54 protein-coding genes (2 of these 54 cut by a window edge) are annotated in these 57,671 nt (G+C 36.3%); 8 read left to right on the top strand and 46 right to left on the bottom strand.

Translation table 11 applies throughout. The annotated features are described in order from the left end of the window. The 4 genes in view from HOY35_RS05905 to HOY35_RS05890 are tightly spaced (at most 36 nt apart) and all read right to left on the bottom strand, a layout consistent with a single transcriptional unit that may run on beyond the window. Window positions 1–1,378 carry the 5' portion of a glycoside hydrolase family 1 protein gene (locus HOY35_RS05905; RefSeq protein WP_172211291.1) on the bottom strand. It extends 65 nt beyond the left edge of the window, so only the first 1,378 of its 1,443 coding nucleotides appear in the window; it begins with the start codon at window positions 1,376–1,378; the stop codon falls past the left edge of the window. Window positions 1,379–1,384: 6 nt separating this feature from the next. Continuing rightward, window positions 1,385–1,717, bottom strand: a complete 333-nt coding sequence (locus HOY35_RS05900) for a PTS lactose/cellobiose transporter subunit IIA (RefSeq protein WP_172211460.1) — start codon at window positions 1,715–1,717, stop codon at window positions 1,385–1,387. Between the two features lie 36 nt (window positions 1,718–1,753). Further along, a complete protein-coding gene (locus tag HOY35_RS05895; protein ID WP_172211289.1) occupies window positions 1,754–2,989 on the bottom strand; it encodes a PTS sugar transporter subunit IIC in 1,236 nt (411 codons plus the stop codon). A 22-nt stretch (window positions 2,990–3,011) separates the two neighbouring features. After that, window positions 3,012–3,326 (bottom strand): PTS sugar transporter subunit IIB, encoded by a 315-nt coding sequence (locus HOY35_RS05890; RefSeq protein WP_172211287.1) that lies wholly within the window; start codon window positions 3,324–3,326, stop codon window positions 3,012–3,014. Between the two features lie 222 nt (window positions 3,327–3,548). Between HOY35_RS05890 and HOY35_RS05885 the strand changes: the two genes are divergently transcribed. Continuing rightward, the gene (locus HOY35_RS05885; protein WP_172211285.1) at window positions 3,549–5,489 is read left to right on the top strand and encodes a PTS sugar transporter subunit IIA; all 1,941 of its coding nucleotides are present in this window, start codon (window positions 3,549–3,551) and stop codon (window positions 5,487–5,489) included. An 839-nt stretch (window positions 5,490–6,328) separates the two neighbouring features. Here the strand turns inward: HOY35_RS05885 and HOY35_RS05880 are convergent. The 3 genes from HOY35_RS05880 to HOY35_RS05870 form a co-directional block, all read right to left on the bottom strand. Continuing rightward, window positions 6,329–7,792, bottom strand: coding sequence for a glycoside hydrolase family 32 protein (locus tag HOY35_RS05880; protein WP_172211283.1), 1,464 nt, complete (start codon window positions 7,790–7,792; stop codon window positions 6,329–6,331). A gap of 23 nt (window positions 7,793–7,815) precedes the next feature. Then, a complete protein-coding gene (locus HOY35_RS05875) occupies window positions 7,816–8,667 on the bottom strand; it encodes a GRP family sugar transporter (protein ID WP_172211281.1) in 852 nt (283 codons plus the stop codon). A gap of 195 nt (window positions 8,668–8,862) precedes the next feature. Further along, complete coding sequence (locus HOY35_RS05870; protein WP_172211279.1) at window positions 8,863–9,834, bottom strand: LacI family DNA-binding transcriptional regulator; 972 nt, start codon at window positions 9,832–9,834, stop codon at window positions 8,863–8,865. 268 nt (window positions 9,835–10,102) lie between these two features. Here HOY35_RS05870 and HOY35_RS05865 point away from each other — a divergent pair, with 268 nt between their 5' ends. After that, the gene (locus tag HOY35_RS05865; protein WP_172211277.1) at window positions 10,103–11,263 is read left to right on the top strand and encodes a YgcG family protein; all 1,161 of its coding nucleotides are present in this window, start codon (window positions 10,103–10,105) and stop codon (window positions 11,261–11,263) included. 112 nt (window positions 11,264–11,375) lie between these two features. On the opposite strand, the gene HOY35_RS05860 is transcribed toward HOY35_RS05865, so the two are convergent. From HOY35_RS05860 to HOY35_RS05830, 7 genes are all read right to left on the bottom strand, one after another. Further along, a complete protein-coding gene (locus tag HOY35_RS05860; RefSeq protein WP_172211275.1) occupies window positions 11,376–12,611 on the bottom strand; it encodes a zinc-binding dehydrogenase in 1,236 nt (411 codons plus the stop codon). Between the two features lie 25 nt (window positions 12,612–12,636). Then, entirely contained in the window at window positions 12,637–13,485 is an 849-nt protein-coding gene (locus HOY35_RS05855) for a PTS system mannose/fructose/sorbose family transporter subunit IID (protein WP_172211273.1), read from the bottom strand. A 27-nt stretch (window positions 13,486–13,512) separates the two neighbouring features. After that, complete coding sequence (locus HOY35_RS05850) at window positions 13,513–14,313, bottom strand: PTS mannose/fructose/sorbose transporter subunit IIC (protein ID WP_172211272.1); 801 nt, start codon at window positions 14,311–14,313, stop codon at window positions 13,513–13,515. A gap of 18 nt (window positions 14,314–14,331) precedes the next feature. Next, window positions 14,332–14,823, bottom strand: a complete 492-nt coding sequence (locus HOY35_RS05845) for a PTS sugar transporter subunit IIB (protein ID WP_172211270.1) — start codon at window positions 14,821–14,823, stop codon at window positions 14,332–14,334. Then, on the bottom strand, window positions 14,824–15,243 hold the full coding sequence (locus tag HOY35_RS05840; protein ID WP_172211268.1) for a PTS sugar transporter subunit IIA: 420 nt from the start codon (window positions 15,241–15,243) through the stop codon (window positions 14,824–14,826). It abuts the gene before it with no gap. Between the two features lie 75 nt (window positions 15,244–15,318). Beyond that, the gene (locus tag HOY35_RS05835) at window positions 15,319–16,119 is read right to left on the bottom strand and encodes an SDR family oxidoreductase (RefSeq protein ID WP_172211266.1); all 801 of its coding nucleotides are present in this window, start codon (window positions 16,117–16,119) and stop codon (window positions 15,319–15,321) included. Between the two features lie 163 nt (window positions 16,120–16,282). Continuing rightward, on the bottom strand, window positions 16,283–17,230 hold the full coding sequence (locus tag HOY35_RS05830; protein WP_249641484.1) for a sugar-binding transcriptional regulator: 948 nt from the start codon (window positions 17,228–17,230) through the stop codon (window positions 16,283–16,285). Between the two features lie 369 nt (window positions 17,231–17,599). On the opposite strand from HOY35_RS05830, the gene HOY35_RS05825 reads away from it, so the two are divergent. Beyond that, the gene (locus HOY35_RS05825; RefSeq protein ID WP_172211264.1) at window positions 17,600–18,367 is read left to right on the top strand and encodes a Cof-type HAD-IIB family hydrolase; all 768 of its coding nucleotides are present in this window, start codon (window positions 17,600–17,602) and stop codon (window positions 18,365–18,367) included. A gap of 128 nt (window positions 18,368–18,495) precedes the next feature. Here HOY35_RS05825 and HOY35_RS05820 read toward each other — a convergent pair whose 3' ends face one another. The 31 genes from HOY35_RS05820 to gmk all read right to left on the bottom strand — a co-directional run bounded on the left by HOY35_RS05820 (window position 18,496) and on the right by gmk (window position 52,542). Beyond that, complete coding sequence (locus tag HOY35_RS05820; protein ID WP_172211262.1) at window positions 18,496–20,832, bottom strand: cation-translocating P-type ATPase; 2,337 nt, start codon at window positions 20,830–20,832, stop codon at window positions 18,496–18,498. A 12-nt stretch (window positions 20,833–20,844) separates the two neighbouring features. Continuing rightward, on the bottom strand, window positions 20,845–21,168 hold the full coding sequence (locus tag HOY35_RS05815) for a helix-turn-helix transcriptional regulator (RefSeq protein WP_172211260.1): 324 nt from the start codon (window positions 21,166–21,168) through the stop codon (window positions 20,845–20,847). Window positions 21,169–21,342: 174 nt separating this feature from the next. After that, complete coding sequence (locus HOY35_RS05810) at window positions 21,343–21,462, bottom strand: putative metal homeostasis protein (protein ID WP_172211258.1); 120 nt, start codon at window positions 21,460–21,462, stop codon at window positions 21,343–21,345. An 18-nt stretch (window positions 21,463–21,480) separates the two neighbouring features. Beyond that, window positions 21,481–21,903, bottom strand: coding sequence for a NusG domain II-containing protein (locus HOY35_RS05805; RefSeq protein WP_249641483.1), 423 nt, complete (start codon window positions 21,901–21,903; stop codon window positions 21,481–21,483). Continuing rightward, a complete protein-coding gene (locus tag HOY35_RS05800) occupies window positions 21,887–22,867 on the bottom strand; it encodes a GTP-binding protein (protein ID WP_172211254.1) in 981 nt (326 codons plus the stop codon). The genes HOY35_RS05805 and HOY35_RS05800 overlap by 17 nt, the downstream gene beginning before the upstream one ends. Window positions 22,868–22,891: 24 nt before the next feature. Continuing rightward, window positions 22,892–23,293, bottom strand: a complete 402-nt coding sequence (locus tag HOY35_RS05795) for a hypothetical protein (RefSeq protein WP_172211252.1) — start codon at window positions 23,291–23,293, stop codon at window positions 22,892–22,894. A gap of 26 nt (window positions 23,294–23,319) precedes the next feature. Further along, on the bottom strand, window positions 23,320–23,589 hold the full coding sequence (gene rpsN / locus HOY35_RS05790; RefSeq protein ID WP_172211250.1) for a 30S ribosomal protein S14: 270 nt from the start codon (window positions 23,587–23,589) through the stop codon (window positions 23,320–23,322). A 170-nt stretch (window positions 23,590–23,759) separates the two neighbouring features. Further along, a complete protein-coding gene (locus HOY35_RS05785; protein WP_172211241.1) occupies window positions 23,760–24,959 on the bottom strand; it encodes an ABC transporter permease in 1,200 nt (399 codons plus the stop codon). Further along, on the bottom strand, window positions 24,956–25,639 hold the full coding sequence (locus HOY35_RS05780) for an ABC transporter ATP-binding protein (protein WP_172211239.1): 684 nt from the start codon (window positions 25,637–25,639) through the stop codon (window positions 24,956–24,958). The genes HOY35_RS05785 and HOY35_RS05780 overlap by 4 nt, the downstream gene beginning before the upstream one ends. After that, window positions 25,639–26,823 carry an efflux RND transporter periplasmic adaptor subunit gene (locus tag HOY35_RS05775; protein WP_172211237.1) on the bottom strand — a complete coding sequence of 395 codons (1,185 nt, stop codon included), beginning with the start codon at window positions 26,821–26,823 and terminating at the stop codon, window positions 25,639–25,641. Before HOY35_RS05775 ends, HOY35_RS05780 begins: the two co-directional genes overlap by 1 nt. Next, window positions 26,810–27,316 carry a hypothetical protein gene (locus tag HOY35_RS05770; protein WP_172211235.1) on the bottom strand — a complete coding sequence of 169 codons (507 nt, stop codon included), beginning with the start codon at window positions 27,314–27,316 and terminating at the stop codon, window positions 26,810–26,812. The genes HOY35_RS05775 and HOY35_RS05770 overlap by 14 nt, the downstream gene beginning before the upstream one ends. A gap of 161 nt (window positions 27,317–27,477) precedes the next feature. Then, on the bottom strand, window positions 27,478–28,365 hold the full coding sequence (locus HOY35_RS05765; protein WP_172211233.1) for a polysaccharide deacetylase family protein: 888 nt from the start codon (window positions 28,363–28,365) through the stop codon (window positions 27,478–27,480). 93 nt (window positions 28,366–28,458) lie between these two features. Further along, window positions 28,459–30,276 (bottom strand): APC family permease, encoded by a 1,818-nt coding sequence (locus HOY35_RS05760; RefSeq protein WP_172211231.1) that lies wholly within the window; start codon window positions 30,274–30,276, stop codon window positions 28,459–28,461. Between the two features lie 98 nt (window positions 30,277–30,374). Beyond that, window positions 30,375–30,701, bottom strand: coding sequence for a hypothetical protein (locus HOY35_RS05755; RefSeq protein WP_172211229.1), 327 nt, complete (start codon window positions 30,699–30,701; stop codon window positions 30,375–30,377). A gap of 434 nt (window positions 30,702–31,135) precedes the next feature. Next, window positions 31,136–32,350 carry an aminoacyltransferase gene (locus tag HOY35_RS05750; protein WP_172211227.1) on the bottom strand — a complete coding sequence of 405 codons (1,215 nt, stop codon included), beginning with the start codon at window positions 32,348–32,350 and terminating at the stop codon, window positions 31,136–31,138. Window positions 32,351–32,497: 147 nt separating this feature from the next. Further along, window positions 32,498–33,730, bottom strand: coding sequence for a peptidoglycan bridge formation glycyltransferase FemA/FemB family protein (locus tag HOY35_RS05745; RefSeq protein ID WP_172211225.1), 1,233 nt, complete (start codon window positions 33,728–33,730; stop codon window positions 32,498–32,500). A gap of 96 nt (window positions 33,731–33,826) precedes the next feature. Further along, the gene (gene pcsB / locus HOY35_RS05740; protein WP_172211216.1) at window positions 33,827–35,032 is read right to left on the bottom strand and encodes a peptidoglycan hydrolase PcsB; all 1,206 of its coding nucleotides are present in this window, start codon (window positions 35,030–35,032) and stop codon (window positions 33,827–33,829) included. A gap of 152 nt (window positions 35,033–35,184) precedes the next feature. Continuing rightward, window positions 35,185–35,715, bottom strand: a complete 531-nt coding sequence (mreD, locus tag HOY35_RS05735) for a rod shape-determining protein MreD (RefSeq protein ID WP_172211207.1) — start codon at window positions 35,713–35,715, stop codon at window positions 35,185–35,187. Next, window positions 35,716–36,576 carry a rod shape-determining protein MreC gene (mreC, locus tag HOY35_RS05730; protein WP_172211205.1) on the bottom strand — a complete coding sequence of 287 codons (861 nt, stop codon included), beginning with the start codon at window positions 36,574–36,576 and terminating at the stop codon, window positions 35,716–35,718. A gap of 560 nt (window positions 36,577–37,136) precedes the next feature. Then, window positions 37,137–38,405: an NADP-dependent isocitrate dehydrogenase gene (icd, locus tag HOY35_RS05725; RefSeq protein ID WP_172211203.1), complete on the bottom strand. Its 1,269-nt coding sequence runs from the start codon at window positions 38,403–38,405 to the stop codon at window positions 37,137–37,139. Between the two features lie 61 nt (window positions 38,406–38,466). Further along, on the bottom strand, window positions 38,467–41,133 hold the full coding sequence (gene acnA, locus HOY35_RS05720) for an aconitate hydratase AcnA (RefSeq protein WP_349627493.1): 2,667 nt from the start codon (window positions 41,131–41,133) through the stop codon (window positions 38,467–38,469). 446 nt (window positions 41,134–41,579) lie between these two features. Then, window positions 41,580–42,293, bottom strand: coding sequence for a gamma-glutamyl-gamma-aminobutyrate hydrolase family protein (locus HOY35_RS05715; RefSeq protein WP_172211199.1), 714 nt, complete (start codon window positions 42,291–42,293; stop codon window positions 41,580–41,582). Between the two features lie 97 nt (window positions 42,294–42,390). Continuing rightward, a complete protein-coding gene (gene nagB, locus HOY35_RS05710) occupies window positions 42,391–43,095 on the bottom strand; it encodes a glucosamine-6-phosphate deaminase (RefSeq protein ID WP_172211197.1) in 705 nt (234 codons plus the stop codon). A 347-nt stretch (window positions 43,096–43,442) separates the two neighbouring features. Then, complete coding sequence (pknB, locus tag HOY35_RS05705) at window positions 43,443–45,440, bottom strand: Stk1 family PASTA domain-containing Ser/Thr kinase (RefSeq protein ID WP_172211195.1); 1,998 nt, start codon at window positions 45,438–45,440, stop codon at window positions 43,443–43,445. Then, window positions 45,433–46,173, bottom strand: a complete 741-nt coding sequence (locus HOY35_RS05700; RefSeq protein ID WP_172211194.1) for a Stp1/IreP family PP2C-type Ser/Thr phosphatase — start codon at window positions 46,171–46,173, stop codon at window positions 45,433–45,435. Before HOY35_RS05700 ends, pknB begins: the two co-directional genes overlap by 8 nt. 31 nt (window positions 46,174–46,204) lie before the next feature. Continuing rightward, window positions 46,205–47,554: a 16S rRNA (cytosine(967)-C(5))-methyltransferase RsmB gene (gene rsmB, locus HOY35_RS05695; protein WP_172211192.1), complete on the bottom strand. Its 1,350-nt coding sequence runs from the start codon at window positions 47,552–47,554 to the stop codon at window positions 46,205–46,207. Continuing rightward, window positions 47,544–48,485 (bottom strand): methionyl-tRNA formyltransferase, encoded by a 942-nt coding sequence (gene fmt, locus HOY35_RS05690; RefSeq protein WP_172211190.1) that lies wholly within the window; start codon window positions 48,483–48,485, stop codon window positions 47,544–47,546. Before fmt ends, rsmB begins: the two co-directional genes overlap by 11 nt. Window positions 48,486–48,551: 66 nt before the next feature. Next, window positions 48,552–49,043, bottom strand: a complete 492-nt coding sequence (gene def / locus HOY35_RS05685; protein WP_172211188.1) for a peptide deformylase — start codon at window positions 49,041–49,043, stop codon at window positions 48,552–48,554. An 18-nt stretch (window positions 49,044–49,061) separates the two neighbouring features. After that, the gene (gene priA / locus HOY35_RS05680; protein ID WP_283770047.1) at window positions 49,062–51,443 is read right to left on the bottom strand and encodes a primosomal protein N'; all 2,382 of its coding nucleotides are present in this window, start codon (window positions 51,441–51,443) and stop codon (window positions 49,062–49,064) included. Between the two features lie 99 nt (window positions 51,444–51,542). After that, a complete protein-coding gene (rpoZ, locus tag HOY35_RS05675; RefSeq protein ID WP_172211186.1) occupies window positions 51,543–51,884 on the bottom strand; it encodes a DNA-directed RNA polymerase subunit omega in 342 nt (113 codons plus the stop codon). 40 nt (window positions 51,885–51,924) lie between these two features. Then, window positions 51,925–52,542 carry a guanylate kinase gene (gene gmk / locus HOY35_RS05670; protein WP_172211184.1) on the bottom strand — a complete coding sequence of 206 codons (618 nt, stop codon included), beginning with the start codon at window positions 52,540–52,542 and terminating at the stop codon, window positions 51,925–51,927. Between the two features lie 222 nt (window positions 52,543–52,764). Between gmk and HOY35_RS05665 the strand changes: the two genes are divergently transcribed. The 5 genes from HOY35_RS05665 to rlmB all read left to right on the top strand — a co-directional run bounded on the left by HOY35_RS05665 (window position 52,765) and on the right by rlmB (window position 56,571). Continuing rightward, the gene (locus HOY35_RS05665; protein ID WP_172211182.1) at window positions 52,765–52,911 is read left to right on the top strand and encodes a hypothetical protein; all 147 of its coding nucleotides are present in this window, start codon (window positions 52,765–52,767) and stop codon (window positions 52,909–52,911) included. A 519-nt stretch (window positions 52,912–53,430) separates the two neighbouring features. Continuing rightward, complete coding sequence (cysE, locus tag HOY35_RS05660; protein ID WP_172211180.1) at window positions 53,431–54,009, top strand: serine O-acetyltransferase; 579 nt, start codon at window positions 53,431–53,433, stop codon at window positions 54,007–54,009. Next, on the top strand, window positions 54,002–55,411 hold the full coding sequence (cysS, locus tag HOY35_RS05655; protein WP_172211178.1) for a cysteine--tRNA ligase: 1,410 nt from the start codon (window positions 54,002–54,004) through the stop codon (window positions 55,409–55,411). The genes cysE and cysS overlap by 8 nt, the downstream gene beginning before the upstream one ends. Next, on the top strand, window positions 55,408–55,806 hold the full coding sequence (locus tag HOY35_RS05650) for a Mini-ribonuclease 3 (protein ID WP_172211176.1): 399 nt from the start codon (window positions 55,408–55,410) through the stop codon (window positions 55,804–55,806). The genes cysS and HOY35_RS05650 overlap by 4 nt, the downstream gene beginning before the upstream one ends. Window positions 55,807–55,836: 30 nt before the next feature. Further along, the gene (gene rlmB / locus HOY35_RS05645; RefSeq protein WP_172211174.1) at window positions 55,837–56,571 is read left to right on the top strand and encodes a 23S rRNA (guanosine(2251)-2'-O)-methyltransferase RlmB; all 735 of its coding nucleotides are present in this window, start codon (window positions 55,837–55,839) and stop codon (window positions 56,569–56,571) included. A gap of 552 nt (window positions 56,572–57,123) precedes the next feature. Here rlmB and HOY35_RS05640 read toward each other — a convergent pair. Next, window positions 57,124–57,671, bottom strand: the 3' portion of a protein-coding gene (locus HOY35_RS05640) for a N(5)-(carboxyethyl)ornithine synthase (protein ID WP_172211172.1). 391 nt of this gene lie beyond the right edge of the window; only the last 548 of its 939 coding nucleotides appear in the window; its start codon lies beyond the right edge, outside the window; it ends in the stop codon at window positions 57,124–57,126.

Here is a 57,671-nt window from a genome sequence, read left to right as displayed (position 1 = left end):
TTCTCTTACACGCTTTTGGATCATCGTCTGTTCGATCAACATAAATAAATCCATAACGCTTTTTAACACCATTACTTGTCGATAGTAAATCAATAGCAGACCACGGACAATAAGCTAAAACTTCAACGCCATAATCAATTGCACGCTGCATTGCTATAACATGACTTCTTAAATAATCAATCCGATAGTCATCATGTATTTTATTATCCTCAGTTAATTCATCAAAAGCACCCAAGCCATTTTCTGTAATCATTAATGGTTTATTATACCTAGTATAAATATCTCTAAATAAATACTCCAAGCCAATTGGATCAATCGCCCAATCCCAATCCGTAGTATCTAAATTAGGGTTTTTGCACATTTCATAAAATCCTGGATGTGTTTCAAAGCCGGAAATTTCTCCTTTTTTACCTGATAAATTAACACCGCTATACCTAATCGCTTTACCAGCATCTTTGGGACAAGCCTTAGCACACTCACTTGCATAATAATTCAAGGCAAGGAAATCAGAATAGCCTTCTTTAATTAATGCCATATCACCAGCTTCAATTACTGGCGCAAGACCATTTTCCTCTAAGTAAATCATCGCTGATTTCGTATAAATACCTTTAAAATAAATATCTAGGTAATAAGCATTTCGTAAATCATGAGCATTTTGTGCCGCCATAACATCCTCTGGTTTAGAGGTTAAAGGATAAACCGGCGCATAGCCAAGTGCAGCGCCAACCACCCCATTTGGAACAAGCTCATGGACTAATTTACATGCAATAGCATGCGCAAGGTTCATATGATGATTGATTTGATAACGTAATTGATTATTGGCTTGCAATTCTTCTGGAATAAAGCATTTTTGGGTCCAATATTGAACAATAATACTTTGTTCATTAATCGTGGTCCAATACTTAACCTTATCCTTAAACGCATTGATAACATAGCTGGCAAAATATTCAAAATCGGCTACAATCTGTCTATCAAGCCAACCATTATATTTTTCAACCAGTGCCCACGGCAAATCATAATGATAAAGTGTTACAATCGGTTCAATCCCATTTTTCAAAAGCTCATCAATTAAATCATGATAAAATTGTATGCCTTTAGCATTAACTTCTCCGACACCCTCTGGGAAAATCCGTGACCATGCAATTGAAAAGCGATAAGCTGTAAAGCCCATCTCCTTCATTAGGGCAACATCTTCCTTATAATGATGATAATGATCACTAGCAATAGCTGCTGTTGCAAACCCTTTTTCTTGATAACTTTTTTCATTGATAATATCTTGCTGTGATGCTTTTTTCCCATCTGAATAAGCTGCACCCTCTACTTGATAAGCACTAGTCGCAGCACCCCACAAAAAATTTTTAGGAAATTTTTTTTTCATATTAGCTTAAATTCCTCCTTTCATTATTTTTAAAATATCTATCATTTCTTTTGCCATCCGCATTTCAGAATTAATTGTCATTAAAGTATCCTGTGCATGAATGAAGAGCAATGAAACTTCAAAGCTATGTCCACTCGCCTCTTTCTGAATTACTGAGGTTTGAGCTTTATGGGCTAAAACAATATTCTTCTCAGCTGCTCGCATTTTTGCTTCACAGGCTTCAAAATCAAATTGCTTCGCTAACTTTAAGGCTTCTGTGAGCAAGCTTCTAGCGTCACCCGCATGAATAATAATTTCCATTGCGACTGATATCAATTCATTTTCTTCTTGTTCAATCATATATGTTTGCCCTCTTTTCATTATAAATTCTCAATATTATACTGTTGGTATTTCTTCAGCTAGCTTTTCTTTTTCAAACGCCTTAAAAAACGGATACCAGATAACTAGATAAATCACAAACAAAATTACCCACCAAATCACTGCTCTAATATCTTGTGTAACCATTACACTTGAAATAGGTGCCGGTACCTGACCAACCTGAATCATTTTTGAAGGAATATTTAATAGGCCTGTGCTCATCAGCACCCAAACATAAATCGCTCCTACAATTGAATTAATCCAAGCTGGAAGCATTAGTAACGGATTAAAAACAACAGGTGCCCCAAACATTACTGGCTCATTAATGTTAAAAATTGATGGTGCCAGAAATACACGCCCCAACGTCTTTAATTGCTTAGATTTAGAGAAGCACATTAATAAATTCAAGCCTAGGGTTGCACACATACCACCCATTGTAATAAACGCTAAGGTAAATACTGATTCACTTGTAACAATATTTTGAGCGACACCGCCAGCCTCAACCGCTTCAATATTTGCTTGAATACCCGCCATAAAAATAGGCGTTGTAACGGCTCCAAATAACCAGCTAGAGATTCCCATGGTATAAAAGAATGCGGGAATAAAACAGATTAGGATAAATCCAGGTAAAGTCTGACCAATTGCTGCTACTGGTTTAAATACTGATAAAATAACTTCAAACATATTAATTTTTAAAACGTTCACTAGGATCATCGTTATTCCTAATACAATTAAATTTGGAATAATTGTATTAATCCAGCCCGTTACAAAATCAGGAACACTACTTTCCTTCATAAAATTGAGCTTTCCCCATAAATGAAAGACAACTGAAACAAAGAGGCCTACGACCATCCCTACAGCAATCCCTGATGGTCCTAAATTACCTAAAAAAGCGGATAAGCTATCTGCATTTTCTCCCTGAGGTATAACGGTCATTATCAAAACACAAATTGCTGCAAGACCAGCATTGGTAATATAAAACGGATGATTCAGCTTCTCCATACACTGATTAGCCATCATAAATGCAACAATCAACGAAATTAGGCCAAAACTAAAATTAACAATTGGTGATAAATCCGGTAATTGCGGAAAAAATGAAACAAATACATTATAGAAATAAATCAAAGAGCCTGTTAAAATAAAAGGAATAATTTTTTGCATACTACTTGAGAGCGCCGCCAACCAAGGCTTTGAAAAAAGATTGTTCATTGACGGTGCAAATGAATTTGTTAACCAATCCATAAATCTTTTCATAAATAAATCCTTTCTAATTTTATTATTTTTCTAATGTTTCTAGTGCAGTATCCAATAATCTGTCACCATCTAGCTGAGCATAAATATCCTGTGGAATAACCACTACCGGCACACCATAAGGCTTTGCCTGCGCCTCATATTTGGATAATTCGCTCGCATAATGAGGACCAATCATCAAAATACTAATCGAGCTTAAAAAATCATTAACCTCCGAATAGCTTCTTGCTTCAATGCTCACACTTAATTTTCTTTTTTTAGCCGCTTTTCTTGCACTGCTTGCCAAAAAGCCACTTGACATGCCTGCGCCACAACATAATAAAATTTTTAAATTTGACATATTTGATTCCTCCCTTGTGTTAACTAAAATATACCTGTCATAGCATATCCTCTCAACCAATCTTTTGCACTTTAATGGGTAAATATGACGAAATATTTTTGCACACTAAAGTGAAAATAAAAAGCTTAATAATTGCACTTTGAAGGGCAATTATTAAGCTTGACCACCTATTACTTTATTACTATAGTTAAGCTAATAATAGAAGAGGAGGCATCAAGGTCAATGAATGAAAAGCATCAAAAACTATTACAATATTTATCCTCAGAAAACAGAATTGTAACAAGTAATGAGTTAGCAAATGCATTAGGTGTCTCAACCAGAACTGTTAAAAATTATGTGGCGTTAATTAACTCTACAGCTAATAATAAAATTATCATTTCCTCTAGAAGTGGTTACCAAATCAATAATAATTCACATATATCATCATTATTAGAAGACGAGCCTGACCAAATTCCACAGACAAATGAGGAAAGATCCTTCTATATTATTAAACGATTAATATTAAATCCGTCTATTGAGCTACATTTATTTGATCTCTGTGAATATCTATGTATCAGTTATTCAACAATGAAATCTGTTATTTTAAAAATGAATAATATGTATAAAGCATATAATATCCAATTCATTTCAGAAAATGATAGAGTCAAAATTATTGGCAGTGAAAAGGATAAGCGTAAATTAATCAGTTATGTCATCAATGAGGAATCCGGAGACAATTTCACAGACATTACGCAAGTTAAACAAGCATTTCCAAGCTTTGATACAGACACATTATATGGCATCATAATAGAAACCTTTAAAAAACATAATTATTATTTGAACGATTTCGCATCCTCTAATTTATTGTTCCATTTAGTAATTATGATTAATCGAAAAAAGCAAGGAAACTCTTTAGAATCGACAGAGTATACTATGTCGGCACTTAACGAGAATGAACAGGAATTATTGACTGATCTTTATACTTCTATTGAAAATATATTCAATATAATATTTAACTCGTACGAGCAAACGGAGCTATATATTCTATTCCGTGCCAATGCTAATTATTCATTAACAAATTCTAAACAGGACGTAATAGAGCTTGTCGGTCCCGAAATCATAGAATTAACAAACCACTACACCGAAAGAATAAATGCATTATATATGATTGATTTATCCAGTGATGATTTTATTTTGCCATTTGCGCTCCATCTTAAAGGCTTGCTCTTTCGTGCTAAAAATCAAAAATGTACCAGCAATCCAATGGCGGCACAAATTAAAAACAACAGTCCAATCATTTTTGACATGGCAATTTACATTAGCTTAGATTTGATGGATAGTAATAATCTATTTATTAGTGAAGATGAAACTGCATTCTTAGCAATGCATATCGGTGCCGAGATTGAACGCCAACACAAAAATAAATCAAAAATTCCTGCTGTCTTACTATGCCCAGATTATCATTCAATCAGTACTAATTTGCTTAATACCTTAATGCTTGATTTTGGAAATCAAATCAATATTGTCCGCAGTGTGCATTCAGAAAAAGAGTTACATGTATTTGAAGCAGAATACAATTTATCAGATTATGTCCTGATTTTTACGACAATTCCTGCTGTATCAGCAAATAAAAACATGATTGTCAGTATTTCACCATTCAATATCCACAATCAATACGAAATGATTCAGGAAACTATTTCAGAAAATCAAAAATGCTATAAAAATTATAAATTAAAAGAATATTTCAATATATATTTTGAAAAGGAACTGTTTGTAGCAAATCCCAAAATGAAAAGCAAAAACCAAATTTTAACCTTTTTATGCGATAAATTAGTTGTAAAGGATTATGTAGATTCAAACTTTGAAAAACAGGTCTATCGTCGTGAAGAGGCTGCAACTACGGCCTTTCAAAATATTGCAATTCCACACTCAATACAAATGGATGCGATTAAGACAAGCGTTAGCGTGGCTATTTCAAAGCAAGGGTTTCATTGGGGGAAAAATACGGTGCATTTAGTTTTACTACTAGCTATTAATAAAGCTGATAAACAAACCTTTAGAGTATTATATGAATCTTTAATTTCACTATTTAATAATCACACAACGATCCAAGAGGTTAGGGGTTGCAAAACCTTTGAAGAATTTGAAACATTAATCTATAGCAGAATTGATAATTTTGCATGAAAAAATTTTGCTTTCATTACCACTAACATATTTTCACTAAAAATACTTTAGTAATCTGTCCAAGCTCGATTTTTTTATAAAGCTTATCCTGCGATTAGGAGTCCAAAAAAAACAAAGTATACTTTGTCTTTTTTAGCTCTACAATAAATTGGACTGACAAATATTTCGGTCCATTTTTTATAGGCCTAATTTGGAATAAAACGACAACATTCAAAGTAATCTTGAGTAACACAAAAAGCAGCACAAAATGTGCTGCCAAATAATATAGGCAAACACTCGATTATCTTTCGGGCATTGGTCTATATTCTGAAGAGGCTGGGACAGAAATCCTTACTCTTTTCGTAATGTTTGTAATTCACGGGGAACAATGCGACAACGACTAGTCAACGTCTAAGCGGAAAATTCGCTAAGGCACGTTGCCACTAGCTTTTTTCGTAAGTCGCTAAAGCGATAACTTCAATGCCATAGGAAAATAGATAAATTGATGGCACGCACTTTGCAAGTTCCTTCTAAATCTTCGATTTTGCAGGCCCCCTCTACTTTAACCAAAGTCCTTCGGGAACTGTATGCAACTTTGTACGAACAAAGTTGCATACATGCTTGTAGAGCTACAGATAATGTTTTAAAATAGTAGTCCGTTATAAGCGACCTAGGAGCGCTTTAAAATTTTAGTCCAATTGTTGCTACGAATGATTTTTTCAGCTTATGCCGCTACTTTCAAGCCGGTGAAGCTAGATTGTCTAAAAAGCTGAAACGACTTGTTTTGACGAGACAGTTTACCACCTTCTTTTGCTTATACAATATTCATTACTTCTTCAAATATTTTTTAACGCTATTTTTTAATCTAAAACCTTCTCTAGCTGATAAGCAGTTATTGATACTTCTGTCTTAATCGTACTGGATAAATAAATTTGAAGCGGTGATTTAGGATAGATACGACTAGTAAATGTTTCCATACCATGATTAACAAAAATCTCTACTGAGGATTTATCAATGAAAATTTGTAATTCAATTTCGGATAAGCTTGCAACCGCACAAGCACGTTCGCCATCTTCTCCTTGGCGGATAAAAATTAGTTTCCCAGCAGCTCGATCATAATAAAATTCGGCAACGATACCTGATTCATCCTTTAATTCAAAGCCAAATTTTAAATCAGCGTCATTAGCTAGCTTGGCCTTAACTAAAAATTCGGTAGAATTTTCTTTTAGACCAATGATTTTTTCAGTTCCCTCAATCAATACAGGCGTATCATCAATTAACCGCTCTTGCCGTAAGCCTTCTAGTTCAATCACTGGCGTCATTCTTACTCTATTTTCAACAATATGTAGCTCTCGAGGTACAGTAAAGGCGCCCGCCCAATTATCATCCTTTTCCGGCATCGGTGTTTGCCACATATTCATCCACCCAATACCAACGCGACGACCAGATGATGCTTCAAAGGTTTGAATCGCATAAAAATCATGCCCACGATCAAGCTCTTCAAATTCGCCATGCTGGAAATCGTTGGTTGCGTAATCATATTTTCCAATAATCGAGCCTGTTTGGAATACATTTTTATATTTATCGCCTGAAGCCTCCATACCAACTGGTGAAAATAATTGGACGGCATAGCCATCTAACTCAAAGAAGTCCGGACATTCCCACATACTACCTAGTTTGCCATCTGAAGCTGCTAAAACGCCGACATAATCCCATGCACGTAAATCAGCAGAGCGATAAATAAGGGTACGCCCAATTTCACCATCTTTTGCAGTACTGCCGACCACCATAAACCAAGCACCATCTTTAAACCACACCTTTGGATCACGGAAATTTTGCGTATTATCACGAGGTGGTACCGAAATCACCGGATTACTTGCTAATTTAGTAAAATGAATACCGTCTGTACTTGTTGCAATATTTTGATTTTGATGGAAATCTGGTGAAAATGGATCACGGTTGGTCGGGTCATCAAAAAGATGCCCGGTATAAATTAATGTCAATTCTCCATTATTATCAACAGCACTTCCTGAGTAACACCCTCCCTTGTCACATTCGTCACCTGGCGCAAGAGCGATTGGTAAATGCTCCCAATGAACCATATCCTTACTTTTAGCATGTCCCCAATGCATAGGCCCCCAATCCTTATCATAAGGATGATGCTGATAAAAAGCATGATACTCACCCTGATAATAAATTAAGCCATTTGGATCATTGACCCAGCCCAAAGGTGGCATTAAGTGAAAATTTAGGCGATAACGCGTCTCAAAATTCCCTTTATTTTCTTCTGTAAACTGAATTGCACGTTCTAAATTACTTTGCATAATAGAGTCCTCCATTTTATTTATTAAAAGCTTTTTGAAATTCCGATACAAATTACACCTGCAAACACAAATGCTAAACCAATAATAATTGATCGTTTTTCCTTAACCGTTTTTTCTTCACCAAGTAAAACAATTCCACCGATAGTTGAAATCACTAAGCCAAGCTGTGAAAGTGAAAAACCAACTGCAACACCAAAATTATTATTTGAGTAAAGCATAATCAAATTACCTAATGCCCACAAAAGCCCAGGTATCATCAATTGAGTCGTTTTTTTAGAAAAACGATTTTCATCCTTCATCGTAATTAATAACGCGCCACAAACCATGCCTAGCGATTGTGGCAAAATTGCATCAAAGCTATTAATATTGAAAAAGCGAATCAGCATAACATTAGCAATGATTGCCACTGATGAAATTAGAATAATGATAATTCCTTTGGACAAGTTTGAGCTTTCCTCGCTCGCTTCTGAATAGGCAGTAAATGTAATTCCAATAATCAATAAAACAAGTGCTGAAATCCCGATGGCTAAAGCTGTTGCTGTCCCCCACTCACCAAAGAATAATACACCCATTAGGCTAGTACCGACTAGCTGCATGCCAGTTGTAATTGGAATGGTTCTCGAAACGCCAACTGATTTAAACGCTTTCATTTGATATAAACAGCCAATTGCCCAAACAATTCCTGAAACAAAGCTGACCGTAAAATTTAAGCCTGTGTAATTATGAGGTGTAAACGGAAAAGTAATTATCGCGAAAAGTAAAGCACCCAGTGTTACACCCAGTGTTTGTTGCCCTGTATTGCCCCCGAATTTTGGAATCACCAATGAGTAGGTTCCCCATAAAATTGAAGGAATTAATGCAAATAAAATATCCATGTTTTCTCTCCTTTTTGTTAAAGCTTTGACAATTTTGGGCGTGAATAAATTGACTTAATAATTATAAAGTTATTATAAAAAAACCCAAAACATTTGATAAATATACATTTATTAGTTTTAGAAAACGTTTTCTAAAACTAATATAAAACATCGGATAACAATTGTCAACCCTTTGACAATTGTTATCCGATACTTTTATCTATTAGCCAACAGCTGAACCGGACACTTGACCTTTACACCTTGACTAGTGAAGTCTTGGTTAATTTCACGAATTAATAATTTGACAGCCTCTGATGACATCTCTTCAATCGGCTGTTGGATCGTTGCCAAGTCTGGATAATATTTTATTATCAGTTCAGAGCCGTCATAACCAATAATATTAACATCCCTATTCAGCATTTGACAAACCTGTCTCGTTAAAAGTGCTGTTAAGTCATCCGCAATAAACATTGCATCAATTGCCTTATTTAATTCTAAGATACCTATTAAAATATTTTTTTTAACATCAAATGATAATTCATAATCTACTTCAAAAATCGATGGCGATAATGCTTTTGTCGTCAAAAAATCAATATAGCCTTGTCGGCGTTCATAAGAATAAGGTGCCTCATCAGCTCTCAAACTATTAATATGAACAATATGTCTTGCACCCTTATCATACAAATATTCTGTTGCCAGAAAACCACCTTGATAATTATCACTGCTTACAACAGGAATATTCTCAGAAAGAATGCGGTCAATTGATACAATCGGTAAATTAGCCTTCTTATAGATTTCTATATCTGTATTATGTGTACCTACAATTAAACCATCAACCTGATTTGCCAACAGCATCTGAACAAAATCTTGTTCCTTTTTTGAATCATTCATACTATTACAAATCATAACTTTATAACCAAATTCAGAGAGAATCTTTTCTAGATAATAAATGATTTCGCCATAAAAGGGATGGTTGGTCGTCGGAAAAATTAAACCGACGATAAAGCTCTGTTTGCCAAGTAGGGTTCTGGCAAGAGCATTAGGTCTATAGTTTAAGCTTTCCATTGCAGCGTAAACTTTCTTCCTTGTTTTATCACTAATGTTACCTCGGTTATTTATAACTCGTGAAACCGTTGTAGATGTTACACCCGCAAGTTTTGCAACATCCTCTAAAGTATATCGCTTCATTTTAATACCTCTTAAATTTTAAAAAAGATTTATATGGTAAAACTATCGTCACTACAGCTTTGCATAAAAAGTATAACATAAAAAATGCACGGTTATTAGCTACAAAAGGTAATTAGACAATCATGAATTATTAGGAAATAAATTACTTCAGCTTCTCTTACTGCATAATAACCTTACGCCTTTAGACTGATTGAAACGTTTATCAAGAGCGATAAAATTAAACTATCAACTTTTTTAAACAGTGTTATTATTTGGGAGGTAAAATGCTATGAAAAAAAAAGTAATTACGCTGCTTTCTTTTATTTTATTCTTTTTTGGGGGAGCAAGCTTTGCCAACGCTGAGGCACAAAATTATGTAAATGATCAGGCACATATTTTATCAGCTGGCGACAAAGAAGAATTAAATGCTAAGCTTTCAGAAATTACCGAAGCAGGAGATAGAGACGATGGTAAAAACGCTGGTATCCAATATGCTATATTGACCGTCAATTCAACAAACGGAGCCTCAATCGAAGATTTCGCTAAAAATCAATTCAACGAAATGGGGATTGGTGATCAATTAAAAAATCGTGGTGTATTGTTCGTTATTGCTGTTTCTGACCATGAATATCGAATCCAGCTTGGTGATGGTTGGAAAACCAGTCAATACGTCAATGAGGCAAATATTGAAGATTATGTTTTTACAGATTCAATCAGTGATAGTCTGCGTGATGAAAGCTATGTCCAAGCCATCAGCTTATTAACCAATAATATGATTGGCTTAATTGGAACAGAGGTTGACTTACCTACTAATTTACAGCCGCTCGGGCTGGCTCAAACACAGCAAATAGAGCAGGATCAACGAGAGCAGGCTGAGTTCAATCAAAAGGCTAAAAATGTAGCACAAATCGCCATACCAGCTTTAATCATTGGCGGTGTTGGTACCGTCGGATTTATTGGCATTAAACAACGCAAACGAAAAAAACTAATTAAAGATATCGCAAGCCTGTTCAACCTAGAATACGCCTTTGATGAAGATAAAGAAAAATTAAACGTCAAGGATACCGAGCTTGCTGAGGCGTTTGTCAATTCTAAAATGGCGCCAACCGAAGCAAATATTAATAAATTTTTTAAAGCATATCAACAAAATTCAAAAAATTATAACCAAGCAGTTAAAAACGGAAAAATTGAGCATCCAAAACGTTATAATAAAAAGCAAATTATTTTAGATATGACCAGCCGAACAAATGGTTACTATTATAATTCATGGACTGGTGACTGGTGGACGACAATTTTACTTTACAATTTAATTAGTGATCATTACTACACACCAACCTATGCTGCCTCAATCGCTCCTAAAGCTGACCCCTCTAGCAATTCTAATGATGATTGGACCAATTTTGGTGGCGGAGGGTTCTCAAGCGGTGGGGGTGCCTCAGGTAGCTGGTAAAAGCATACTGCATACTAAAAAACAAACGGATTGCCTGACACCGTTGAAACTATCCAGCTATAAAAAAACGCACGAGGCTAATCGTGCGTTTTACTATAGCTGATAATTTATTTTACTCAATTTCAGGATATGCCTTCAAAATATAAGCCTCAGCTTCCTTATTCCAGATACCATCATGTCGTGCTAAAATTTCGGCTAATTTATTATCCCTTTCAGCCACATCAGCTAATGCAAGTCGTTCAAAATTCTTATGCGTATAAACTAATTTTTTACCACCACCGATTTCTGGCTGCGATAAAGTTGTTTCTGCCAATGAATTCAAGCCTAAGATATGTGTCACAACATTAGCTACTTTGACCATACCAGATTCAATTGCCTGAACCCCCTTGCGCATATCGTCAGTATTACCGCCAGAGGTGCCAACATAATGTGTAAACGAATAATGAATATCATAAAAATTAATCGGTGCTAAGAAATCCTTATTTTGTGGACCCGCAAAGAAATTTAAACAACCATCAGCATTTAATAGCTTTGAAGCATCCGTGATTAATGGTGCAGCTGGTACTAAAACAAAAATATCATCATAGCCATCGCCTTCGACAACTTGCTTTAGGGCATCAACCTGATTATCAATACCTTTGGTATTCACAAAAGTAATTTTGGTTTCTTCTGTGGATGGATATAATTGAGCTGCTCGATCTAGCTTATCTTGATTAATATCTGTAACAACTACGTTTTTGGGTTTTATCGGGCCATGTAACGCATAATCAATTGCTAGGAGGCCCATTGGACCTGTTCCACCTAAAATTAAAAGATTACCACCTGCTTTAATGCCCATTTTATGGTTGTAAGAACCTTCAATTAAATGATAATTTGCTTCAAACGCACCAATCACGCAAGATAATGGCTCTAATAAAGAGCCTTCAAAATAAGTTTCACCATTATATGGAATTAAGCAGTCTTGCTCAAGGACATCCTTATCAATAATAATATAAGTAGCATCACCACCAGTATATGGATAAGAATAGCCGGGACAGTCAGGACGATCTGGCAATTGTAAATTAGCTTGAACTACATATTTTTGCCCTTTCTGAAACTTATCTTGCCACTTCTTGCCAACCTGTAAAATTTCACCACAAAATTCATGCCCAACCATAATTGGATGATTCGCTAAATCCTTAGGTGTTTTTTTATGATCCTCACCTTGATTTGCGAGTTTCCATGAAGACATACAAATACTGTCAGTTACTACTGAAGCTAAGATTTCATCGTCCTTAATTTCAGGTAAATCAAATGTTTCTAAACGTAAATCCTTTTTACCATATAATCGTACCGCTGTTGTTTTCATCAAGTAGCCTCCTAATTTCCTATCTTTAACTTAAAATCCCTAAACCATAGCCAATAATTCCAACTGCAAATAAAATGAAAATTAATAAAATTGGACTCATTTTTTTCTTCAATAAATACATCATTAAGAAAGTCAAACCAAGTGCTAAAATACCTGGAATCAAATCATCTAAAATATTTTGAATCGTAGTTACTACCTTTTCACCAGCAGCATTTTTTGTAGTATAAGCAACTAATGAAACATTGATAGTAGTCCATTTTGTTACTAACACACCCATTATGAATAATCCTAAAATTGTTGCACCTTCAGTTAGCTTTGGCAGTAAGCTTCCCGAAAGATTCTTAACAATACCAACACCCTGCTTCAGACCATAGGTCAAGCCATACCATTTCAACGCTAAGCGTGCAGCATTAAAAGCAAAGAAAAAGATAATTGGTCCCAAAATTTGACCATTTAAAGCCATCGAAGCTCCGATCGCCGCTAAAATCGGTCTTAGTGTGCCCCAAATTAATGGATCTCCAACACCACATAAAGGTCCCATCAAACCAATCTTTAAGCTGTTAATGGTACCGTCGTCAATGTCAGCACCATTCGCTCTTCCCTCTTCCATCGCCATAGTTACACCAATGACTGGTCCACAGACTGCTGGTGTGACATTAAAGAAGGTTAAATGACGTTTTAAAGCTGCCGCTTGTTCCTCTTTCGTATGATAAACACGCTTGATTGTTGGAATCATATCGACACAAAAGGCCAGCGCATGAATCCGCTCGTAATTAAATGAAGCCTGTTGAAAATTGGAATAAACAAAAGTTTGAAATATATCCCTTTTAGTTACTTTTTTTGCTAATACAACTGGTGTATTTTCTTCTACCATTAAGCTCATCCTCTCATTCTTTCATTACTAGTCTTCTAGCTCATCATCAGCAAGCTCTGTACCTGAATTTGTAACAGCAACTTGATTTTTTGCAAAATTTGGATTCAATTGAACATAAATTAATGCAATGATTAAGCCTAAGCCACCAAAGGCCAGCAAACTGAAATCCAAATAGCCACCTAAAATAAAGCCAGCAAAGAAGAAAGGTAATAGATATTTGATATACATCATGTTTAAAACCATTGCATAACCGACCACAACAATAATACCGCCCGCAACCGCCAAGCCTCCTGTAACCACCTCTGGAATCGCATTTAACATCCTAGTTACCGCATTTGCATCTACAAAAACAGCAACTAAGGTCGCTGGGATTGCCACACGCATTGCTTGAAAAACAAGAGCAAAGAAATGGAGAAAAATAATCCTTGAAAAGTTGGCCTGCTCTGCTTCCTTATCTGCCGCATGTTGAATCGCTACTGTGACAGTTCTCACCAATACAGTTAACACCTGACCGGCTACAGCTACAGGTAACGCAATCGCTATCCCCTTTTGAATATCTTGATGACCAACAACGACCAATATTGTTGAAATCACACTGGCAAGTGCAGAATCAGGAGATTGGGCTGCTCCAATATTCATCCAGCCTAAGGCTATCAGCTCCAGTGTACCGCCTAAGATAATACCTGTCTTAATGTCACCTAAAATCAAACCCGTGATTGTACATGCCACGATTGGTCGATGTGTTTGAAATTCGTCAAGAACACTACCCATTCCAGTAATACTTGACCAAATGAAAATTAAAACGATTTGAATCAATGATAATTCCATGTTGTCTCTCCTTTTTAATTAATTAAATGATACACCTGCCAATAATGCATTGAAGTCCTTTGGACTATCTGTAACAACGACACGACAATCTAATTTCACCCCTAAATCAATTAACTCTTTAAATGCCGCAACGTCCTCAGGAAATACTGAAATTGCTTTTGTAAGCTGAACTCGTCCCTCTTTAAATTGCATGCCCCCAATATTGATGGTTTCAATCGGTACGCCACCTTTTACCAAGTCCACTACTTCCTGTGGTTTAGTAAATAAATAAAAAACTGTCTCATTTTCATATTTTGGATTATGATGAACCTTAATCGCCTTTTCAGTCGTTAAAACGTTAACCTTAATTCCTGGTGGTGCAGCCTGTTTCACCAGCGTCTTACGAATTTCATCGTTTGCTACATCATCACTTGGAATAATAATCCTTTCTGCACCGGCCTCCTTTGCCCAAACAGTAGCTACCTGTCCATGAATAAGTCGATCATCTATTCTTGCTAATTTAATTTTCATCTATAACTCCTCATCATCTTCATCTATGTTTAATGGATTAAAGCATTTCACAGTTTGACCAACAATTTCCGGCAAAGTGGATGCCACTTCTTGAATGGATTGCTGGTTAATCATCGTAGCTATTTCTAAAATCAATGGTAACGACATCCCAGATACTATAGTGACGTCTAATTGTGGATTTTTTAGTGCTGCCGCGCAGCTTGCATTATAAGGTGTACCACAAAATAAATCAGTCATGACTAAAGTAGGCTCATTAAGCGCTTTCATTTTATTGGTGATTTTATCAGTTATACTATCCAATCCCTCTTCACTATAAAAATCAATTGAATGAAATTGCTCTAGCTTACCAAAAATCATTTCTGCCGACTGCTTCATTTCTTTTCCCAGCTGTCCATGTGCAACTAAGATCACTTGATTCATCTAATACCTCCTTTTAGTGTATTTATTCACAAACATTTAGTCGTATTTTCCAAAAAGAAAATACAAGTAAATAGCTTATCCTCTTGTTTTACCACCAGCAACATTAACCGTGACACCACTAATATAACTAGAACGATCTGAAATAAAATAAGCTACGAGATCTGCTACCTCTTTCAATTTGCCACTTCGTCCTAATGGAATGGTGCTTGTTTGACTATAGCCTTCACGTAATTGCTCAACTGTTTTACCTCTGGTATACGCCAATGCAGTCTCATAATCTATTGTTCTAAGACCAGTTTCCTCCATAATACCCGGCGCAATCCCAACAACCCGAACACCTTTTTTACCAAGTTCCTTTGCCCATGATCGAGTAAAGCTATTGATGGCAGCCTTTGTTGCAGCGTAAGCACTCTGCCCCTCAGATCCTTCTAAACCACTTTCAGAGGACATATTTACAATCACGCCATGTCTTTGTTCAGCTAATACTCTACCTACCACTTGACTAACTAGATAAACACCCTTTTGGTTAATATTTGTCATTTTATCGAAAATTAGATCATTGATTTCAAATTTACCATTTTCGGCTAATTGTTCATCAACTAATAATGCTGGGATGTTAATACCCGCATTGTTGACGACGGCATCTATGCCACCAAATACTTTTTTTGCTACTCTCACCAAATTTTCAACTGATTCTCGGTTAGATACATCTGTCTGAACAAATAAAATATTTTCCGCCTTATAATCTCCCTCATGAATATCAGCGTTAACCACTTTTACCTTTAACTCACTAAGCTCCTTGACAATTGCTGCGCCAATTCCTGAAGAACCGCCTGTAACAATTACCACTTTACCTTCAACTTCTAACCAACTCATTTTTGCCTCCTTTTTATCATATGTGATTTATACTTAACATATGTGATAATGCTATTTTAGCTTTTCATGTAACCGCTGTCAATAGTTTTTTAACATTTTATAATTTAAAATCACTTTTGTGATGATGCGCATAAAAAAAAGGCAGCTAGGCCTTCTTTATCTATCAATATTTAAACCGTAATATACTATTTGCAGTCTCCTCAGTTGTTACAAGCACATTAATGTATTTACCTTTTAATGCACCGATTAATGCAGTTACTTTATCCAAGGATTCAGCTACGCCAATTCGATATTCGGTATTCTTCAAATCATCAACCTCAATGCCAATGATTCGTCTATCTAGTTCACTTTCAACGTGAACACCATCCTCTGCATAAAACCGAGACACAACATCGCCAACAATCTCTTTAGCCCTTAAACTTCTAAGAACATCCTCACCATAAAACTGACGCCATGTATCATTGCCTTTTAACAATGGACTACCGACTCCCATGATTGCGACATCCAGCCGCCGCCAAAGTTGAATTAACTCCTGATTGAACTCATTCCTAATTAACGCATTTTTCAATGCCTCTGTTTCTGGAATTCCTGGTGAGTCAATTAAAAGCGCCTTCCCATGCAATTTTTTAGCCGCTTCATAAGTAATTGTATTAACATGATAATCACTAATCAGCCGCCCCGAAGGCCCACCAATCATTGGAATACAGGTGATATTATTTAAACTTAATTCTGGAAAGGCATTGGAGACGGCCCCCATCGTTTGCCCCCATGAAAATCCAATATTCATATTATTTTTTAAAATTTTTGGTAGAAAATCCGCTAATCCTTGAGCTAGCAATTGATCTTTTTGTTGTCGTTTCATATCTGGTGCTGCTGGGATAACAATCGCTTTTTTAAGATTAAACCTTTCTTCTAATCTTTTTTCTAAACTATAAGTACCAGCCATATCGTAATTGATTAAAATTTGCACAACACCTTCTTCTCTTGAGCGTTTCAGTAGTCGGCTAATCGTTGTACGATGAATATTGAGCTCCTTTGATATTTGACTTTGATTTTTGTCTTCTTGATAATACATTTCTGCAATTCTAACTAATAATTTATCTTCTTCCAAGTCAATTCCCCTCACAATAATACTATTTGATTCATTTCACAAATAGTTTTTGTTATCATTTAATCACATTTGTGAAGAACAAGCAAACATTATATTTAAATTTCAAACACTGTTAACTAATATGTCAGTTAACAATTTAGGCTAATCTAGCAATTGACTGCTGATATATTCGTTATAATACCATTTATAGTTAAACAAATTCTAATTAAAAAACCACTGCCATTTCTGACAGTGGAAGGAGTTTATGAAAAAGATTAATTATTTGGGATGAGTTCATCTTATCTTGTACAGCTTAAATCTAACTTAAATATATTTTTTGAATAATAATTAATATATAATTAAGCTAAACAATTTGGGAGAAATATTAATATGAAAAAAATAGTATTTATGGACCTTGATGGCACCCTCTGTGTAGGCGGTACATTGAAAATAAAAAAAGAAGTTAAAGATGCAATTTCCAAGCTACAAGAAAATAAAATATCTCCGGTCATATCTTCAGGCAGAAGCCTATATGAAATAACAGATTTATTGACCGAATTAAAAATTAATAGCTATATATTATCCAATGGCTGTTATGTTGTACTCGAAAATGAGATAATTAAAAATTACTACTTTAAACCCTTAGAGGTTGAAAAAATTCTTACTATCGCTGATAACTTGAATATCACGACAGGCTTTTTCAATCAAAAAGGTTATGCAATTAATAAAAATACGCGAGTCGTTAAGCAACATATTCACAATATGGGCATTAGTAATATTCCTATCAATTCAAATTTTCATCATTCAAATCAAGTCAATTTCATGAATTTATATATTGATGAAAATGGTGAACAATTAATTAAGAAATATATTGAACCTTTAGCAGAAATAGAAAGATTTGCACCACTAGCTATTGATGTTTTACCAAAGGGTGTGTCAAAAGGCGCTGGTATCAAGCAATTTATCAAAAAAATGAAAGCTTCAACCATTGAAACTTACGCTTTCGGTGATCAAAATAATGATATTTCAATGTTCAATGCAGTTGATTTTAGTATCTCAATGAAGCATGGTTCAGAGGAATTAAAGCAAATTGCGAGCTATACCGCTCAGACTACTGATGGCGTTTTAGAAGGGCTAAAGCATTATAAGCTAATTTAATCCTTCAAATATTAATGATTATTGAGGCTTACTATAATAACAATTCACACTTTTGAATATTATTATATTTTATTTTTTATTAATATAATAATATTCAATTTTTAATAACATCCACTACCTATTCATAACTAATTTGTATCTTTTTTCATTAATAATCGCAATGCATTCAATGTAACAGCTACAGCCATTCCAGTATCACTTAAAACCGCTAACCAAATTGGTAATACACCTGCAAAAATAGCTATTAATGCTATTAACTTGATAAGAAGGGAAGCAACTATATTTTGTTTAATAACTCGTACTGTCGATCGACTTAGTTTAAAGACAAACGGTAACTTGTTTAAATTATCAGCCATCAATATGATGTCAGCCGTTTCCATCGCCATGTCCGTCCCGATGCCTCCCATTGCAATTCCCAAATCACTCATCGCTAATGCTGGGGCATCATTAATACCATCACCAATCATCGCAACCAAATTTTCATTTCGTAATAATTGGATCTGCTTTGCCTTATCCTCCGGCATCATTTCTGCGAAAAAATCAGTTATGCCAGCATCAGAGGCAATACTTTCTGCAACATTATAATTATCACCTGTCAACATTACTAGGTGCTTAATTCCGATAGCTTTTAAACGAGCTAACGCTTTGACACTCGCTTCACGGATCGTATCACTGACCAGTAAGAAACCCATCACCTCATTGCTTTTACCAATAAAAATAACCGTATTCCCCTCTGATTCGTACTTTTGTTTTAATGAAAGCTGTTCATTAGTCAATGAAAACAGCTTGGCTGAGCCAACAGTAAAAAGTTCACCACGAATTATTCCCTCAACACCCTTACCGATTCTATTTTTTTCATTTGTTACTTCAAATCCTGTTACATCATTAGCTTTAGCATAAGCAACAATCGCTTTCGCTATCGGGTGATTGCTGTTTTTTTCTAAACTACTCGCAATTGATAGAATGGTTTCCAGATTTCCAGTTAACGGCTTAACTGCTAATACTTCAGGCGTTCCATTAGTAATGGTTCCTGTTTTATCAAAGGCAATAATACTAATTTTTGCAGCGACCTCAATAAAAGTACCACCTTTGATTAAAATACCATTTTTTGCCGCATTACCAATTGCCGAAACAATGGATACTGGCGTGGCAATCACTAAGGCACAAGGACAAGCAACAATCAATAGCTCTAGCCCTCGAAAAATTGATTCATGTATTTCAATATTCATTATTAATGGTGATACGAGCATTGTCACAATTGCCAATAAAAAAACAATTGGCGTATATATTCGAGCAAATTTTTCAATAAATGCTTCACTTGGCGCACGATGTTCTTCAGCAGCTTCGACCATTGAAATCACTCGTGCAATCGTAGACTCACTAGCAGGCTTATTTACAACTATCTCAATAGTACCTGTTTCATTTAAGCTACCCGCATATACACTATCGCCGACTGTTTTTGAAATAGGAATTGACTCCCCTGTAATCGAAGCTTGATTAATTTCTGTAGCACCTTTCGTAATAACACCATCTAATGCAATTTTATCGCCTGAACGCACTAAAATACGCGATCCAACACTAATTTCTGCAACTACTTGCTCAACCCATTGACCATTTTTCATCACTAACGCAAGATCAGGTGCAAGACTCATCATTTCAGCTATACTCTGACGAGTTCTGTCGACTGCCTTGACCTGCAAATAAATGCCAATCGTAAATAAATAAAGCACTGTAGCGCCTTCACTAAATTCACCAATTAGCAAAGCACCAATTGCTGCACTTGCCATTAATACATTCATATCAAGTGACTTAGCTTTGATTGCATACCAAGCACTACTAAAAGTCTTAAAACCCGTAAAAATAATTGTAATGCTAAAGAAAAAATTAGCAAGAATAGCTTGCTGGAGTAACATTTTACAAACAAGAGCAACTACAAAGATAATCGTGGAAATAATTACAATTTTATCTTGAGATAAATAGTTGTCAGCTGGATCCTGTTGATTTAGTTCATCAGCTAAAGTAGCTGAATAACCTAACTGTTTAACCCTTTTTAATACTTCATTTCTAGCAATATGCTTCGAATCTGTTGTAACCCTCATTTTTCCTGTTGAAAAATTCACGGTAGCCTGATTAACGCCAACAATTGTCGAAACAGCTTTTTGGATTGTCATCGCACATGCACCACAGTCCATACCTGCTATCTGATAATGATAAGCAGTATGCTCGGTTATCTTTTTTCCTTGTTTTAATCGATAAGAAGTACCGTCGCCATCATCCCCACAGCAATCATCATTAGTATTCGGCTTTTCAGTGTTCTCTTCAACGCAGCAATTAGCCTGATTATCATTATTATTTTCGGCTCTAGTCAATGACTGACACTCTGAGCAAGAACAACTTTCCTCTACCTTAGATTGACAACAATCATCATCACAAACATTTTTTTGCTTATTAAAATATTTAAGCATTTTTGCCTCCAACTAGTTAATATGTTTTTGACATTCTAATTCTTCCTTTATTTCCCAGTGCATCTCCGGAATCGTTTTATCAATTAAGTCAAGTAATAATAATAATTTCTGATTTGCTAACGTATAATAAACGTATTTTCCTGATTGGCGTCCAATAATAAAACCACACTCCTTCAAGCAAGCTAAGTGCTGCGAAAGATTGGATTGCGTACAGTCTACTTTATCAAGTATCTCGCTAACTGTTTGTTCACCTGATTTTAAAAGTTCAAGTACTTCCAATCGTATTTCATTTGAAAGTCCATGAATTAGCTTCATTCGTTTTTGTATTTGATTCATAATTTTAGCCTCTTTCATATTAATTTATATTGATATGTTAACAGTTTTTAACGTATTAGTAAAGACTGATATGTTAATTGCTAATTAATATATCAAAGTAATGCACACACACAAAAAAAAAAAAAAAAACAGTAGTATACACTTACAATAAGTGTTCACTACTGATAAACCATTTTAGCTCGCTTTCTTTTTATTTCTCTTAATTTCTTTAATAATTTTCAAAGCGCGTTTTCTAGTTTTAATATTTGGACTTTTTAAACGTCTTAAAGCGCTAGAAAAATCTGTTTTCTCCATTATTATTCTCCTTATTAATTAATAAATTAATGAGCCTGCTTCATCAGCCTCATTTGCTCGACTGACTTCAATTACTAAACGGTGAGGTAAGCAAATACTAGTTTGACCACTCTTGCTAATCCATCCTGTTTTAACCGCAATTTGGTCTGGACTATTATCCGCCTTAACCCTAATTCGACCATGATTTATTTGTACGATATTATACTGATTACTTGCTGGATAATAAGTTTTTTCATAATCATCAATTTCAGCTAAATTAAAGCGATCCACCTCTTTGCCATCAATACTCACAATTGCATACAGATCATTATTGTTTTTTTCTGAGTTTTGATTTAATTGAAAGATTATAATGGGTATAAATGAAGCTAATAATAAACACATTAAAATAAGATAATCACCAATTTTAGTATTCGCTTTAATAAACTTATAAATTACTTTCATCATAGGCAGCCTTTGATGAATGAATTAATTGCATAAACGATTGAGATATCGCTTCACTATCCAAATCTCTACCAATCAACACTATTTGGGTGACCGCTTCATCTGCTAACCGATTAGACATTTCAAAATGATAATGCGTATGCACACCATGCACCGTTACCATTAGATCCTTATTTTGTACTTGTAAGAAGCCCTTAAAACGGTAAATATTTTCCTTGAAGGAATAGAGTAGCCAATCAAACCAAGGAACAATCAAAGACTCGCTTATAGGTAAATCATATGTTAAGACAATTGATTGAAACTGGTGATGATGGTGATGAGGCAATTCCTCAACATATTCTGGTGCATGATTAAATAAGCTTTGATTAAAAAATGCTGGGCATGGTAAGGTAGGCTTATTAGAAATAACAACCGAGTCAGCAAGAGGATTGATTTCTGCTAGTTTATAGCTCACCGCGGCAATTTGTTCATAGTCCTGCCAATCAATTTTAGAAAGTAAAAAACGATCAGCTACTAATATTTGATGGTATGCTTCAGGAAAATTAGCTAACGTATAATCTATATTTTGACAATCAACGACCGTCAAAATACTATCTAGATAATAATAGTGTGATAACGCTGTACCCTCTAAGGTCTGAATGATCGATCTCGGATCTGCAATGCCAGTTGTTTCAATAACCACTTGACTTAAAGGGCGCTGCTCACGACTGAAGACCTTTTGAATCGATTGCAATGTATCTAGTAGATCACCACGCAAATTGCAGCACATACAACCATTGTTCAATTGAAAAACCTGCTCTTTAGAATGAATCATCAGATGATGATCAACTCCAACCTCCCCAAGCTCATTAACAATAATAATAATTTCCGCTTTCGGAATTGTCGTTTCCTCGATGACTCGATTAATTAAGCTCGTTTTGCCAGAACCAAGAAAACCTGTCACTAATACAATTGGAATTCCCATAAAAACCTCAGCTATCTATACTAATTATTTTAATTTAATATTTCGTTCTGAAAAATAAGACTCTAGCGCAATTTGTTCATCATAATCAAATGTATCTTGACTGATTTCTGCTAAAAGATAATCCTTAAAATCAATTGGGATTTCCCAAAAACCACCAATTTTCCGAAATAATGCTGAATCAAATTGAGTAAAAACCGGATAAAGCTCCAAAAAGGCATTAAAGTTTAAGTCTGCCGCCTCGTAATAATCCTTAACGTAGCCTTTTGCAACTGCTGCAGCTGTTGGTGCGCCATTCTCTGCTAAAAGCTGTTTACTAACCAATAAACGATAGATATCCGCTTTCGTAGCAGCTTGAGCTCGTGGATGCTTATATTTGTCAATCAATTCATTAGCCTGCTCTACTAACGGTGGATAGTAAATTTTCATTATCGGCCCCCTAACTTTATCATTGACTACCAGCTGGCCTTCTTTACTCCAGGAATTTGTCCCTTGTGTGCCAGCTCTCTAAATTTAATCCGCGACATACCAAATTTTCTCATGTAAGCCCGTGGTCGCCCATCAATTAAATCGCGATTTTTTAAGCGATTGGGATTAGAATCTCTTGGCAGCTTCGCCAAGCCTTCATAATCTTTTTTTTGTTTTAATTCATATCTAATCGACGCATAGCGTTCAATTAATTCTTTTTGGTGTTTTGCCTTTGCAATTTTTGATTTTTTTGCCATTTTCTCTCCCAACGTAAAAAAATATTTATGTAAATTGTAATAATTACGATTTACATAAACTATATTCTAACCACTTTTCAAATATTTGTCAATAAAAAAAAGCTAGAGCAACTGCCCTAGCCTTTCAAGCCATATTTAAATTCTAAAAAATAATTATATTGTTTAATTTGTTATCTTAAAATATCAATTAAATCCTTTTTTGCAGCCTCTGAGGCGGGCATTACTGAAAAAATTAAGCCAATTCCACTTGAAACACCTACTGCTAGCAAAACGGTAAATAAATCAATTGAAACAGGGATTGAAACAGCATTACCAATCACATAAGCCAAAATCATACCTACAATATAACCGATGATACCACCAATTAATGTTAAAGTAATACCCTCCAATAAAAATTGTAGACGGATTGCATTACGTGTTGCGCCTAAAGCACGACGGATTCCGATTTCCTTGGTACGCTCAGAAACCGAGATATACATCATATTCATTACGCCCACACCTGCAATAAACAAGGAGATACCAGCAACTGCCGAAATAAAATAGGTAATCGTGCTTAAAACCTGTCCAACACCATCGGTAAGCGCTGCTGTATCATAGACCTCGTAGCTACCCAAATCCTTAACAGAGCCACTAGCCTTCATTTCATCAATTGCTGCTGTGGTCACCTTACTGGCAGTCGCATTTTTCTCCATAATTAGCTCTACAGAAGAATGATCCTTTTGATCTGGAAAATATAGCTGATAGGTTGCCTTTGGTATCTGGATATTACTTTCTGGCATTGAAAACATACTAATTTGTTCGGTACCCTTATAAATTCCAACAATTAAAAAGAATTGGCTATTATATTCAAGTCCTCGATTTAAAGCATTCTCCGCCGAGCCATATAGCTCCTTGGCTGTTGTCGAATCAATCATGACAACCTTACTTTTGGTTTCATCATCGGCTGCCGTTAAATTTCTACCATATAGTACCGTTTGATCAGTGCTTGACACTAAATCAAACTGCTTATTTTTTTTCTTATCCTTAACTAAGATATCACCGTAAACTGTGCCTGAATCATTTTTTGGAAAATCTGCAGATTTAACACCCGAAATGCCAGAAAGCTGCTGTAAATCTCTATCAGAAAAGAAATTGACGTTCGCATTATAGAGAGTTTGATCATCTGGTGTAAAATAAAGGGTTACCTTTACTTCACCCGAGTCTTCGTTAGTCAAGCTCTTTATCGTCTTTTTTTCAAAGCCCCGACCAATCGAGAGAATGGCAATGACTGCAGCAATCCCAATGACAATGCCAAACATCGTTAAAAGACTTCTTTTTTTATTTTTTTTAATTGATTTTAAGGATGAATGCCAGTTGACATATACTTTCATTCTTTCAGCTCCTTATCTTCAATAATTGCACCATCACGAATACTAATTAAACGTGTACAATAAGGGACTACCTCAGGATCATGAGTTACAAGCAAGATCGTTGCCCCATCCTGTCGGTTTAAGTCATGAAAGAGCTTCATAATATCCTCTGAGGTATGGGTATCAAGGGCACCTGTCGGCTCATCAGCGATAATAAACTTAGGCTTATTGATTAAAGCTCTTGCAATTGCAACACGTTGCTGCTGACCACCGGATAGCTGTTTAGGATACTTTTCTGCCTTATCAGCCAGACCAACTCTCTCCAACGCAGCCATGACCTGCTCTTTGGTTTGGCTAAATTTTAAACCACGATATAATAATGGTAATTCGACATTTTCATATACAGTATTATTTTCAATCAGGCTAAAATTCTGAAAGACAAAGCCAACTACCTGGTTGCGTACTTTGGACAATCGGTCATCAGCCGAGGTAATTAAGTTTTCATTTTCAAAAAGATAGCTACCGTCAAATTTAGTATCAATAAATCCAAGCACATTGATTAATGTTGATTTACCAGAGCCTGAAGGTCCCATTATCGCAACCATTTCACCTGCTGCTACTTTTAAATTAATATCCTTTAGCACGTGAAGCTCTTCTTCATCCGATTGATAATACTTATTAACTTCAACCAAATCAATCATTAGCTCACCGCCACTTCTTGACCATCCTTTAATGTATCGTCTGGTTTTTCGATTATTTTATCCTTAACCTTCAAACCTTCTAACACTGTGTAAACACCATTTTTTTCTTGAAGCTTAACTGCCTGTTTTTTTGCTTTACCAGATTGATAAAGATAAACATAATATTGCTCCTTTTCTTTAATGATGTTATCCTTGCCAAGCTGAATCTCATTTGATGGTAAATTAATCTGAACAGTATAACCATATTGAATATTACTATCCGGTTTAACTGAAAATTGATAGTTTGAGGTGCTAGAAGCAGTCGAGCTTGCCTGATCAGTGGCAGCTGCCTGAGCTGGTAATTGATTAACCTGCGTAATTGTACCTGTCACTTCTTGATCACCATTCGTTGGCTTAAGGGTAACCTTTTGATCCTGTTTGACACGTTCATAATCAAACTCCGAAACTGTCCCCTCAACTACCGTAGAAGGACTGACTACTGTGACAATTGGACTAGTTGCGTCTGTTTTCCCTTTTTCATTAACATAGGCAATGCCGTCAATACCACTAGTCACTGTTGTCGTTATTTTTTCCTTGATTCGTTCGATACTTTCATTTGTAGAAGCTAAATCAATATTCGCACCATCCAATGCCTGACGAGCTTGTAATACTGCATCCTTCTGAGAATCCAAACTAGCATTTAAAGAATCGATTTTTGCATTCAAGCTTTCACGCTCTGCCTCATCAGAAGAAGCATTATAATCAGCTTTTGCCTGATTAACCTGATTGGTTATTTCTGCCTGTCTAGCTACCGCTGCATTCAAAGTTGCCTGAGCGTTTTGAACTGCCAACCCTAATTTGCTTAATGATTGCGATTGTTCATCAGCCTGATCTTGTACCGTATCATTTTCATAGCTATAAAGCACCGTATTGGCTTGAACAGCCTGACCATCGGTCACGGAAATCGAAGAAACACGACCTAAACTCGAGTCTAAATAATAGTTCTGCGTTTTTTCAGCCTGTGTAATACCTTTAAAAATCAAAGGGTCAGCTAACTTAATTTCCATTACGTGATACGTATCTACCTGCTCATCCTTTTTTCTAGTTGAAAGAAAAATAGCAATTGCTAAAATCACTAGCACTAAAGCAGCCGCGATTAAACTAAAACGGATACGCTGTTTTTTATTCATTTTAATTTTTTTCATCGGCATCCTCTGGCTCTGCTTTAAATAAATAATAAATTACTAAAATGGCTGGAATAAATAAGATTGCTCTAAAAGCAATGCCCAATAACGTTGTAATCATACCAAAATCCATACCCTCAATTTGCATTTTGGGTGCCAATAAGCCAATAATATAGCTTAAGACAGACCAGCCAATATATATATAATATGGAAATTTTGGTGCCAATTGATTTTTAGATAGCTTCATTTGATTCATTACATAAAGCACAACTAAAACAATTGAAATAATAATACCCACTATTGAAAAAGCCTTAAGCGAGGTGCTTTGTAAATAATTAAGATACTCAGTCGAAGCACCTATTTTTCTGAAAGTTTCAATATCCGGATTAAGTACTGAAGAAATGCTGAATAGGTTAGCGACTAAACCAATACTAGCTATTACCAAAGTTACAATATTCCAAGTTTTTGCTTTGCGAATAAATAATTCACTCGTTTTTTCTTGATCAGTTGTCATAATAAATCCTCCCAAATATTACTATATTTTTTTCATAAACATTTCTATCGTAACATAAACTACAATTCAATAAAAATAATATCCTAAATTGGTATATACAAAAAATAGATAATTTAAAAACAAAATCGCTTTAAACTATCTATTTTCTTATTTATATATTATTAATAATTACCAATTTGGTTTAAAAAACTTTCCTTGGAATGTCCATAGGCAATTCGTACTCGATTAAGTGCAAAAAGTCCATTTTCGCTACTAGCAAGTCCTGGATCAGTCGTCAAACCAAGCTTGTACCCTGCTTGAGCAGCTACACTCGCTGTTTCATCATTATATCTACCCGAAGGATAACAAATAACCGATGTATCTTGATTTAAAAGCTGATTGATTGTTTGACGAGAATCTGTTAATTGTGCCAATTGACCATCATAAGTCTGCTGAGATAAATCAACGTGATCCACGGTATGACTTTCTATACTAATCAAAGCATTCTTTTTTAATTCTAAAAGCTGAGGATTAGCCAGCCATTCTACACCATCCTGTATGCCAGTAATAACATTAATTGTCGCTTTCATTCCAAGCTCAGTCAGTACTGGTACTGCAGAATTATAGTTATCCACATAGCCATCATCTAATGTTACCCAAACAATTTTCTCTGCAGGCTTTTCGTTTTGAGTTAGTACACGGTATGCCTCTTCGGGACTTAGCGTATAATAGCCCGCCTCTTTCAAGGCAGCCATCTCCATTTGAAATTCAGCCTTAGGAACATAAAGAGTATTTCCATCAACTACGTCTGCAATATGATGATACATTAAAATGGGAAATTCAATTACCGTATCAGACTTTGTCCAAGTAACCGTTTCTTCTTTATTAGCTGAAGCTTCTTTGGCACTAGATTCATTTTGAGTTTTACTCGCATCAGTCTGACCGGTTTCCTGTTGCGTGGTACCTAGCTGCTCCACCTTATCACCAGTGTAATAAATCACAGCAGTAAAAATTGAAGCAAACATCGCAACAATTAAGCCTACCATAAGAACTGTCAAATATTTTTTCATTTTCTCCCCTTTTTATCCCCTTAAAAAAATATATTATCAGTTAATTTTAGCATAGAAAATACTGTTTTCAATAAAAATAACTCTAATTCTTGATCATCGCTTTAGATGATAAGAATAAGTAGAAATAATAATATTTTCTCGCCAATTTAAATAAAGACGAATTTTTAAGCTTGTTTGATTATGTAAAATTTGCTGCCAACGATGGTTTGGAATAAATTGTGGTACCAAAACAGTCACCGTATTATTTTTCTTTCCGGCCGCTTTACTAACCAAATCAACATAACGAACAACCGGCTTGACAATATCAGTGAAGCTAGAATGTACAACCGAAAAACGAACATCTGGAAATAATATTTTAAAGTTCTCCTCAACTTCCAAATCCTTGGCCTTAGTATCCTCTGTCGAAACATGCATCGCAATAACTTCATCGCCAATTGATCGTGCGTAGTTGATGGCGCCAATATCTACTTGGGTCACATTACCAACCAAAACCAAAACAGTATTACCATTAAATTCATGCACCTTTACTTCTTCTTTTATTTTTAATTGATCCGCAACATTCTTATAATGCCGTCTAATACTATAAAAAACAAAGAGTAAAACCGGCATGATTACAAAAAATGGCCAGATATCGTGTAATCTAAAGACAAATAAAATAATAGTAATTGCATAGGATATAAAAGCACCAATAATATTCGCAATTGATTTGGATAATTTCTTTTCTCGATACCATTTAACAATCATCCCTGTCTGAGCAAGGGCAAATGGAATGAAAACACCAATCGAATAAAGTGGGATTAAGCGCTCAGTTGAGCCCTGAAAAATAAATAATAAGGCAATCGCACCAACAGCAAGTGTAATCATGCCATTTGAATAACCTAGACGATCTCCCTTAGCCAGGTACATATGCGGCATATACTTATTAGCCGCTAAATTATATGATAGCATCGGGAATGCTGAAAAGCCTGTATTTGCTGCAACTGCTAGAATACCAGCAGTTGCAATTTGGAAAATATAAAATAAAACTTGGTTATTAAATACCAATTTTGCAATTTGTGATAGAACGGTTACTTCAGTTCTTGGAACAATACCCAACCAATAGTTCAAAAAAGTAATTCCTGTAAAGAAGCAGCCTAGAATAATTGACATAATCGTTAAGGTCATCGCAGCATTCTTAGCGCGTGGCTTTTTGAAGAAGGGCACAGCATTACTAATAGCCTCCACGCCCGTCAAAGATGCTGAGCCACTTGAAAAAGCCCGTAATAATAGCGCAATCGAAATTCCTGGTACAACCGAACCAACATGACTGGTTGCGTTATATAATAATTGTCCAGTCATTATCTTAAACACACCAATCACAATCAGCGCAATGACACTTATCACAAAAAGGTAAACTGGAACCATAAGCATACCAGCAGATTCTCGTAGACCTCTTAAATTAATCAGCATTAAAACTAAAACAAGAACAACTGCAATAGCAACCTGATGATGAAATAATGCTGGAATCGCAGAAGTAATTGCTTCTGCGCCCGCAGAAACAGATACTGCAACCGTTAGCATATAATCAATTAATAAGCTACCACCTGATATCAGCCCCCATTTGTCCCCTAGATTTTCAGTGGATACCAAATAAGCGCCACCGCCCTGTGGATAAGCATGAATTACCTGACGATATGATAGTGTCAAGCTAATTAATAAGACTAAGACAAGGAAAGCAATCGGCAAAGAATACCAAATTGCTGCTGCTGACAGAGTCACTAAAACCAAAATAATCTGTTCAGTCCCATATGCAATTGAAGAAAGCGCATCAGAAGACAGCATTGCGAGCGCTTGAAACTTTGTAATCTTATGATCGTCACTGATTGATTGTTTCAATGGCTTACCAATCAATAACTTTTTAACATAATTCATTCTATTCTCCTAAGATTAATTTTCTTATGATTCACAGATATGAATTGTAACGCAAAAACCGCATAAGGTCAAAGCATATTTTAAACAATTTTTCTTAATTAATTCTCAATTTTTGCAATAAATTTATCGAATAATTGGTCAAGTTCTTGCTCCAGCCGCTTTAAACTTTCGGGTGTGCTTGCATCCAATATTATCATCGGATTAGTATTTTGGTCTATTAGAAAATAAGGCTTTATGCTGTCATCAACAATTCTAAATTTAATCTTTGGATGATATGAAAAATCCCCACAAAAACCAGCAGTTGCAATTTCTAATTCATACTCGTTTGCTTCACCTACTACTAAACGATAATAACCATCTCCTAAAAAACGACGATTTTCTGAAAAATTTTGTCTAATCTGCTTTAATTCATTCATATTAGCCATTAATACTGATCTCCTTTTTGCATTTAATGCCGATATTATTTCCAAAATAATTATAAATTAAAAAAGGGGCTGTGACAAAAGTCCTAACCCCTTTCATAATGTTCGTAATTTACGGGCTTCATACGCTGCTTATGCCGATACTTTCAAGCCGTTGAAGCCAGATTGCCCGCTCGGACAAAGCACGCCCGAGTAAATAAACGTGAAATAGCTTTTTTTGATAGGTTTTTTCCCTTAAAAAGATTCAAATAGATACGTCATCCGGTCAGACAGAAAAGATTTGACTATCTAAACAAATGACGTACCTATTTTTCATAGTTTTAATCAGAGAGAGAAAGCCCTTGCTCTACGATTTTTTGGTGAGGCAATTAGCACCATTTTCTACATCATTAAACGTCTTTTGTCCCAGCTCCACTTTATAATTCTTAATTTTGCTTTTAATCATGCGCATTACGACGCTTTCTAAGCTTATAAGCAAAATTACTTAGTTTATACAATAGGCGATTGACTGGTAAATTAAACTCACCAATTAGCTCTTGAATATCTGGGTTGAAATTACTTTTGAATTTCGATAAGCCATCATCAAGCGTTCCTTCAACACCACCCATATTTCCCCAAAGGCAACCATCCTCAAAGCCTTCATTAAAAGCAATTGGATATAATAGGTATTGTGGATAGAACTTTTTAAAATCATCGTCCATACCAGCATAGAGCATCTCTAAGGTACCGCCAAATTTAATTGATAGAATCCCAGCAATTACGGTCGGCACATTTTGACTGCAATCATGCTGACTTAATTCTGCCAAATATTTTTCAACTGAACGCTTTTGATCATTTAAACGATTAAAACGCTTCTTTTGATTTTCTGGCGTATTGGCGATATCTGTTTCAATGGTTTCCAGCTGATTTTTTAACTCATGATATTTTTCAAATAAATTAATTTCAGCAATATGTAAATAAGCATCTTCGCCATAAAGCGTCATTAATTGCTGAAAATAATCAAAATTGCGAAGTGAAACGCCTTTTCGAGTTTCTGTCTTATTAACAACTGCACTAAAGGCTTTCAAAGCATCAATGGTCGCTCTGCGCCCAGTCACACCGCGTTTTTTTGCATCCTTCATAATTCGATTAGTATGCTTTGGATAAATTTGATTTACCAAAGCAGAAAGTGGTTCATTGGCTTGAAAGCGAGGCTGGATTGTTTCACTCATTTTAAGATTAAAGCCTAAATGTTCCGCCCCAACTGATTTAATATTTTCGATAATTTCACTTGCCGCTGGATTAGCTACTGACTCACCACCAACTTTACCAGAACGATAGATAACTGCTGGATCAAATTTAATAAATAAAGCATTTTGCTTTTTGGCCCACTTTTTAAAGGACACAAAAAAGAAATTAACAAGCTCTTGATTAGTATAATCCAAAATCGGACCCTTCGGTGTATAAATCATCGTTAAACCGAGTGGCAGGTGCTTGATTAGAACCAATGCAGAGGCGACTAATTCGTCATGCTCATTCTTGACACCAACAATGGCTGATCCCCAATTATCCTTAACCTTGGCCCAAGTACTTGACTGCAGGAGATGGTTCAATGGACTCTTCTTAACAAACTCATCATGAGCCTGCGGACTAATATTTTCTACAAATTTCAATTTTTGCCTCCGATAAACAAATTAATAACAAAAAAACATAAGAAACAATTACTTATTTATTAAATCAAGAAAATTTCCAAATTTAATTTCATTTTTAACAATAACGACTATCTGAATACTAAGCTTTTAATAAAGTGGCTCAGCAGGCTAGTGTCCAATTATTTTTTTTAATAACTGAGTTAAGCGATATACATTTGGCCTGACAATCATTTCAAAATTACCAGATGAACGCCAAATAAAGCCTTTAAAATTCTGCTTAAAGCGTAGAACACCTTGGTCCTCATCTTTTGGACTGTTTACACCCATAAAATTATAACGCTCAATTTGATGATTAACAGCATAATTTAACATATAATCCTGAATTAAAAAGGGAGCTGAAAATTCTCTAAAGTGATCGTACATACCACTAAACATATATATAATTTCATTAGGCATAATGTAAAATTGAGCAACTGCTAAAACGACGTCTTCACAGCCATATTGCTTGACTAGCGCCTTAGCCTCTGCTTGACGCTTTTCGGCACTTTTTAGCTGAAAGGTCTTGATATCATTTAATTTGTTCTGCTTCTTTTCTGTTGGTTGCTTTTGAATTTCCGCCGCTAACTTATTAATTTCAGACTGAATACTTTTTAAATCTGCTTCCGTCTGGCTTAAATACGATTGAAAATTAATTTCCGCCGCTAAAAACTTCGTTCTCTCACCATAAGCCTGAAAAGCAGACTGGTAATAACGAAGAGAGCGTGTTGAAAAATGACGTCGATCACCCGCTTCATCAACCACTGCCTTAAAATCAGCTAACCGTTCATAAGGTAGCTCAACGATTTTAATGCCAAATCCCTTAGCACGATTAATTGATTGCCTCGCTTGTTTTTTAAATGATTTAACAGCCGAAGCATAATCCGAAAAATTGCTAAGATTTTTTTCATAATTATATTGAAAGCCTAGCTCAAAATCATTTAATACAGCCACTTTTAAGCCAAGCGACTGATAAAAATCATTCAATTTTGGCTGAAAGGTCGCAACTTCTTCCCATTTATCATTGTATTCAGCTATCATCTGATTAGAATGAATAACAAGCTTGATGATACCCAATCCTTTTAGCTTATTTTTTAATTGCTCAATTAAAAACTGATTAACCTTTAAATCCTCAGAAAAATAAGGATTCCCATGTGCCTCTGCCAAGTAACCAAATTTTATTTTACTCAATATAACTAATAAGGCGGTTTGTAACTCCCCGTTAGCAAGCACACCGTAATAGCCAATTTGATGTCCAAGGGCCTGCTGCAGCTTACCCATTTCAACTGTTTGCTGGAAATGGACCTGAGTTTGCTTAGCGGTAAATTCAGCAAATGCCTGTTCCGATACTTCTATAAATTCCATAACATCCTCCGTCAATCTACTGCTACTATCATAACAAAATTCTTGATACAAAAAAAGGAACTCAAATGAGTTCCCCAAATTTAAAAATTAATTTACTTAGTTTGGATAAATGTAAGTAACAGTACCTTGACAATTAGTTGGATTAAACCAGCCACGATAGTTACCAATACTTTGATTACCAGCATAGTTTGCTTCACTAACTTGAATACTTGTCGCACTTTGAACGCCAGTAACGACTGCAACGTGACCATAGCCGCCATCATTCCAAGAAGCAATCGCACCTACCTGTGGCTGACTACCAGTACGGAAACCGGCTGCTGCCGCACTTGATGCCCACTGTCCACCATTGCCCCAGTAGTTACCTGCCCAAGGTGCTAATGCTTTAGCGCCCCATGTACATTGTCCTACAGGATAAGTATTGCTACTATCCGTAGGGGTAACTGGTGTTACGGGCGTTACTGGTGTTACGGGCGTTACTGGTGTATTATCTGTGTTCGTTGTGTTTGTAGTACTGGAAGTCGTTGTACTACTTGCTGTTGTTGCAACTACTTGCGCATTTGTTGCTGCCGCCGCTTGAGCTGCCGCTTGTTTATTAGCTTCCTCTTGAGCCGCTTGCGCTGCTGCTGCCTCAGCTGCTGCCTTTTGATCTAATAATGATTGCTTGTCACCTTCAGCAGTTGCTTTTTCAGCAGCTAAATTTAATTGTGCAACCTGTAAGTCAGCTTGTTTGGTTTTGAGAGATGAAGCTTGATCAGCGATTTTTTGTTGATTCGCAAAATTCTTCGCATCATTTTCCTGAGCCACCTTAGCCTTGGCTTCAATATCTTCTTTATCTTGCTTTTGTTGCTCTACCATTTCTTTATTAGCACTTACAATTTTATTAACTGCTTGCACACGAGTAATTGCATCTGAAATAGAATCTGATGACATTAAAACATCAACATAATTAGTTGAAGAGCTGTTTGTTTGAACAGAACGTGCTTGTTCTTCCAATGCTTTTGAGCGTTCAACGATTTGCGCTGACAAAGCTGCAATTTCTTTATTTAACTTAGCAGTTTCAGCTGCTAATTTTTCACTTTCAGCTTCTAATGCTGCTTTTTGAGCTTGCAAATCAGTAATTTGACCTTGTAAGCTATCTACATCAGCTTGAGCTGTCGCTTGCTGAGCTGTTAACGCATTAATCTTACTATCTTGTGCTGCAATCTTTGAGTCTGTATCATCGGCACTTGCCGTGATTGGTGTTACAGCTACACCTAAAACAACTGAACTTAATAATACGATTGATAAAATTTTCTTCTTCATATGAATTATAACGCCCTCCACAATTTATCTCTTCAAGCTTCAAATTATCTCATCTCTTTTTTGATGACATAGCAATATTACCACAAAAATATCTCATTTTATGTCCATACTTATTACAATTATGTTTCAAAAATTACTTTTTCTGAAATATATTACAATTCAAGCTTCTTTTTTATTGATTTTCCCCAGAAAATAAAACGAAACGGTCTATATATCAGCAGGAAAATCAAACCATTAAATAGTAATGTCGGCGCTAAAAGCTTCCCGATAAAGCTAACAAATTCAAAATTAGCAAGATTGAATATCAGTTGAATGATTAATATTGCAATTTCATAGCCTGTAATAAAAATAATCAGCGAAAAAAATTCTGTGACTGGATTTTCATGAATCGCGTCACTAATTGATGTCGCAAAGTAAGCAATTAATGGTAGAGCTACCGCATTAATACCAAGAACACCAATAAAATAAGAATCCATTAAAATACCAATAATAAAAGTAGTAATCACGAGATAACGCATGGATAATCGCTTAGTTGAAAAAATAATAGCAATAATTAGTAAATGACTTGTAGTCAAAGCATTGCCATTTGACCACACCTTTAATAATGCAGAAAGCTGACCATCAATTAAGAATAGCAGGAAAAAAATAAGTGGTGTGAAAATGAGTAGCTGATTTTTCTTCATCTACTCACCCGCCCCTGCTAATCGCTTAATAACCGTCACAAATTTAATATCATACATCTGAGTGGCTGGCTTCACATAGATTTGGCGACCGCTATCCTGATTATTTTCTTTTTCTGAAACGACAGTGCCTACTAATAAATCTGCAGGCGAATTTCCACCCAAGCCGGAGGTTTGAACGACTTGACCTTCTTTAAGTGTTCCGTCTCCTGTCACTTGAGAAACAACAAAGGCCTGCTTATCCTCATCATAGCTTTGCAATAGACCATATAAAGTAGTCGTATCTGTTGAAATCTTAATTGGAAAATGATTGACCGATTGATTAGTCGAAGTCAACAATTCAACTTTGGCGCTCGAATGATTCACTTGGATAATGCGACCAATTAAGCCTTCATCGCTCATTACTGCCATGTTTACTTCTAAACCATCAGCTTCACCACGATCAATAACTAAAGTATCTTGCCAAGTATTAGTTGAGCGAGTAATCACATTAGCTGATACTTTATCATAGCTATTTAAAGTACTATTTAAATCGATTTCTTTTTTTAAAGCCTCTAATTCTTTTTCTAAATTATCACTTTTGATAACCGCTTCATTATATGTTTTTAGCTTTTTTTTCAAGGCTTGATTCTCTTGATAAGTCTCTAACAAATTTTCAAAGGCCTCTACCTGATTACCAATAAAATTGGCAGGTGCAGCTAATAATTTATCAACAATCGCAATTGAATCATTGGTGACAGAGGTTGCTTGATTCACTTTACCCTGATTTTTTAATTTTCCTGCAGTAAAACCAACGATAGCGACGGTAATAATAATAATAATAATGGCAATAATAATTTTTTTATTTGGATTAAATTTTTTCAATTACTTCCCCTAAACTTTACATCGTGATCGATGATTTCATTAATTTTATCAAGTAAAAAAATGTAATTTGAACATTTTTTATCTTTTCGAGACAATCACTCGCTGTTAAACAACGATGTTACAATTTTATCACTCTTAACTCAAAAAAAATAGAGTTAGTACAAGATAAAATAATTAAATAATCTATAGATTTATAAAAAACCGGCTCTACAATAAATTGGACTGATAAATATTTCGACTCAATTTTTATTTATCCTGAGATGATAAAATGAGACCTGTCGATTTAAAATGAAGGCATCATTATATTTGCAAATAATCCAAACTTTACGAGAACCATAAGGCAATGTGCATAATCTGAAGCTTAGCTTAAAAGTATTTCTAAAAATTCAGTATTCCATGTCGCTTGAGTAACACCAAAGGGCAGTCGTCTAAAGACGGCCGCCTAGCATCCATATTGAGCATTTTAGTAAAATCAGTCCAATTTGGCATTAAACCAAAAAGCTTCAGGAACAGCCATAATAGTGAGTGGCAAATCCTGAAGCTTCTTTATTTTTATGACTTTATAATAAATTTTCGATTAACAAATCGGCAAACTCAGAGGTTTTAACTTCGGTCGCACCGTCCATTAAACGCGCAAAATCATAAGTAACTGTTTTATTCTCAATTGTTTTTTCAAGCGAATCAACAATTCGATTAGCAACTTCTGTCCAGCCTAAGTGCTCAAACATTAAGGCACCTGATAAAATAACAGATGATGGATTAACCTTATCGAGATTTGTATATTTTGGCGCCGTTCCATGAGTCGCTTCAAAAATCGCATGACCAGTCAAATAGTTAATGTTCGCACCTGGAGCGATGCCAATGCCGCCGACCTGAGCAGCCAGCGCATCCGAGATATAATCGCCATTTAAATTAAGCGTGGCAACGACATCAAACTCTTTTGGTCGTGTTAAAATTTGTTGTAAGAAAATATCGGCAATTGCATCCTTCACAAGAATTTTGCCCGCCGCCAAGGCATCATCCTGTGCCTTATTAGCAGCTTTTGTACCCTCAGCTGCTTTAATTGCATCATATTGATTCCAAGTAAATGTTGCCTCACCGAATTCTTCCTCAGCCACCTGATAGCCCCATTTTTTAAATGAGCCCTCAGTAAATTTCATGATATTTCCCTTATGAACAAAGGTCACTGTTGGCTTTTGATTCTTTATCGCATATTCAATCGCAGAACGAACTAAACGCTTCGTTCCTTCTTCTGATACAGGCTTTACACCAATTGAGCTTGTTTCTGGAAAACGAATTTTATCAACATTTAATTCATTTTGTAAAAAGGTAATCAGCTTTTGAACTTCCTCACTACCCGCTTGAAACTCAATACCTGCATAGATGTCCTCAGTATTTTCTCTAAAAATCGTCATATCAACATACTCAGGATGCTTAACTGGACTTGGAACACCTGTAAAGTGACGAACAGGACGCAAGCAAGCGTATAAATCTAGCTCTTGACGCAAAGCCACATTTAAAGAACGAATACCACCACCAATTGGTGTTGTCAAAGGGCCTTTGATGGCAATTAGATATTCATCAATCGTATCTAAAGTTTCCTGCGGTAACCATTCCCCAGTTTCATTGAATGCCTTTTCCCCAGCTAAAACCTCTTTCCAAGATACCTTCTTTGTTCCGCCAAAAACCTTTTCGACGGCAGCATCGAATACACGAACGCTTGCATGCCAAATATCTGGTCCAATCCCATCACCAATGATAAAAGGAATAATCGGTTCATTTGGTGTACTTAGCTTACCATCAACTAACTTAATTTTTTCTGCTGTCATCTCTACTCCTTATAATTCAATTATTAATATCTATTTTTGTAAATTAATATTTTATAAATAATCAATTTGCTGCTTGAATTTTTTTCCGAATCACCATCGGTAGAATGCCACCATTCTGATAATAACGAATGTCTGCCTTCGCATCAAAACGCAGGATTGCTTCAAACTCTTTAAGCTGGCCATCCGGCTTTTTAGCCTTAACCTTAACCCGATCACGAATCCCAAAGACATCGGGAATTTCAATGTCAAATTGTTCAGTACCAGCTAAACCGATGGTTTCTGCACTCTCTCCCGGTAAATATTGTAATGGTAAAACGCCCATCATGACTAAGTTAGACCGATGAATCCGTTCATAGCTTTCAGCAATTACTGCTTTGACACCTAATAGATTTGTTCCCTTAGCTGCCCAGTCACGAGAAGAGCCCATACCATAATCCTTACCAGAAAGTATGATTAATCCAGTACCATCAGCCTTATAATTCATCGCAGCATCATAAATACTCATAATTTCACCAGTCGGAAAATAGGTTGTATAACCGCCCTCTGTACCCTCAGCAATTTGATTACGAATCCGAATATTACCGAAGGTCCCACGCATCATCACATGATGATTACCACGTCTTGAGCCGAACGAATTGAAATCCTTTGGCTCAACTTGGTGATCCAATAAATAGGCGCCCGCTGGAGATTTCATCCCAATTGCACCGGCAGGCGAAATATGGTCAGTCGTCACAGAATCACCAAATTTTGCGAGCACTGTCAGATTTTCAACATTTGCCTGTTCTGGTAGTTCAGTCGTCATCCCTTCAAAATAAGGTGGATTGGCGATATATGTGGAAGCCGGATTCCAAGAGTATACTTCTCCTGTTGCCGTTGCAATCTCATTCCAAGATTCATTGGCATCAAAAACTTTAGCATAGTATTCCTCAAATAACTCAGGCGTTACATACTCTGACACAGCTTGGTTAATTGTATCATCATCCGGCCAGATATCCTTTAAATACACGGGCTGATTTTCTAAATCAACACCTAGGGGCTCATTGGTTAAATCAATATTAACATTACCTGTAATTGCATAAGCTACCACAATCGGCGGTGACGCTAAATAATTGGCTTTTACTAACGGATGGATACGTCCCTCAAAGTTTCGATTACCAGAAAGAACAGAGGTTAGCAAGATATCATTTTCACGGACCACCTCTTCAATATTTGGGTGAAGCGGACCAGAATTACCAATACAGGTCGTACAGCCATAGCCAACCACATCAAAGCCCAGCTGATCCAATGAATCTAAAACACCGGCATTTTCTAAGTATGCCGAAACAACCTTAGAGCCCGGCGCCAATGAAGTTTTAACAGTTGGGCGCACCTTCAAGCCCTTCTCAACCGCATTTTTAGCTAAAAGACCGGCAGCCATCATAACATATGGATTGGAAGTATTAGTACAGCTCGTAATGGCTGCAATACCAATATCTCCAGTCTTTAATGTATCTGTTTGACCATCAATTTCAACCGCAGCTGATTTTTCAAATTCTGTTTGCTCTAAACCAAAACCTTGGTTGCCCACTGGTGAAACAACAGCCTGATTAAAGGCCTCTTTCATTTGAGATAATGGGATTAAATCCTGTGGACGCTTAGGACCAGAAAGATTTGTTTCGATTGCCGTTAAATCAATCTCTACCACTTTGGTATAAGTCACCGCTTGATTTTCATCATAAAATAAATGATTCGCCTTGGCATAAGCTTCTGTAAGCGCAATTGTGGCAGCATCTCGTCCGGTTAGCCTCATATAATTTAAGGTTTCATCATCAATTGGAAAATAGCCACAGGTCGCACCATATTCAGGTGCCATATTAGCGATTGTCGCACGATCAGCTAGTGTTAATGATTTAAGACCTTCACCAAAGTATTCAACAAATTTGCCAACAACATTCTCTTGCCGCAACACTTGCGTGACTTTAAGTGCCAAATCAGTTGCTGTTGCTGATTTTGGCAGCTTACCGTTTAGCTTGACACCAATCACCTCTGGCAGTGGGAAATAAGAAGCTTCTCCAAGCATACCTGCTTCTGCTTCAATTCCGCCGACCCCCCAACCGAGAACGCCAATGCCGTTAATCATCGTGGTATGGGAATCTGTTCCGACCAGGGAATCTGGAAAGACAATATTGTTTTTTGTGACCACAACATCTGAAAGATATTCGATATTCACCTGATGGATAATCCCAGTCGCTGGTGGCACAACACGGAAATTGTCAAAGCTATCCTGTGCCCATTTTAGAAATTCATAGCGCTCGTAATTACGTTCAAATTCCCGCTTCGCATTATATTGCAGAGCTTCCTCTGTACCAAAGGCATCAACCTGAACCGAATGATCAATAACCAAATCAACAGGAACTTCGGGATTAATTTCCTTGATATTTCCACCTAAATTTTTCATGGCATCCCGCATTGCAGCTAAATCAACAACTGTCGGTACGCCTGTAAAATCTTGTAGGACAACGCGCGTTGGTTTAAAGGGAACTTCACCAGCCGGACCCTCATCAACCCAGGCTAAAATACCGTCAATATGCGCTTGTGTAATATCCTCACCATCGTATTGTCTTACTAAAGACTCCAAAAGAATTCTCAATGAATAAGGTAATTTGTTAATTTTTTCATGCGCAACTTCCCCAATATCATAATATTGATACTGTTTCCCATTGCTTTCAATTTTTTTTGTTTGAAACACCGTTTTCTCCTCCATCATCAATAAAAAAGTAGGCTTTTTAACAAACCGTTTGTCATTATCCTATCATAGTTTTCATTGTTTTTAAATAAAACAGAGTCATTTAAAAGCAGTTTTATCTATTATGAATTGAATGTTAATTAAATATGAAAAAAGAGAGTGTTTTAAATTAAAAAAAGCGATTTACTTTTAATTTTTGAGCTAAGGCTTAAACACGTTCAATAAAAGGATGCCACAGCTTAAAATAATTGAATGTTTAAACAATTAAGTCCATAAATCAAGAGTCTTAAATAAAGAGGTAAGGACTGATCATCCCAACCTCCTGCCTATCGCTTATTAATTTTAAAAAAGTAAAAAAACTGATGCCGCATTAGCTTGATAACGCTGGCATTTGAAAAATAAATTCAAGGCACAGGGTTATTTCTTTACCGCCTATCTATATTATTAGCCTACAATTGCTCCACGATATACTTAAACAGACAACGCTCATTTTCATGATAGCGCCAAAGCATTTCAGGATGCCATTGCACTGCTAAAATCCGATTAGCTGGAGACTCAAAGGCTTCAATTACACCATCTGTGCTATGTGCCGTTGCTACTACACCATCAGCAAGATTTTTAATTGCTTGGTGGTGATAGGAATTCACCAAGCACTCGTCAGGTAAAAAATGACCTAATAGTGAATCATTGCTTATTTTAATTCTATGTGTTTTAAAACATTCCCGTGTAGGCGCCTGCAGATGATTGATTGTTATTTCAGGCAATTGATTAATATCCTGATACAATGTACCACCAAGCGCAACATTAATTAGCTGCATCCCTCGGCATAAACCAAAAATAGCTTTCTTTTGGTGAAGTGCTGCTTGAACTAGCGCAATTTCAAAAGCATCCCGTGGTGGAAAAGTCATCCCCAAAGGATGTATAGGCTCCTCATTATAGTAAATTGGTGAAATATCTTGACCACCGCCCAGTACTAAAATATCGATTTTTTCAACATATTGCTCAGCCAACTCTGGCTTACCAATCGGCAAAATAATTGGTAAGGCGTCAAACAGCTGCAGCCCTTCAACCAATTCTGTTTGAATATAATCTACAGGATTACCATGAAAATAATCAATTGATTCAATCACTCGATTTCCAGCAATACCAACTATTTTTGTCATTTTTCCTCCTACTTTCAGCCATAGCCTTTCCTTACTAGCTATAGCTATTTTAAAAAGAATCAACAAAAAAAGCGAGTATCACTCACTTTTTTTGCTATTAATTTAATAGACGAGCTGCATCGGCATCAACAATCACAGTTACGTTAGGATGATTTTGTAAAACACTGGCTGGAAGGGTCTCGGTCACTTCCCCATTAACCATTTTTGCAATTGCATCTGCTTTTTGTTCGCCCCATGCCATTAGCACAATTTCCTTTGATTTCATCACTGATTTAATGCCCATCGATACAGCCTGTGTAGGTACATCTTCAATATTATCAAAATATCGACTATTCGCTTGAATCGTTGATGGTGTTAAATCAACAACATGAGTGGTCAAATCAAATGAGCTGCCCGGCTCATTAAAGCCAATATGTCCATTTTGACCAATTCCTAAAATTTGAAAATCAATTGGATTACTATCTATAATTTGGTCATAATGCTTAACTTCTGCTGTTAAATCACCTGCTTTGCCATCAGGTAAATATGATTTTGCGAATGGCTTTTGATTAAACAAATGCTCCTTCATAAAAGTATCATAGCTTTGTTCATCACCTTCACCTAAGCCAACATACTCATCAAGATTAATTGAAATTTTATCAGAAAAATCCAAATCACTTGCCAAAATTTCTTGATAGAAATGTTCTGGTGTTGAACCAGTAGCTAAACCAAAGACTCTCGCACCTTTGTTAATCGATTTTTTAATTAATTCAAAAGCAACTTTTGAGCCTTCTTCAACTGTTGCAACTTTAATAATTTCCATTTACTCTCACTCCTAGCTAAAATCTTTTTTATATTTCAAATAGCACTCTTAATTGGTACATACCAATTCTACCATGAAATTATATTTTTGCAAAGCCCAAACACCTATTTTATTAAAATTAAAAAAGGGGTCAGGACTTTTTGTCCTAACCCCTTTCGTAATGTTCGTAATCTACGGGTTAAATTGCCTAAAAAGCATAAACAGCTCGTTCTGAAATGTGAGTACAGGTTAAAAATAATTATAGCGATGTCTTTTATCGCGAATTATTTTTTCTTGTATCGAACATTTCAAGCCGTTGAAGCCAGATTTTCTACTCGGGCAAATTACGCCCGAGTAAATAAATAAGATTATTGAGAACCTGTTGGTTCCTCTGAGCTGCTATTACTTGAGCTAGATGAGCTGCTGTTACTTGAGCTTGAGGATGAGGAAGGCTTCGTACCTTGAGATATCACAATCGTAATTGTTTCACCAGCACGAGCTGAGGTTTTATCTACAGAAATCACATTACCTTCTTTAACGCTATCACTATAATCTCTAGTCACATTGACTAAAACACCCTTTTCCTCCGCATAGCTCAACGCATTGGCCTCTGTCATACCAATCAAGCTGCTTAAATCAATTTCCGATATTTGAGCAACAGTTAGTGTAACAGAACCACTTTCAAAATTAACCTTCTGACCGGCAGCAGGATCCTGCGCAATAACAGCGCCAGCAGTTCCAGAGGTCACCTGTTGATATACAATATGAATTTTACTTTCAGCTAATCCAGCGTTAATTAAAGCATTCTTAGCAGCAGTAGCATCAGTTCCAATATAATTATCAATAACAAAATCCTTAGGTCCTGTACTAACAGTTAAGGTAATTGTATCTGTCTCAGGATTAAACTTATTCCCTTTTTTCGTGCCAGCTGCTGGACTTTGGCTGATAACCGTACCACTCGGATATTCATCGCTTGACTGCTTCTTTTCTTTAATTTGACTCGCTTTAAGACCATATGTCTGCATCAATTCATTTTTCGCATCACTAAATTCTCCACCAGTATAGTCACTGATTTCAATTGTCGTATTACCAGAAGAAACATACAAATTAATAGAACGGCCTTCCTTAACAACAGAATCTGCTTTAGGATTAGTCCGAGTAACCTTGCCGCTATCAACAGAATCACTGGACTCCTCAATTATTTTTCCGACTTTTAAGTTACTTTCCTTTAGCGTGTCTTCAGCATCCGCTTGTGTTTGATTGGTAACATCAGGGACTGTAACATCTTTTGGTGTTGTCAAAATGGCAAACAAGATTAAGCCTACCAATGCCGCCAAAATACCTAAAATTAGCAGAATTTTTTTCTTTTTGGACCACTTCTTGCTTTTCTTCTTAGCTTTAGTAGCCGGGTTCTCAGGTTGGCTCGATTCAGACATCGAATTTACCAGATTGGATGCCGTTGCTTCATTTAGCACCAATTTAGACATTGTTTTGGTCGCTTCACGATCTTTAGCAAAGGTCAACTTGGATTCATTCGCCCGACTCGGATTCAGCACCGTTGCTAAATCTTCACGCATCGCCTCTGTTGTTGAATAACGATTATCTATCTCTTTTGCCGTTGCCCGAATTACAACATTTTCTAATGCCTGTGGGACATTTGGATTAATTTCGCGCACAGAAGGAATTTCCTCCTGAAAATGCTGCAATGCAATTGAAACTGCTGAATCACCATCAAAAGGCACCTGATTAGTTAGCATCTCAAACAAAATAATCCCAATTGAATAAATATCTGAACGATAAGTAGCAGATGCTCCTCTTGCTTGCTCTGGTGACAAATAATGTACCGATCCAAGCATCGAGTTGGTTTGGGTCAAACCGGTTTCACTAAAAGCTGTAGCAATACCAAAGTCTGTTATTTTTGCAGTACAATTTTCATCTAACAATACATTTTGCGGTTTTAAATCTCGATGCACAATTTTATGATCGTGCGCTACAGTAATGGCTGCTAAGATTTCTCTAATCAGACGAACTGCCTCTTGATTGGAGAGGGGAGCATTTTCACGGATATAATGTTTTAAATCGCTGCCCTTGACATACTCCATCGCTAAATATTGCATGCCATCTACTTCACCAACTTCATAAACACTCACAATATTTGGGTGAACTAATTCAGTGGCTGCATGGGCTTCTCGTTGAAATCGACGAATCGCAATCGGATCATTTTGAAAATCCGTCCGTAAAACTTTAATCGCAACTTGTCGATGTAAGATTAAATCCTCGGCCAAGAAAACATTTGCCATACCGCCGCTGCCAATAGGGCTTATGATTCGATAACGTTCATTAAAAATTTTACCGATTTCAATCATAGTTTACCTCCGGAACTTTTATTAGCAGCACAGTAATATTATCCAAACCACCATTCTCATTTGCTTGATTAATCAAATGTTCGGCTTTTTCTTCAAGCGTTTCTGATGAAACGAGCAGTTTTAGGATTTCTTCATCACTAAGCATATTAGATAGACCATCCGAACAAATTAAGAATAAATCATTTGACTGAACCGTCCGCTGAATGATATCTACATTCAAATCATTAGGCATGCCAACACTTCTGGTAATGATGTTTTTTCTTGGATGGTGGCTAGCCTCTTCAGCAGTAATTTCACCAAGTAGGCGCAACTCGTTCACTAAAGAATGATCCTCGGTAATTTGAATCAATGTATCACTTCTTAATAAATAGCTTCTCGAATCTCCAACGTGGGCCAAAATCAATTCACAGCCAAAAATGCACAGTGCTTCAATCGTTGTCCCCATCCCTCTGAACGCATCCTTTTGCCCTTCCTCAAAAACTAAGCTGTTTAACTGCTTAATTTCTGCATCAAGCCATTCTGCAATTGCTTCACCTGTTTCAAAATTGGTTGCTTGCCATCTCTCTCCGAGCGTTTCAACAGTCAATTTACTAGCAACGTCACCTGCCTGATGACCGCCCATACCATCCGCAAGTAAAAATAGTAGTACGTTTTGCAAATTTTTAAAAACCTTGACATAATCTTGATTCATAGTACGTTTTTTGCCAATGTTAGATAAATAACTATAATCCATTACACTACCTTTCTTATAGTCCAATAACTATTTATGACCTTTTTCTTAATTTACAAATGAAGAAACCGTCCGTATTATATAATTCTGGTGTCAATAAAAGCTGACCATCCTCTGTGAGTCCCACAGAGGTTTCAATTTTCTCAATCACAAAATCAGCATGACTTGCTAAAAACCTTTCAATCACTTCTTGATTTTCTTCTGCAATAATTGTACAAGTACTGTACACCATTATACCCGATTTTTTCAACACTTGCGCACAACTATCCAATATTGCCAACTGAATTTTTTGCAAAGCTGTAAAATCAGCTGCCATTTTCCGATATTTGATATCTGGTTTGCGGCGAATTAGCCCAATACCTGAGCATGGTGCATCCACTAAAATTCGATCAAAGCTTTCCTTTGGAAAATGCTGTGCTACCTGAGTAGCATCTAATTTTTGAGTGACAATATAACGATCAACACCTAGACGTTTGGCATTATCATTAATCAGCTTTAGCTTATGGTCATATAAATCAAGCGCTGTAATTTTCCCAGTCGTCAAATAAGTCGCAAGATGAGTAGTCTTACCCCCAGGCGCCGCACACGCATCTAATATTTTATCATTGGGTTGAACCTCCAATAACGGTGCAACCAGTTGACTGCTTTCATCCTGAATCGTGTATTCCCCTGTATCAAAGAGCTCATTACCCGCAAAAAAGCCACGCTTAGCAATTAGACCCACAGGCGATAGCTGACTTTTGCTAACCGCAAAGTCCAAAGCATTTAACTGCTGTTCAAGCTTTGCAACTGAAGTTTTAGCAGTGTTCACTCGAATGCTCGCTTTATTCTTAACAAAAAGACTATCAAAAATTTGAAGAGCTCGTTCGTCTCCGTATTGTTGTATTAGCTTTTCAACTAACCACTCAGGGACTGAATACTGAATCGAGTAGCGCTCAATTGGATTATCTATTGCCAAAATATTTGGCACGCCATTGCGAGTCAGATTGCGCAAGACACCATTGACAAATTTACCAATACCGGGATTACCAAAATTTTTAGCAATTTCAACGGCATCATTTAAAATTGCATGATTTGGCACTTTATCTAGGTACTGCATTTGATAAACTGAGAGCATTAATAAATTAGCGACCCAATCATCCAACCTTTTAGGATTTTTAATCGCAGTATTTAAAAAATATTTCAAAGTCAATTTTCGGGCAACCGTACCGTAGACCATTTCTGTAAATAAGGCACGATCGCGATCCGAAAGACTAGTCGATTTAAGCATATCACCCAACAGTAGATTTGAATATGCTTCGCCACTCAGAATTTTGTTAAGGGCTTGTAAAGCTAAAAATCTTGGATTTACCTTGAGCCACGCTGGAATTTTCTTACTCGCCAAATTGTTCTCCTACTTTTAACTTCTGTCCTAAGCCATTTAAAAAGCTCTCAATTGACATTGGCGCCTTACCAAAAGGCTGCAATTCTTTGATTGAAATTAAACCATGGTTAGTTGCCACAAGCAATTCTTTTTTACCTTTCTTAACAATTGTGCCTGGTAAGCTATCTGTCTGCTGATCAATCACAGCGACTTTTTGAATTTTCAAGCGTTCATTTTGCCAAGTCGTATGAGCAACTGGCCATGGATAAAGACCTCTAACCTGATTGTATATTGCAGCTGCACCCTGTTGCCAATCAATTCGCTCCTGCTCTGCAGTAATGTTTGGTGTGATTGACACTAGCGCCTCTACTTGCGCTTCTCCTTTTAATTCACCTGCAATATAAGACGGCAAAGTTTCCAGTAATAGTGTTTTTCCAAGAATACTTAACTTATCAAACATTGTTCCAACATTATCATCCCATTCAATTGGAATTTCACGTTGTGCCCACATCGTTCCCGCATCCATTTTTTTCACCATTTCAATAATGGTAACGCCTGTTTTATCGTCACCGTTCATAATCGCATGATGAACAGGTGCGCCACCTCGATATTTTGGCAGTAATGAGGCATGAACATTGATTGCCCCAATAGAGGCTGCTTGTAAAAGTGCTTCTGGTAGAAATTGACCAAAGGCTGCAGTGACAATTAAATCCGGCTTTAAAGCAATTATTTCAGCCATTTCAAGACTATCTTTAATTTTTTCTGGCTGTAAAACCGGGATACCTAATTTTACAGCAGCTACCTTCACTGGTGGTGCCTGAATCACTTTTTTTCTGCCAACACGTCGATCTGGTTGTGTGACAACAGCAATCACCTGATAGTGATTGGCTACTAGGCCTTCTAATATTGGTACTGAGAATGCTGGTGTACCCATAAATACAATTCTAGTCATTTTTTCTCCTTATAAATCAACGAATTAGTCTATAAATCCATATATTTAATTATTAAATACTAGATATTAGCTATTGTCGTGTTTTTCATAATAGGCTTCAAGCTCATTTTCTGGTATTTCTTCGATCATTTTATCAATAAATAAAATGCCGTTTAGATGATCAATCTCGTGCTGAATGACTCTCGCTAAGTACGCTTCAGCGATAATTTGACATTGCTCACCATCACGATCTAAATAATTAACCACAATCTTCGTATTTCGACGAACAGTACCATACATATTAGGAATCGAAAGGCAGCCCTCGACAAAGATATCCGATCCTGTTGCAAGAATTATTTTAGGATTAATTAATTCCAGCAATTCGCCATCATCTAATTGAACCATCGCTATTTTAACGCTCTCACCAATCTGTGGTGCGGCAATCCCGACACCATCACCCGAAATCATCGTATCATATAAATCATCTAATAAATCCAATGTCTCCGAAGTAATTTCATTAATTTGTTCCGTTTGCTGTCTTAAGCCCTCATCTGGCAATACTACAATCTCTCGTATCATTATTTTCCTTTACTTGTACTAATTTTGCGGTTCAACATCAATCATGATTTTCAAGCCTTCTCTGGCCTTTTTCTGACTTTCAGCTAAAATTGATTTTAAGACCTTCGACAATCCGGATTCAAAACGGTATTTAATCATTATTTGATAAAAATATTCATTTTTAACTCGGGCAATAAATGCAGGTACCGGACCTAGAATTTTAGCCTGATTTGAAAGCGTTTCAGTTAATTGATGGGCAATCCGAAAGCTTTCAGCCTGTGCTTTTTTTAAATCACGGTGCGTAATTGTCAATTGAACCGTGAAATAATATGGTGGATAAGCAAGCAAACGTCTAAATTCCATCTCACGCTGATAAAACGCCTCATAATCTTGATGCTTAACAAGCTGAATCGCATAATGCTCTGGATTATAGGTTTGAATGACTACCTCACCGGCTTTTTCAGCACGTCCAGCACGTCCAGCAACTTGCGTCAATAGCTGAAAGGTTCTTTCACTTGAGCGAAAATCAGGTAAATTAAGGGCAGTATCCGCATTTAAAACACCCACCAGGGTTACATTACTAAAATCTAAACCCTTAGCAATCATTTGAGTACCCAACAATATATCTGCCTGCTGCATTTCAAAACGCTGTAATAGCTTTGCATGTGCGCCTTTTCTACTAGTTGTATCGACGTCCATACGAATCACCTTGGCATCAGGTAAGAGTGTATTAAGCTCCGCTTCCACTTTTTGCGTACCTGTTCCATAATAACGGATTTCTTTACTGTGGCAGTTAGGACACTGCTGAGGGATGGCTTCTTTATGACCACAATAATGGCAGTTCATTGTATGAGTATCCATATGTAAGGTTAAAGAAATTTCACAATTTGGACAAGGAACAACATAGCCGCAATCACGGCATAGTATAAATGAAGAATGACCTCTTCGATTAAGCAAAAGTATAATCTGTTCCTTTTTAGACAGACGATTTTTTATTTTTTCTAATAATAACGGCGTAAAGTTTTGAGATTTTAACTCACCAAAATAGTCTCTGAAATCAACAATATCAACAGTTGGCAAGCTCGCTTTAGGATTCGCGCGCTGCGTTAAACGAAGAAAATCGTAGACCCCTTTTTGAGCGCGCGCACGCGACTCTAAGCTCGGCGTTGCACTCCCTAATACTAACGGACATCGATGATACTTTGAACGTTCAATCGCAACATCACGCGCATGATAGCGCGGTACGCTATTTTGCTTATAGCTGCCTTCATGCTCCTCATCAATAATGATAATGCCAATATTTAATAAAGGGGCAAATATGGCCGAACGTGCACCAACCACTACCCTTGCCTCTCCACGTTCAATTTTTCGCCATTCATCATAACGTTCCCCATCAGAAAGGCCACTATGCAAGACCGCTACCGACTTGCCAAAGCGCCCGACAAACCGCGTAACCATTTGCGGTGTTAAAGCAATCTCTGGCACAAGCATTAATGCGGTTTGCCCAGCCAGCAGTACTTTGGCAATAAGCTGTAGGTAAACCTCCGTCTTGCCACTTCCCGTAATGCCCTCTAGCAAGAAAGTTTTTGCCATTTCAAATGATTGCTCTATCTGTTTAACCGCTGATAGCTGCTCTGAATTCAAAGTCAATGAGGTAACCTTCTCATAATCTATCACTTCAAAGGGCTTTCGATAAATTTCAACCAAGTCAATCGTCAGCCAGCCTCTCACCTCTGCCTGATTAATATCCGCAGTTGAAAAGCCCTGTTCTTTTATCTGTGAGATGAGCTCTGGCTCCGTCATGCCCTTTAAATAGCTTAATAATGCTTGCTGTTTTTTGGCATTTTTTCGTATATTAATCTGTTCCAAAGCCGTAATATCATTAGGTGTAATCCGTTTTTCGAGCTTAGCGTGTCCCTTTTGCTTAGTTAAATAGCTTAACTCCACCATTCCTACTAAGCGCAGTTTTTGTAAGGCTGCCAATAATTTCTTATCGGATGCCTCTTGCCAAGAAATAACTGAACCAGCTTTAAAAATAGCTGCCGTTTGCTGATTATCTATTAGCTTAATAAATTCCTTATCATAATCTAGCTTCAATAAATTAGGGAGCATTGCTTGTAAGCAAGATATTTTAAACGCATACGTTGTTTCCTTAAGAAAATCGGCTAGCATTAGCAATTCATCATTTAAAACTGGTGTAATATCCAGTGTTTTGACTATTTGTTTTATGTCAAAGTCTACTGCTTCAAGCCTTTCAAGCGAAATAATAAAGCCTTGAATTAAACGACCACCCTTACCAAAGGGGACAATTACTCGCATTCCCCTTTCAATAATTGTTTCTAATTCTGGCGGAACCAGATATGAATAAGCCCGATCAGTTTGCATCAAAGCAATATCAACAATAACTTTAGCGACTAGCAATTAAGCCTCCTTTGATATGCATCAATCAGCATATTTTCACCACCTAAAACACTAATTAATAGAAAAAGAGCAAGGTTATCCTCCTAGCTCCCTTATTAATTATTCCACTACATTAACATTAGCTTCTCTGCTTTTTTCGGCCAATTCATTTTCTTGAGCAATCTGCTCTTGAATTTTCCGCTCTTCAGCCTCTTTAGCTCGTCGTTCCTCTTCTGCCTTCTGACGAATTTGCTCACGCTTCAACTCTGGATTAGGATGAATTTTTACCGTACCAGCTTCAATTTCTTCAAGTGCCTGCAAAGTATTTTTTACCGATTTGAACTTCATTGTAGGTTCAGCACCCTCGGCTAATTCATGCGCACGTTTACTTTCCAAAATACATAAGGAATATTTTGAATTTACTTGGTCTAATAATTTGTCAATTGACGGTTTTAACATCATAATTAATTTCTCCTCTTTCTCAATAAACCAGCTATATTATTTAGATAATCGTATCCAGCATCTTACGATACTTGCCAATTACACGATCAACACGACAATGCTCAGCATCAATAATCTTCAAGACACGTTCAACCGCATGAGACACCTCATCGTTGACTACAGCATAATCGTATAGCTGCATCATTTCTATTTCTTCGCGCGCTTTTTGCATTCTTTCATTAATAACCTCTTCTGAGTCTGTTCCACGATTAGTAATTCGTTCACGTAGCTCAATTAGATCAGGCGGTGTTAAAAAAATATAAACACCATCAGGTGCTTTCTCTTTAACCTGTAATGCACCCTGAACTTCAATCTCAAGGAAAACATCCTTTCCTTGATCTAGAGTTTCATTAACATACTTTAATGGCGTTCCATAATAATTACCGACATACTCGGCGTATTCAAGCATCTCGCCCTTTTTAATCATTTCCTCAAACTCGACCTTAGATTGAAAGAAATAGTCAACACCATCTACTTCACCTGGACGTTGTGCTCTAGTCGTCATTGATACTGAATATTCAAATTCATGATTTTCATTATCGAAAATTGCTTTTCTAACAGTTCCCTTGCCCACACCAGATGGACCAGAAAAAACAATTAATAACCCACGCTCTCTCACTATAATCTCCTTAAAATATCTGTTTTGACTTATTACTAATACTAACACGATTACGTTTTAGAAAACAATCCTTTGTAATAAAAAATAAATATTTTTGTAACAAAAAAGTAATATTAATAACTCATCCATGCTTCACTTGATAATCGATTCAATCAAAATAATTGATTATTAATAAAAAATATATAAAAATATAAATATAATCTAGAAATTGAGGTGAATAAAATGGGTAATCGTCGCAATCAAAATGCTGGTCATTATACCAGTCAACATGATGAAGAACACTTTAGTGGAGATGGTAAGACCAATGTTGACCCAAAAGACCAAAATAAAACAACTAGAACTGAAACACGGGGCACAACAAATCATTAACAATTGAAGGTAGAACAAAAGACGTTTAGCAAGTAGAAAATGGCTAATTGCCTCATAAAAAATCGTAAAAAAGGTGCTTACTCTCTCCGATTAAAACTGTGAAAAATAGGCAAGCCATTCGTTTATTCAGTCAGAGACATTTTGTCTGACCGAAGACATATCTATTTGAACAGCTTAAATCCGAGAAAGCCTGTCAAATAAGTACATTGCCCGCTCGGTCGTACTTCACCCGAGCGGGCAATGTACTTTTTGAGATTTTTTAGGCAATTTAACTCGTAAATTACGAACATTACAAAAGGGGTTAGGACTTATGTCACAGCTCCTTTTTGAATTTAATCCTTTCAAATTCAAAGCAGTTTTTCCAGAATTACTCTGATTTTTAGTCTTTTTAATGTTAAAATAATGTAATGTCATTAGTTGGTAATTGGAGCAAGCGAAAATCCTACTAAATTAACCATCAATCATTTAAAAAGACTATTAAATACTCAAATAAATTTATTTAGAAAGTGAGAATCTGCTTTGGGCTTTTGGAAAGAAACAATTTCAATTGTTAAAGAAAATGACCCTGCTGCGCGCAGTGGACTGGAAGTTCTTTTAACCTACCCTGGTGTAAAGGCTTTGGCGGCACATAAAATTAGTCACTTCCTTTGGCAGCACAAATTGAAACTAATCGCTAGAATGAATTCTCAATTTTGGCGGTTTTTAACGCAAATCGAAATTCACCCCGGTGCCGAAATTGCAGACGGCGTTTTTATTGATCATGGTGGCGGGCTAGTTATTGGTGAAACAGCTGTTGTAGAAAAGGGAGTCATGCTTTATCATGGGGTCACACTTGGTGGTACAGGTAAGCATAGTGGTAAACGGCATCCTTCCGTACGTCAGGGTGCACTTGTTTCAGCACACGCTCAACTGATTGGACCAATTGAGGTTGGGATTGAAGCAAAGGTCGGGGCTGGAGCTGTCGTAACAAAGGATGTCCCTAATCACGTTACTGTTGTTGGCATTCCCGCTAAAATTGTTCGTGTACATCAACAAAACCTAACCAAAGAAGAAATGGCTGATATGGAACGCCAAAGGAGAGTGAGTTTTTTTGATTAAAATTTACAATACTATGACACGCCAAAAAGAAACTTTTGAACCAATTGAAGCGGGCAAAGTGCGGATGTATGTCTGCGGTCCAACCGTTTATAATTATATTCACATCGGTAATGCTAGAAGTGTGGTTGCCTTTGATACAATCAGAAGATATTTACTTTTTCGTGGATTTGAGGTCAATTATATCTCTAATTTCACCGATGTCGACGATAAAATTATTCGTGCTGCAAATGAAGCTGGTAAAAGCTCGCTTGAGATTGCAAATCAATTTATCAAAGCATACCAAGCTGATACTTCAGCACTTAATGTTTTACCAGCAACACGTCACCCAAGAGTAATTGAATTTATTCCTGAAATCATTCAGTTTATTGAAATATTAATTAATAAGGGCTTTGCCTATGAATCGGCCGGGGATGTTTATTTTCGTGCAAAAAAATCTGATCACTATGGCGCATTAGCAAATAAATCAATTGAAAGCCTGGAAGCTGGGGCTGGGGGAAGAACTGGTGAGGAGCTGCAATTAAAAGAAGATCCAATCGATTTTGCATTATGGAAATCAGCTAAGCCAAATGAGCCTTCCTGGGCATCACCTTGGGGTGAAGGCAGACCGGGCTGGCACATTGAATGCTCAGTGATGGCAACAGAAATCTTAGGAGATACCATTGATATACATGGTGGTGGACAAGACTTGGAATTTCCCCATCATACAAACGAAATTGCCCAATCTGAAGCCAAAACTGGCAAAACCTTTGTTAATTATTGGATGCATAATGGCTTCGTAACGGTTGGTGAGGCAAATGAAAAAATGAGTAAATCCTTGGGTAACTTTGTAACCGTCCACGAGCTGATTCAAGAAATTGATCCACAAATTATTCGCTTTTTAATGGCTACCACACAATATCGTAAACCAATTCAATTTTCTGAAAGCGGCATTGATGAAGCCAAAACAAATCTTGAAAAAATAAAAAATACGCTAGAAAATCTTGACTTTAAAATGAAAACCGCAATTGCGGATTCATTAGATGATAACGCGCATCATATTGAAATAGAAAATTTTAAAAAAGAGTTTGTAAAAGTGATGGATGATGACTTTAATGCAGCCAATGGTATTACCGTATTATATGAATTACTGCGCTGGACAAATATTTATCTAGAAGGCACACCAACCAAGGTGACATTGCGTCATTTGCGCAGCTTGATTATCGAATTAAGTGATATTTTTGGAATTACCTTCAAGCAAACCTTTATTGATGCTGATATTGAAAAATTAATTGAAGCGCGGAAAATGGCCAGAGCCAATAAGGATTTTCAAAGGGCAGATGAAATTCGCAATCTGTTAAAAGCAGAAGGGATTGAACTGCTAGATACACCTGATGGCACACGGTTTAAAAGGATGGAAACATGAACCCAAACTTAATTAATGGTATTGCATTAGCTTATATTGGAGATGCAATCTATGAGGTTCAAATTCGTGATTATCTAATCCAAAAGGGACTGACGAAACCGAATTTATTGCATAAATCAGCAACTCATTTTGTCTCCGCGAAGGCACAGGCTTTTTTGATTGAACAACTCAAAAATGAAAAATTCTTAACAGAAAAAGAGTGGAGTATCTTTAAACGTGGGCGTAACGCTAAAAGTCACACCACCGCGAAAAATACAGACCCGGCTGTTTACAAGGTCTCAACAGGCTTTGAAGCAGTCATTGGCTACCTGCACCTACTCGGCGATCAAAAACGTGTTTTAGAAATTACTGATTTTTGTATTAAGAAAATCGAAAATAAAAAAAATAATTATTAACTAAAGCTCGCTAGGAAACGGAGAAAACGGATGACTCAAGCAATTAATGACTTTATTTATGGTGTGCACGCCGTTATTGAAGCAATTGAGAATAAGCATGGTAATAAGCTATTCGTTCAAGAAGATTTAAAAGGGAAAAATGTCAACCAGTTAAAAGCAATTGCCAAGCAATATAATGTACCTACCAAATTTGTCACCAAAAAAAAGCTAGAAGAGCTATCTGACGGCGGGGTTCATCAGGGCTTTGTTTTAGCAGTAACACCTTTTGAATATTGGACACTTGAAGCTTTAATTCAAAAAACAAATAATACAGCTGCCTTTTATCTCATCCTAGACGGCATTCAAGATCCGCACAATCTTGGCTCCATCTTAAGAACAGCTGATGCTGCTGGAGTGACAGGTATCATCATTCCAAAGCATCGGTCTGTCGGCGTTACAAGCACCGTCGTTAAAACCTCAACTGGCGCTGCAGAATATGTGCCTATTGCCCGTGTAACGAATTTAAGTGCCACTGTTAAAGCACTTAAAGAAGCTGGTTTTTGGGTCTTTGGTACAGATATGAATGGCACGCCTTATACCAAATGGAACACTCAGGGTAAAATTGCCCTTATTATTGGTAATGAAGGCAAGGGTATTAGCCCGGCGCTACAAAAAAATGTTGATGAAACGATTAGCATTCCTATGACTGGTCATGTTCAAAGCCTAAACGCTAGCGTTGCAGCGGCTTTATTAATTTATGAAGTCTATCGTCATCGCATCGTCTAATATGCAAATAATTTTGTCATATCTAATTCGATGAAACAATCTCAGCCTCATCCATGATAACCTCCTAACCAAGAAGGATTAAAAAAGGCGTTATCAATAGGTTTTGTTAGTATCATTTAAACTTGATATATCTACATTTCACCAAAAATCAATAAAACTAAATACAACTAAAAAAGAGGTCACATACAGACAAATGCACAGACCCCTTTAAATATTAAATTATATTAAACCACCACGTCAATATGACATAGTTATTATAGCAATTCTAAGCAGCTTACTCAATGAGTGGGTTGCTTATTTAATTAATTTCAGTCCTCTTTATTTTTATCGTCCAATCGTTTTGCCCACCATTTACCCATAATCATTAATAGCCAAACACTTATTACAACTAACATGCATAAAACCAAATAACCTAAAATTTCACTCACGGCATAAACTCCTTAGATTCCATAATTTATAGCGTTTACATTTTTTTCGTGCCCACGGTTATATCATCTAGATTAAATCATGTCGAAAAGATAAAATTATTCACTAATAAAAAAGTTATGTAGATCAATCTTTTGATACTAGTCTTATAAATGAATCTATATCCTTTGAATAGACATATTTACTAAATTGTTCACTAATTATTTTACTTATATTGCGATAAACTAATGAAGGAGTGTTTGGAACAACATAATAATAAATACCATCCTTTTTATAAATAGGTTCATCAATATTAGTACCATGTGTATTCTCTATTGCATTTCCGGCATCGGCCGCGATATCAATAACAAAACAATTTGCTTTCAGTTTTTTTTGTTCACTAAGAGAAATAATTGGATTTCCATCATCTCCAACTTCAATTCCGTTAATAATAATATCAAATTGATCAATTTGTTCTTTGAACTGAGGTAATGTTCTTCTATAAAACATTTTTAAATTTGATGAAAATTTAGATATTGCATGAAACGAACCTTGTGCCACATTACCTGAACCTAGAATCGCTATCTTTGTTGATTCATTTGGAAACATGCCATGACTGAGTAAAGCATGGATTGTCCCTGCATAGCCGGCATAAAAACTATTTTGGTAAATAAAATTTTCTGGAATCCAACTTG

Source organism: Enterococcus sp. MMGLQ5-1 (assembly GCF_013155265.1).
GTDB lineage: Bacteria > Bacillota > Bacilli > Lactobacillales > Streptococcaceae > MMGLQ5-1.
This window is presented reverse-complemented; position numbering and strand designations above follow the sequence as displayed.

Coding starts and splice junctions, on each gene's coding strand:
- pknB (WP_172211195.1), bottom strand. CDS start 45,440: ATGATTGAAATCGGTAAAATTTTTAATGAACGTTATCGAATCATAAGC.
- HOY35_RS05845 (WP_172211270.1), bottom strand. CDS start 14,823: ATGAAAATTAAATTAGCAAGAATAGATGATCGACTTATTCATGGACAG.
- HOY35_RS05795 (WP_172211252.1), bottom strand. CDS start 23,293: ATGAAAATTTACTATCCACCGTTAGTAGAGCAGGCTAATGAATTGATT.
- pcsB (WP_172211216.1), bottom strand. CDS start 35,032: ATGAAGAAGAAAATTTTATCAATCGTATTATTAAGTTCAGTTGTTTTA.
- HOY35_RS05820 (WP_172211262.1), bottom strand. CDS start 20,832: ATGCTTAAATATTTTAATAAGCAAAAAAATGTTTGTGATGATGATTGT.
- HOY35_RS05875 (WP_172211281.1), bottom strand. CDS start 8,667: ATGGATATTTTATTTGCATTAATTCCTTCAATTTTATGGGGAACCTAC.
- nagB (WP_172211197.1), bottom strand. CDS start 43,095: ATGGAAATTATTAAAGTTGCAACAGTTGAAGAAGGCTCAAAAGTTGCT.
- rlmB (WP_172211174.1), top strand. CDS start 55,837: ATGACTCAAGCAATTAATGACTTTATTTATGGTGTGCACGCCGTTATT.
- HOY35_RS05850 (WP_172211272.1), bottom strand. CDS start 14,313: ATGGAATTATCATTGATTCAAATCGTTTTAATTTTCATTTGGTCAAGT.
- icd (WP_172211203.1), bottom strand. CDS start 38,405: ATGACAGCAGAAAAAATTAAGTTAGTTGATGGTAAGCTAAGTACACCA.
- HOY35_RS05870 (WP_172211279.1), bottom strand. CDS start 9,834: ATGAAGCGATATACTTTAGAGGATGTTGCAAAACTTGCGGGTGTAACA.
- rpoZ (WP_172211186.1), bottom strand. CDS start 51,884: ATGATGTTAAAACCGTCAATTGACAAATTATTAGACCAAGTAAATTCA.
- rpsN (WP_172211250.1), bottom strand. CDS start 23,589: ATGGCAAAAAAATCAAAAATTGCAAAGGCAAAACACCAAAAAGAATTA.
- HOY35_RS05760 (WP_172211231.1), bottom strand. CDS start 30,276: ATGAATTATGTTAAAAAGTTATTGATTGGTAAGCCATTGAAACAATCA.
- HOY35_RS05885 (WP_172211285.1), top strand. CDS start 3,549: ATGAATGAAAAGCATCAAAAACTATTACAATATTTATCCTCAGAAAAC.
- HOY35_RS05805 (WP_249641483.1), bottom strand. CDS start 21,903: ATGAAAGTAATTTATAAGTTTATTAAAGCGAATACTAAAATTGGTGAT.
- HOY35_RS05800 (WP_172211254.1), bottom strand. CDS start 22,867: ATGGGAATTCCAATTGTATTAGTGACAGGTTTTCTTGGTTCTGGCAAA.
- HOY35_RS05825 (WP_172211264.1), top strand. CDS start 17,600: ATGAAAAAAATAGTATTTATGGACCTTGATGGCACCCTCTGTGTAGGC.
- HOY35_RS05650 (WP_172211176.1), top strand. CDS start 55,408: ATGAACCCAAACTTAATTAATGGTATTGCATTAGCTTATATTGGAGAT.
- HOY35_RS05880 (WP_172211283.1), bottom strand. CDS start 7,792: ATGCAAAGTAATTTAGAACGTGCAATTCAGTTTACAGAAGAAAATAAA.
- HOY35_RS05890 (WP_172211287.1), bottom strand. CDS start 3,326: ATGTCAAATTTAAAAATTTTATTATGTTGTGGCGCAGGCATGTCAAGT.
- HOY35_RS05835 (WP_172211266.1), bottom strand. CDS start 16,119: ATGAGTTGGTTAGAAGTTGAAGGTAAAGTGGTAATTGTTACAGGCGGT.
- HOY35_RS05775 (WP_172211237.1), bottom strand. CDS start 26,823: ATGAAAAAAATTAAAATGAATAAAAAACAGCGTATCCGTTTTAGTTTA.
- HOY35_RS05895 (WP_172211289.1), bottom strand. CDS start 2,989: ATGAAAAGATTTATGGATTGGTTAACAAATTCATTTGCACCGTCAATG.
- HOY35_RS05865 (WP_172211277.1), top strand. CDS start 10,103: ATGAAAAAAAAAGTAATTACGCTGCTTTCTTTTATTTTATTCTTTTTT.
- HOY35_RS05785 (WP_172211241.1), bottom strand. CDS start 24,959: ATGAAAGTATATGTCAACTGGCATTCATCCTTAAAATCAATTAAAAAA.
- HOY35_RS05665 (WP_172211182.1), top strand. CDS start 52,765: ATGGGTAATCGTCGCAATCAAAATGCTGGTCATTATACCAGTCAACAT.
- HOY35_RS05715 (WP_172211199.1), bottom strand. CDS start 42,293: ATGACAAAAATAGTTGGTATTGCTGGAAATCGAGTGATTGAATCAATT.
- HOY35_RS05765 (WP_172211233.1), bottom strand. CDS start 28,365: ATGAAAAAATATTTGACAGTTCTTATGGTAGGCTTAATTGTTGCGATG.
- def (WP_172211188.1), bottom strand. CDS start 49,043: ATGATACGAGAGATTGTAGTATTGCCAGATGAGGGCTTAAGACAGCAA.
- HOY35_RS05900 (WP_172211460.1), bottom strand. CDS start 1,717: ATGATTGAACAAGAAGAAAATGAATTGATATCAGTCGCAATGGAAATT.
- HOY35_RS05815 (WP_172211260.1), bottom strand. CDS start 21,168: ATGAATCAAATACAAAAACGAATGAAGCTAATTCATGGACTTTCAAAT.
- HOY35_RS05700 (WP_172211194.1), bottom strand. CDS start 46,173: ATGGATTATAGTTATTTATCTAACATTGGCAAAAAACGTACTATGAAT.
- HOY35_RS05755 (WP_172211229.1), bottom strand. CDS start 30,701: ATGGCTAATATGAATGAATTAAAGCAGATTAGACAAAATTTTTCAGAA.
- HOY35_RS05855 (WP_172211273.1), bottom strand. CDS start 13,485: ATGGTAGAAGAAAATACACCAGTTGTATTAGCAAAAAAAGTAACTAAA.
- fmt (WP_172211190.1), bottom strand. CDS start 48,485: ATGACTAGAATTGTATTTATGGGTACACCAGCATTCTCAGTACCAATA.
- HOY35_RS05810 (WP_172211258.1), bottom strand. CDS start 21,462: ATGGAGAAAACAGATTTTTCTAGCGCTTTAAGACGTTTAAAAAGTCCA.
- HOY35_RS05860 (WP_172211275.1), bottom strand. CDS start 12,611: ATGAAAACAACAGCGGTACGATTATATGGTAAAAAGGATTTACGTTTA.
- mreD (WP_172211207.1), bottom strand. CDS start 35,715: ATGAAGAAAAATCAGCTACTCATTTTCACACCACTTATTTTTTTCCTG.
- HOY35_RS05840 (WP_172211268.1), bottom strand. CDS start 15,243: ATGAATCAAGTGATCTTAGTTGCACATGGACAGCTGGGAAAAGAAATG.
- HOY35_RS05745 (WP_172211225.1), bottom strand. CDS start 33,730: ATGGAATTTATAGAAGTATCGGAACAGGCATTTGCTGAATTTACCGCT.
- HOY35_RS05770 (WP_172211235.1), bottom strand. CDS start 27,316: ATGACAACTGATCAAGAAAAAACGAGTGAATTATTTATTCGCAAAGCA.
- HOY35_RS05780 (WP_172211239.1), bottom strand. CDS start 25,639: ATGATTGATTTGGTTGAAGTTAATAAGTATTATCAATCGGATGAAGAA.